Below are 57,671 nucleotides of genomic sequence, written 5' to 3' on the forward strand. Positions count from 1 at the left end.
CGTAAATGCCACGGGTGGTCTGGGCATTCAGCTGCGGCGACGCAATACCGGACAGGACTTTCTCATCCGTCAGGTTGATGAACGCGACCCGGATTTCCGGATGTTTAACAAAACCGACGCTCGGCAGACGATACCCCAGAGACAGGTTGAACGTCTTGTAAGCGGGCATTTTTTCATCGTTCATAAAGGTCGAATACTGCGACCCTGTGTATTTGAACGAAAATGTTCCGAAGAAATTCTTGTAATCATAGACAAGACCGAAAGATCCCTGAAACGACGGACTACGAACCGCCGTCTTCCCTGCCGTCGGCAGATAATCGTTTCCGACCTGAATATTGTTGTCGATCGTCGCATGAAGATATTCGACCGACACATAAGGCGAAAAGCCATGAAACGGCATCAGCCCTGCTTCGAAATCCACACCGCGCGACGTCTGTCCGCCGCCGTTGATCGTCGAATAGACCGGAACGTTATTGACGTAACGCAGGCTGGACACCTGCCTGTTCGTGAAGTTGTAGTTGAACAGGGCCAGACTGGCATGAATGATCCGGTCCTGATAGCGATATCCTAGCTCTTCGGAAATCGAATATTCAGGCTTGATCCCCGGATTGCCCTGCGTTGAAATCGCCCCACCCGAATAGGAATTGTACAGGGTGTCATCAATCGGCATCAATGTATTGGTGCTGGCATTGATGAAGACCTGATTGTGGGAATCAATCTTGTACGTCGCCGAAACGCGCGGCAGCGGCTGGAAGTTATTGGCCCCGACATGATACTGCGTGCCCGGCAGACCATTGGTCCCGGCCTTGCTCATCATCAGCGTCTTGATGCCGCCAACAATCTTCAGACGATCATTGAGAAGCGAAATCTCATCCTGCAAGTAGAGCGCATTCGTCTGCGTGACGGTATGCTCCTTCTCCGCCAGATACGGCTGACCATTGCTCATGGTCACGTTCCGCAGGCTCCAGGCCGAAGCCGGATTGCCTGAAGCATCGACCGACGAAAACGGCATCGACAGATCATCAACGCTATACTGATACCAGTATCCCAGCGTCACTTTCTGCACCCCGAACTGGCGGGACAGGGACGCGTTGAACCCGCCCACGGACTGCACGCCCACGTAATCGCTGCGCACACTCCCGCCCGACGCCTGGGCATCCGGAATGGTCACGGAAACAGGTTCCGTTCCGTAATAGTTGCCGTCAGACGACAGCGTGGAAGACGCCGGAGAATTCTGCATCGCATACAGAAAATAAGGCGTCACATTGAGCTTCACCTTCCCCGGAAGCGTAAAGTCGGAGGGCAGACTCATCATGATCTGCTCCCATTTCCAGCGGTTCTGCCGCCAGTAATCCGAGCTTCCGGGCGTAAATGTCCCGTTCCATGCATAACTCCGCCCCGAAGTCTGCCAGTCGGCAAGCGTCGGGTTCGGATTGTACATGTAGTTCATGTCAACATACGACCCGACCAGCTTCATCCGGTCGCCGTTTGCAAATTCCTTCTTGAAGCCGAAGTCGATATGCCGGCGCATCTGCCGCCCCGGTCCGAGGGAATTCTTGGCCGTTCCGTTGGAAAACGACACATAGGCCGAAAGACCCGTATTCCCGATATCCCCGGTATCGAAACGTCCGAAGAACCGCTGAAGGTTCAGCGTGCCGTAACTGTAATCGACCAGTCCGCCCATCTTGTGAGACGGATCGCGCATCAGCGTCGTAACCTGGCCGCCCGAAGCATTGACCACAGGCGCCGTGATGGACGAAGACCCCTGCGTCAGACTGACGGAATCAATATCTTCACCATCCGCCCAGTATGTCGGATAGCCGTTATAGGTCTCGATATCGTTGACCGGCATGCCTTCCCAGACCTGCCCGATCTCGTTGCCCCCCAACCCGCGCACGCTCAACATCGAATTGGCCGCAAAACCGTAAGGATCACTCTGGGAAAGATTGGCACCCGGCGCCAGCGAAACAGCCTGATAGGCCGTCGTCGTCGACGCCTGCTTGTTGATATATTCCGAAGTCACGGTACTGCGCATGTCGCCGCCCGTCTGAACGGCCATCAGCCCCCCGCCCGCAATGTGCCGGACCTTGCCATACGCCCCGTCCTCACCCGCCGCATGCACGGAAATAACCTCCGGCCCCCGCGCACTGACAGAATGAGACTTCCGCTTCACCGGTGCCCCGGCGGCATGCGCCTGCAACCGCGAACGCGCATGTGTTGCCGACGCGGCTCCAGCCAGAGAGGTCGACGCCAGAAACGTCATGGTGGAAAGGGCTACACAAGCACGACGGCGTTTTGCGATTGGCATGGTACCTGCTCGGAATCATTTCGTATCGAAGTCACAATGTCATGTCTGGTTGCATATGCAACCTCCATTTTACACCGACATGACAAAGACATGTCTAAAATTCCCAAAGATCCATAAAAATAATTCCAATATAACAATGCCTTAGAAAAAACTCTCTTCCCTCCGAAAAAATTCTTTCAACCCGGTCCACACCGCCCAGCAAAAACTTTCCCACCAGCCCTCAGGAACACACAATCAGGCTCGTCGACCACACTTCTCAAAAAGGAAAAGTCATTAAATCATTGAATAAATTCATTTTTTTATACACAGAATTTCAGAGAAAAATCCTCTTCACAAGATTCGCAGAGACCTACCCTTTCTCCCCTGTAAAATTGTATATGCAAATCCTCCTTGCGATGAGCGTCCCTCTTGGGCATGCTCGCCACATCTGCCCCTTCCCGAGAGCGCGCATGTCCTGGACCACGGCTGAAACCGGCGACCCCATCCCGCCCTTCGTACAAAAAGCCAGCACCAGTTCCGGGGCCCTGTCCTTTGACATGATGGGCGGACGCAGAATTCTGCTCTTTTTCTTTGCCTCTTCGACCGATCCCACGGTCAAAAGCGTCCTCCAGCGCCTTTCCCACCATCCGGATGTCCTGAATCGCAGAGACTGCCTGTTTCTGGGCGTCACCCTCGAAAGGGCCGACACGGACGTCCTCAAAAACCGGTCCGATCTCAGATCGGTCTGTTTCCTTTACGATACCGACCGCATCTGCCACCGGACGTTCGGAATTGCTGAAAACGCGCCACCGGGCTGGATAGAACTCGACCCGATGATGCATGTCGTCCACACGCAGCTCCACCGCCCCGGTCTGGAAGAAACGCTTTTCGCGACGTTACTTCAGAAAGCCACCGCCCCGCAGCGCAGCATGCCTGCGCCGGTCCTCATGCTGGATCACGTTCTGGAACCGGCCTTCTGTCAGGACCTGATCCGGTATCACGACACCCACAATCCCCAGCCCTCTCCCATCCTGACCTCCAATGCCGCAGGACATCCGGTCCGCACCGTCGCCCCGGATTTCAAACGTCGGCGGGACACGCCCCTGCGCGACCGGGGCATCGTCACAGCGCTGCAAAACCGCATCATCCGCCGCGTCGTCCCCGAGATTTTCCGGGCTTTCCGCTTCACGGCGACACAAATGGACAGAATGCTCGTCAGCTCCTACGACGCCACGGATAAAGGCTTTTTCGACGCCCATCGCGACAATACCGTCCCCAGTTCCGCCCACCGCCAGTTCGCCGTCTCCCTCACCCTCAATGACGACTACATGGGTGGAGAACTGATTTTCCCCGAATTCGGTCCCCAGACATTCCGTCCCAATGCTGGCGGAGCCGTCGTATTTTCCTGCGCGCTCCTGCATGCCGTTCAGCCCGTTACATCCGGCCGGAGATACGCCTGCCTGCCCTTCGTCTACTAACCGGAGCGTTACTGCTCACCCAGCCTGACCAGAATAGGCATCATCATCGCAAAAAGCTCCGCCTGCGAGGAAATGGCACAGCGCGTATGGATCTGTTTGCGAAACACCTTCACCGTCTGCACGCTCACACCCATCAGCCTTGCAATCGAACGCGAGGAATGGCCCCGCAAAATCAGCAAAGCCGTCTGTGACTGCCGCGCCGTCAGCACGATGCCATACGTCTTTTCAAACTGCTCGCGGAACTCCGCCATGGCATCCTGCGCATTTGCGGTCTGCGCAGGTTCAAGCCCCGACCAGTGCCGCCCCGCAAGCGCCGCTACAACAGGCTGAATGGCCAGAGCCTTCTCCCACTCCGCCGCAACGAATGTCTCTCCCGAACTCGTATCCCGCCCCAGGCAGATATGAATGGAAACATCAGCCGATATCCGGACCAGATACGTCATCTCATCCAGAATATGCGTATCACGGTAATATTTCAGGTAATAATCCGACGCGGCAAAATGATCGGGAACAATATCCTCAAGACGATACAGCCCCGAAGGCGCCCCCGCCCTGTCCACGACAAAAAACGGATCAAGCAGATAGATCCCCGTGCAATACGCACTGTCAAAACGGGCGTGGACGCTTTTTTCCTTTGAATGGGTCAACAGACATCTCGGCCGCCCTTCCCCCCCATAGGCAAGGATCGTCAGGTTATCAATCGGAACACAGCTCTCAAACCATGCCACAAGCCGCTGCTCGAACGCAGGCGTCATCAGCGCCGAAATCACCGCACCAAGCTGCTGTTCCTGCTGACAAAACACCCTTCTATACCCCTTCAGGGCAATATACGTCCCATCCACACAGACCCTACCATCACACATCAGAAGCTGCACCCCGCACAGCCCCTATGGATGGAGGACCTGAACATGCCGCCTGCACTACCCCACACCACTGAAGACATTCTCGCGGCAGATACCCATCTCGTCCAATCCTGGGCCGACCTCGACGGCCTGAAAAAACCCCATGCCCGCACTGCAATCGTTGCGGCAAAAGGCGCCATGGTCCGCGACAGCAACGGTCAGGACCTGATTGACGGAATTGGGGGTTTATGGTGCGTCAACGTGGGTCACGGACGCCCCGAAATCATTGATGCCATCTCCAGCCAGCTCTCAACGCTGGATTTCTATTCCACCTTCTACACCTTCACCCACCCCACAGCCGCCGCCCTGGCCAGAAAACTGGCGGAACTGGCGCCTGGCAACCTGAACCGGGTCCATTTTTCCACTTCGGGATCGGACGCCAATGACGGCGCCGTGCGCATCCTGCATCATTATTACGAGCGTCTGGGCAAACCAGAAAAGAAACTCGTCCTGAGCCGCCACGGCGCCTATCACGGCTCGACCTATCTCTCCATCGCAATGACCACCCCCGCTTATTCCAAAGGCTGGTCAAAAGCCGAAGGGATCGTCCATCACCTGAAAAAACCGCATTACTGGCGCGAAGGCGACGGGATGACGGAGGCGGACTTCACGGATCTGCTCATCGCCGATCTGCGACATGAAATCGAGCGCTTCGGCCCCGAAAACATCGCCTGTTTCATTGGTGAACCCATCATGGGGGCTGGCGGCGTTATCGTTCCGCCCAAAGGATACCACCGACGCGTTCAGGACGTCTGTCGGGAATACGATATCAAGTTTGTAGCCGATGAAGTCGTCACGGCGTTCGGACGGCTCGGACATTTCTTCGCTTCCGAAGCGGTTTTCGACACCCAGCCGGACATGATCACCATCGCAAAAGGCGTCACCTCCGGCTATCAGCCCCTCGCCGCCACGATCATGACCGACGAAATCTACGACGTAGTGTCCGGCCCGGACGGCGTCTTCACCCACGGCATGACCTATGCCGGCCATCCGGCCGCCGCCGCCGCCGCCGCCGGTCTGGCGAATATCGCCCTGATGGAAGCCGAACAGATCCCGGAACGGGTACGCGTCACCGGCAAGCTGTTTGAAAACACATTGCGCGCGCTGGAAGATCTCGACATCGTCGGCGAAGTCCGCGGCAGCCACTTTATGATGGGCATAGAATTCGTCAGGGACAGGACCAGCAAAGCCCTCTTCGATGCCAAGCTCAACATTGGCATGCTGGTCGCGCGCAAGGCTCAGGAAAAAGGCCTGGTCGCCCGGCCGCTGGGACATATCCTGATCCTGTCTCCTCCGCTGATCCTGTCGGAAGAGCAGATCGCCAGAATTGGAGACATCCTCCGCGCAAGCATCACGGAGGTCATGCACGACCTTTCAAAATCCTGAAGGGAAGCGGTCTCAATATCCCCAGTCAGGGTGATAAGTCAGGGCGGGGGTCTTCCCCGCCTCGATCTCTCCGATAGCCCCGGCAACATAAGCCGCCTGCATTTTACAGGACGCCTCCGCAGCGACATGGGGGGTCACGAAAACCTTCGGGTGCTCCCAGAAAACAGCGTCCTGCGGCAGTGGCTCCTGCGCAAAAACATCCAGCACAGCCCCCAGCATCCGCCCGCTGTCCAGAGCGGAAATCAGGTCTTCCGCCACCACCTGCTCGCCGCGCCCCACATTGATCAGACTGCCCCCCGGCTTCAGATGGGACAGAAACTCCGCATCAATCAGACCGTGCGTCTGCGGCGTACTGGGCAGAAGATTGACCAGAATATCTGTCTTTCCCAGAAAATCGACCTTGCCGTCCTCTCCGAAATACAGAGGAATATCCTCAATCGGCCGCACCCGGCGACACCAGGCCGAAACCTGAAACCCGGCCTTTGACAGGCGTCGCGCCACAGCCGACCCCAGATTGCCATATCCCAGAATCCCGATCGTGGTCTCCGCACTCGTGCGATATTCAAGATTGCGACGCCAGATTTTCTTCTCCTGCTGCAACGCCCAGGTCCGCGCATCACGCAGCAGCGAAACAATCGCCCACAGCACATAATCCGCCATCAGAACCGCCGTCTGGTCTCCGCCCATGCGGACCAGCATGACATCCTTCGGAAAATCTTCCCGACCCACCAGATGGTTCACCCCCGCCCCACTACAGAAAATGGCGCGCATATGCTGCATTTTCGCCATTTCTCCAGGAGCCGGGTCCCAGACCAGCGCATAATCAGCTTTGGACGGATCAAACGCCGGATCGAACCACGACACCGTCCGGATACCGGGCGCCACCTCACAAAAAGCATTCCGCCAGTTTTCCCAGACGCCCGGCCCTTCTGCACTGATTGCAAGCGTTACCATAAGATTTCTCCGCAAAGCCCCAACACACGCCCGAATGGTTCAGTATTTGATCCAGACCGTCTTCAGAGCGGAATATTTATCAAAACTGTGAAGTGAAAGATCACGTCCGAAACCGGACTGCTTCATGCCCCCAAACGGCGTCATCGGAGACAGCGCATCAACGGTATTGATCGACACCGTTCCCGCATTCAGCCTGTCCGAAACGCTCAAAGCCCGCGTGATGTCCCGGGTCCAGACGGACGCCGCCAGACCGTAAGGCGTATCATTGGCCAGAGCCACCGCCTCATCCTCGTCCCGGAACGTCTGGACAACCAGAACAGGCCCGAAAATCTCCTCGCGCACAATCGTGGCGTCCAACGCAACATCCGCAAAAACCGTCGGCTGGATATAGGCCCGCGATGCCCCATGGGTCAGTTGCCCGCCCCCCGTCACAAGCGTGCCGCTCTGACGTCCGGCTTCAATGAACCCGGCAACACGGTCCGCATGCTCAGCCGTCGCCATAGGACCCAGCCGCGTGGACGGGTCCAGCGGATTACCGGGCACAAGAGCCTCGGCCCTGGCCTTCAGCCGCCCGATCATGTCCTGCGCAATCGTTTCATGCACCAGCAGACGCGAATTCGCCGAACAGACCTGCCCCTGATTGAAGAAAATCCCCCAGGCCGCCTTGTCAGCCGCTGCCTCCAGATCGGCATCGGGAAACACCAGACACGGACTCTTCCCGCCCGTCTCCGGCCAGACCTGCTTCATGTTGCTCTCACCGGCATAGCCCTGAAAGAGCTTTCCGATCTCCGTCGAACCGGTAAAAGCCAGACAGTCCACATCCGGATGCAGCCCCAGAGCGCGCCCGGCCTCATGCCCGAACCCCGTCACGACATTCAGCACACCCGCTGGCAGACCAGCCTCAGACCCAAGCTCCGCCAGGCGCAGCGCGGACAACGGAGACTGCTCGGCAGGCTTGAGCACAACCGAGTTGCCCACGGCCAGAGCCGGTGCAATTTTCCAGATCGCCAGATCCAGCGGAAAATTCCACGGCACCACCACACCCACAACCCCGAGCGGAACCCGGCGCACCATCGCAAGATCCCGCCCGCCCGTCGGCGCAATCTCGTCATACAGCTTGTCGATGGCCTCGGCATGCCATTGCAGAATAGCCGCAGCACCCGGCACATCAATCGTGAGCGTATCGGAAATCGGCTTGCCCACATCCAGCGTGTCCAGAAGGGCCAGTTCTTCAAGATTGTCCCGCACAAGCTGCGCCCAGCGCAGCAGAACGGCCTTGCGCTCCGCCGGTGTCAGGCCAGACCAGACAGCACTTTCAAAGGCGGTCCGCCCGCTGACAACAGCCCGGTCAATATCCCCGGCATCGCCCCGCGCCACCTGCGCCAGAACAGAGCCCGTCGCCGGATTGACGGTCTCGAACCGCTGCCCCGAAAGAGCCGGAACAAACCGCCCGTCAATCCAGCAGTCGTTGCGCAACGACAGTTCGGCGGCACGCTTCGTGTAAAACTCGGTATTTTTCGTCATCCGGTCTGCTCTCTTCCGTCTTCAGACATCCTGCGGACCCTCAGGCCCGGACATGTCGGACTATAATTTCCACAGAGCCTGCGGCCCGCGCCGGCGCAGGGCGGCGATGTCTTCAAGACCGGCCAGCCCCAGAATATCCACCACTTCCTGAGACAGCGCGCGGATGGCTTTCTCCACGGAGACCTCACCGCCCGCGGCCAGCGCCCAGGCCCACGGACGCCCGATGGAAACGGCCGTCGCCCCCAGCGCCAGCGCCGTCACAACGTCCCCGCCCCGGCGAATGCCACTGTCGAGAACGACATCGCCCCTGCCCTCAACGGCGTCCACAATCTGCGGCAGAACATCCAGCGTCGCCGGAGACGGGTCCATCTGCCGTCCACCATGATTGGAGACGATCACCCCATCCGCACCCGCCGCAATAGCGTTCCCTGCGTCTTCCGGGTGCATGACGCCCTTCACAACAAGCCGCCCCTTCCATTCGCTCCGGAGCCATTCAAGCCCGGCCCTGTCGAGCGTGGGATCAATCTGCGCGGCCATATCCTTGGCCTGCCCCATGATGCCGTGCGCCGAGGTATAGGCGGCCAGATTTCCGATCGCTGGCGTCCCGCGCCCCGCCATGCCCAGACACCAGCGCGGATGGGCCATCATCCCCGCCATCTGCATCAGCGTGGGCCGCGAAAGATGGCGGAATCCATTCCGCACATCCCGCTCCCGCACCGGCGTAATAGCCGTATCAATCGTCACGATAATGCCGTCCATGCCGCATTGCGCCGCACGGGCCAGCATGTCCTGCGTCAGACCCCGGTCCCGGAAAACATAGATCTGCGCAAGCGGCGCGCCCCCGACTTTCGCAACCGCTTCCATCGGATCAATGGAAAAGGTGGAAACGGCCATCCCCACCCCGCAGCGCAGCGCGGCACGCGCGGCGCCCACTTCGCGGTCCGGATGCAGCATCCCCGCAAAACCGACCGGCGCGAGCATGAACGGCGCTGCCCACTCCTGCCCGAAACAGCGCACACCCGCATCCACGGTCTCGACGTTCTTCAGCCCCCGCGGCACGATCCCCCATTCGCGGAAAGCCTCGCGGTTCCGCACCATGGTCCATTCCCCATGCGCGCCCCCATCGACATAATCCGCAAACAGCCGGGGAAGACGCCGCCGCGCGGACGCCGCAACACCGGAAAAGACACCGTCATCAACGCGCGTCATAAACGACCCGCCCCCCAAGAACGGTCATCAGAACCGAAATTTCCGAAATCCGCTCGGGTGGCACATCAGCCGGATCCGCATCCAGAACCACCAGATCCGCCAGCTTCCCAACCTCGATGCTGCCTTCCTGCCCCTCACGATGACAGGCAAAAGCCCCCGCCGCCGTATAGGCATACAGCGCCTCGTCAACGCTGATGGCCTGCTGCGGAACGAACGCCGCGCCTCCCGCAAGGCTCCGGCGGGTCACGGCCTTGCCGATCCCCCGAAGCGGCGACAGCGACACGATCGGCCAGTCCGTCCCGAACGCCACGACACTGCCCGCATCCAGAAGCGACCGGTTCGGAAACGCCCGCTCCTGCTCGCTCTCGCGCACCCGCTGCGCCCACACCCCGTCCATCCCCATCCATTCATCGGACGGCGCAACCATCACAGGCTGAAGACAGGCAACCGCACCCAGCTCTTTGAACCGGGGAATATCCCCGGAAAACGGAATTTCCACATGCTCGACGCGATGCCGCAGGGAGCGCGTCGCTTCGGGAACCTGCGCATAGGCATCCAGCGCAAGCCGGATCGCCCCACTGCCGATCGCATGCGTCCAGATCTGAAACCCCGCCTCGGACACCTGCCGCACAGCGGAGTGATAGGCCTCAGGCTTCCAGACCAGCGTTCCCGTCTCGTCCGGCCGGTCCGCATAACCCTGCGGCATGCTGGCCGTGTGCGATTCCAGAACGCCATCCAGAAAGAACTTTACCCCGTCCAGACTCAGCATCGGCGAATGATACCGCCGACGCAGCTCCCCGATCTCGGCCAGCCGCTTTTCCGAAAGCTCCGGCGGCGGCATCTCGACCATGACCCCGACCCGACAGGTCAGCGCGCCGGAGGCTTCCATCTCCGCAAGCACCGGAAACAGCCCTTCGTCATAGGCCGCGCTCTCAACCCGCGTGATCCCGCAACGCGCCATTTCCTCCAGAACGCGCTCAAGCCCGTCCCGAACCAGCGCCTCATCCATGGGCACCACATGCGCCCCGACCAGCTTGCCCGCCTCTTCCTTGAGCCACCCCGTCGGAGACCCATCCGGACGGCGCACGATTTCGCCGCCCTCCGGGTCCGGCGTTGACGCATCAATGCCCGCAAGTTCGAGCGCCCTGCTGTTGGCCCAGGCCGCATGCGCCATGCCGGACCTCAGAAAAACCGGCCGGTCCGGCACCACCGCATCGAGCATCGCACGGTCAAAACCTTCCGGCGGCAGATCCGGATAGCCGTAGCTCCATTCCAGGCCCACAAGCCATTCCCGCTCCGGATGCGCGGCGGCGAACGCTTCCACCCGCCCCACGACTTCCGCCATCGTTCTGGCGTCCCGCAGGCCGATATTCGACAGATATTCCGCCCCCATCAACAGATGAAGATGGCTGTCCACAAACCCCGGAAGGACACACGCGCCCCCCAGATCCACCTGCTCCACATCCGCCCCGCAGCCATCGAGCAACGCCTGACGCTCACCAATCGCCGCAATCCGCCCATCGCGCAGAAGAACCGCGCCTTCAAACCGCTCATGGCCCGAAAGCGCAATCCGCGCATTGTACAAAAGCGTCATGCCCGCTCTCCCGCAGGCAGAACTTTCCGCCGGAACGTCCGCTCCGCAACAATATAGATTACCGGCGTCAGAATGAGGCTCACCACCCAGGAAACATCCACGCCCCCCAGCATTCTGGCCATGCTTCCCGTATAAAGATTCGTCGCCAGAAACGGAATCTGTACCGCAACCCCAACCCCGTAACAGATCAGGGCTGGCGTGTTGTAATACCCGTAAATTCCGCCGTCTTTCTTGAAGAAAGAAGCGACGTCATAGTCTCCATGATGGAGAATATAATAATCCGTCAGGTTAATCGCCGTCCACGGGATCATGACCGACATCAGAAGCTCCAGAAACTCGCTGTAAGCCGTCATGAACTGGTCGGCCATGAGCGTGGCCATGCCAAAAGCCAGCGATAGCAGCCCCACCGTCACCACAAGCCGCGCGCCTTTGCCGTAATGACGGTCCGGCGTGAACGTCTGCGCCACGGTCAGCGTCGAGAGCGCCCCGCAATAGACATTCATGGCATTCGCCACCGCAATGCCGATGGACAGCGCCAGCAGAACCGGCACCGCCGTTACGCCCAGGATCGCCGTAAGCGCCTGAATGACATGCGCTCCACCCGCCACGATCCCGATCGCAGCCCCCAGCCCCATGGCCAGCATCGACCCCGAAACGGACCCCGAAAAACACGCCAGAAATGCATATTTTTCGCTTTTCGGCCCCGCCGGAAGATATCGCGACGAATCCGAAACATAAGGCGCATAGGCAATCTGCCACAAAGCCGCCAGCGACAGGGTGCGCAGAATACCCGTGCCGCCCCATGACGGCGCCACAACATCATGCACCGCCGGGTGCACGCCCATGACCTGCCACAGACAGACCAGCACGGCCGCACCACACAGCAGCGTCAGAAGACGCGCCGCAACATGGATCACATGATACCCGAGAATGGCAGGAACAATGGACAGGATCTGGATGATCAGAATGGCCGGAAACCGCCCCAGACCCGGAAAACAGGACTGAAGCCCCTCCGCCCCCAGAACAAGGTTCGAGGCCGCAAACCCGACATACATCAGCACGATCACCGCCGTCACCGGAACCGCCCCGAACAGCCCGAACTGCCCCCGCGTCTGGATCATCTGCGGCACACCCAGCCGAGGCCCCTGAGCCGCATGCAACGCCATGAAAATGCCGCCCACCAGATTGCCCGCCAGAAGCGCCAGAAGTGCCGGGACCAGAGACAGCCCGAAAACCGTCGTCGCCAGCGCTCCGGTCACGACCGTCAGCATCATGAGGTTCGGCCCGAACCAGACCGTAAACAGGTCTCTGGCACTCCCATGACGGCGATCCGGAGAAATGGGGTAAATCGTCTCTGTTTCCAGTGTGCCAATGGTCTCCATCGTGCCACTCTCCGTCCTTCTGCCAGTCAATCCGCCATGCGGAAAGATGCTGATACTGCCACGCTCCATTGCAATATCAGATCATTATAAAACATACATTTTTCCGTATTGGTAATGTGTTTCTGGTGTATATTTCCTGAAGCCCTACCCCGGAAAAAGCTACGCGCAGTTCCTCTCGATCAGTCTTTTCATTCCGGCTTCATCATATCTATACCGGAAAGAGAAACGAGGCCCGGCCTCAGTCTGATGGGAAAGGAAAAATCTCGTGCTTGCTGCCCGTTTTTCCGGCATCGGAGACATTCAGGTTCTCCCTGTCCCGATATCGCAGGACCTGCCGGACGGCTGTGTCCGCATCCGGGTCGAAGCAGCGGGGATCTGCGGGTCCGACCTGCACAATTTCCAGACCGGGCAGTGGCTTTCCCGCTGTCCCGTCACACCGGGCCACGAATTTTCCGGAACCATCACCCAGACCAGCGGCAATTGCGGTTCACTGACAGTCGGCACACCCATCATCGCGGATTCAAGGGTCGGCTGCGGTGCCTGCCAGTCCTGCCGCTCCGGCCGGAAAAACCTGTGCCGGGACCTGAGTTTCGTCGGAGAAAGCTGCGACGGTGGCTTTGCACAGGACGTCATTCTGCCAGCCACTCAGGTCCTGCCTTTCCCCGACACACTCCCCCTGAGATACGGGGCCCTCGTCGAACCGCTCTCCGTTTCCCTCCACGCCGTCAACCGCCTCGCACCGACACCCGGTTCTCCGGTCATCATCTGCGGCGGCGGTACGATCGGCGGGCTGGCCGCCCTCCTGCTTCGGCAGCAAGGCCATGACGTCCATCTGCTTGAACGCAACATCGGGCGCCAGACGCTCCTCACGGAAACCATCGGCACCCTTCCCCTCCCTCCGGACGCAGAAAACTGGAACACCCTGTTCGGCCCGGAAGGCCCCGCGTTTATTCTCGACGCCACCGGCGCCGCCCCCGTTGTGGAAATGGCCTGCCAGCGCCTCGCTCCGGGCGGCAGGCTCGTGCTGGCCGGCATTTTCCATCACACACCCCGGATCGACCTCAACCTGATCGTGGAACGGGAACTCGACATCCGGGGCGTCAGCGCTTTCGCAGACGAAATGCCCGAGGCCATCCAGCGTCTCCCCGGCCTCGTTCCGTTTCTCGACCGTCTGATCACTCCGGCCGCAGCCCTCACCGATCTGCCGGCCCTCTATACCCATCTGCTCTCAGGTGCGGAAAACCGCCTGAAAACCCTGATCGCCCCCAACGGTACGGACGGAACATGGTAGACATCTCCCCCCTCTTCTCGCTGGCAGGCAAAACAGCCCTCATCACCGGCGGCGGGCGCGGCCTGGGGAAAGCCATGGCCTTCCACCTCGCCCGCTGCGGCGCGAGCGTCTGGATCTCCGGACGCAACGCCGACACCCTCGAGGCATCCCGCTCCAAGGCCCTCTCCGACGGCCTGACCGTGCATCCGCTTGTCATGGATGTCAGCAACCTCGACACGATCCGCGAGGCTTTCTCCCGGATCGCCCGCGAAAGCCGAACGCTCGACATCCTCGTCAACAACGCCGGCGACGAAACCCTTCGTGCCTGCGACGACGTGGACGAAGCCCTGTGGGACCGCCTTCTGGACACCAACCTGAAAGGGCCGTTCTTCGTGGCCCAACAGGCCGCCCGCCTGATGCCGAACGGAGGCACCATCATCAACCTCGCTTCCCTCACCGCGGCAGCGGGCGTCGCAAAGGCCGTCCCCTACAGCGCCTCCAAATCCGGCATCCTCGGCCTGACACGCAGCCTCGCCGTCGAATGGGCGCCTCGGGGCATCCGCGTTAACGCCCTGGCGCCCGGCTACTTCCATACGGACATGACAGACACGTTCTTCCGCAACGACGCATGGCGCGAAAAGATGCTGGCGGGCATCCCCCTCGCACGCTTCGGCCTGCCTGACGACCTCGCAGGCCCCCTGCAATTCCTCTGCTCCACAGCCTCCGCCTACATCACCGGACAGGTCCTGTACGTGGACGGCGGAACACTCGCCGCGCTCTGATCCTTCCAACCTTCCGACCCGAAAAGAGAGACCCGATGTCTGAAAACATCACCTTCCATGATCTGACCCAGACCGGGACAATCCCCGAAGCCCTGCTGCAACGCACAGAGAGCGACCTGTCGGTCTTCTTCGAGCGCGTCAAACCGATCATCGAGCGCGTCCGCACCGAAGGCGACGCCGCCCTGCGTCATTTCGCACAGGCTTTCGACGGGGTGACCGCCCCCGAAATGAGCATCCGGGCCACGCCGGAAGAGTTCGACGCCGCCTTCGCCAGCATCGAGCCCGACGTTCTCGAATCCATCAAATACGGCATCCGGAACATCCGTCGCTTTCACGAAGCCCAGAAGCCGGAAGAAAGCTGGATGATCGAGGTCCAGCCCGGCATCTGGGCCGGAGACCGCAACATCCCCATAGACTCCGTGGCCTGTTACGTCCCGCGCGGCAAGGGCAGCTTCCCCAGCGTCGTGAACATGACGACCATCCCCGGAAAAGTGGCCGGCGTCCCGCGCCTGATCATCGTCACACCGCCCTCCCCCGACGGCACTGTCGACGCCGGAACCCTCGTGGCGGCCCGCCTCATCGGGGTCGAGGAAGTCTATAAATGCGGCGGCGCACAGGCCGTCGCTGCCGTAGCCTTCGGTACGGAAACCGTGCCCGCCTGCGCCAAGATCGTCGGCCCCGGCAGCCCGTATGTCGTCGCCGCCAAGCGCCTGCTGTCCGACCGGATCGACCCCGGCATCCCCGCAGGCCCCAGCGAAAGCATCATCCTGACCGATGACAGCGTCGATCCGGTTCTGGCCGCGCTGGACCTCATCATCGAGTCCGAACACGGCCCGGATTCCTCCGCCTGGCTCGTCACCAGCAGCCGCCGCGTGGCCGAAGGCGTCATCGCCGCCCTGCCCGCACACTGGGCCGAAATGGACCCCAAACGCGCCGATTTCTCCCGCACTGTTCTGGGCGGCGCCCATGGCGGCGTAATCCTGACCAAAGACTTCAGCGCCGCCGTCGATTTCACAAACGCCTACGCACCCGAACATCTCGAAATCCTGACGGTCGATCCAATGGCGGATCTCGGCCGCATCCGCAACGCAGGCGAAGTCCTCCTCGGCACGGCGTCGCCCGTCACACTGTGCAACTACGTCCTCGGCCCGAACGCCGTGCTCCCCACGAACCGCGCCGCCCGCACCCACTCCCCGCTCTCGGTCCATGACTTCATGAAGCGCATGTCCTTCGCACGCGTCTCGCCCGAAGCGTACCCCGAAGCCGCACGCCATGCGGAACGTTTCGCCCGGTACGAAAACTTCTCAGGCCATGCCCGCGCCGTCTCCCCGGCCCGCCCCATGCCGAAGATCCAACCCCGATGAACCCCGAATTCTCCACGGCCGAACCCGTCAGCGCGGCAGGCATCCTCGCCGCGGCCCGGAGCGGAAATCCCGCTCTGGCTGCGGACCTCCTGTCGCGCATGATCGCGGAAGAATTCGGCTTCCACATCACGGACGTCACACTCGGCGCAGACGATTACAGCCTGAACTCCGTCAACGGGTTCATGACCCGTGACACCGGAGAACGCTTTTTCTTCAAATTCCACCATGAAGAAAACGAAGACTCTGTCCTTCAGGAATTCTACAGGGGCGAAATCCTGCTCGAAGCCGGATTTCCGGTCGATATGCCCGCCCATGTCTGCCGCCGCGTCGGACGGCAGATCCTGCTCTACCCGCTCAAAACCATCCCGAAACTCGCCGATGCCGCCCGCGCCGCTGACGGCGACACACCCCTGCCCGGCGCGGATGCCCCGGCCCTCAGACACGCCCAGCAGGACCTGGACGCGCTGAGCGCCACGCTCTACCTGCGCTCATGGCACCCGATCACCGGCCAACAGAGCGCGGACGAACCCATCCACCAGCTCTTTCACCATCGCCTCACCACCCCGGATCAACCACCCGGCACGCTCGGCAGCCGCGCAACGAAATTCTTCGCTCCCGAACGGACTTTCACATTTCCGGACGCAACCCTGAGCGGCCACGAGCTTCTCGAACTGCACTGGGTGATCGACGGCATCCGCTACGACCGTACCCTGAAAGACTGCTTTTACAACGCGCTGAAAAACCTGTCGCCCGAGGCACTGGCCCAAAGCGGCGGCGTGGTGGCTCACGGAGACGCCCATAACGCAAATGTCTGGTTCAACCCAGACACCACCAGCCTCACCCTGTTCGACCCCGCTTTCGCCGGACGCCACATCCCGGCGCTGCTGGCCGAAATCAAGGCCACGTTTCACAATATTTTCGCCCATGCGGACTGGCTCTATCATTCCGCAGAGCTGAAAACCCGCCCCGAAATCCGGATCAGCAACGGAACGGCGTTCGTCACGACAAACTGGTCGCTCCCACCCCTGCGACAGGCCTTCCTTCAGGACAAGGCCCGCCTCCTGTGGCGCCCCCTGCTCGAAGGTCTGGCGCAGCGGGATGCACTTCCCGACAACTGGCGCGAAACAATCCGCTCCGGCCTGTTCTGCTGCCCCACCCTCGTCATGGATCTCTGTGCCCGGTCGGAAGAAAACCCCAAAAGCCGCCACACGCCCGCCTCCTCCCTGACCGGTCTGGCCATCGCCCTGATGTGCGGGGCAGAACCCGAAAGCGCGGACGTAATCTCACGCTTTCTGGGGACTATCGACCCGTCCAGTACAATGCCAGAGTGGAACGATCTCTGAACCAGAAAACGGGAAAGATCCTGCCTTCATGAACCCGTCCCACAACAAGACCGTTCAGGAAACCGCAACATCGGCCTTTGCCGTTGAAAACGAAACGATCTTTCCCATCCCCGAAGACCGCCGCCACGGCAACGCCTGGTCGCTGCTGATGGTCTGGATCGGCGCCAACCAGAACATCATGGCCGTCATGACCGGCCTGCTGTACCCGACCATCTGCCACCTCTCCCTCGGCTGGTCCCTCCTCGCCATTCTCTCGGGCAACCTGCTGGGCGGAATCTTCATGGCTCTCCACGCCGCACAGGGTCCCCATCTCGGCATCCCGCAGATGCAGCAGACCCGCGGTCAGTTCGGCTCCACCGGCAGCCTGCTGATCATTGCCATCATTATCCTGATGTATGTCGGCTTCACCGCGACCTTTTTCGCCATCAGCCGCGAACAGATCGTGCAGGTCTTCGGCCCTTCCGTCAGCCAGCTTCCCATCTGGATTTCCGTCCTCGTCATCGGCGCCCTCTGCGCCATCGGTCATGACGTGATCGAACGCTTCATCTCCGGCTTCATTCCCGTCGCCGCCATCACGTTCGTCCTGCTGGCCTTCGCCTACATGTCCGCATCCGGCGGCCATCTCGCCCAGCCGTTCTGGCAGTCCCCCACACCCCACGACTTCCTGACGGCCCTGTCGCTCGGCGTCCTGTGGCAGATCGCCTACGCCCCCTATGTTTCCGATTACACCCGCTATCTCCCCTCCGCGACCGGAGAGCGCACGGCGTTTCTCGTCTGCCTGACCGGCAGCGTCATCGGCACCGCCTTCCCGACTTTCATCGGCTCCTATCTCGGCAGCACCGGCTTTTCGGGAACCATGTACGACGCCGTCAGGCCCTGGTCCCCGCTGCTGCCCATGGCCCTGTTCGCGGTCATCATGGTCTCGACGCTGGTGAGCTGCACCATGCAGATCTACTGCGCCGCCCTCTCGTCCCTGACCTTCCTCCAGACATTCCGCCCCAACTGGACCCCGACCAGCCGCTCCCGCGCCTTGGCCGCGCTCACATTGTGCCTGTGCTGCGCCGTCATCACGATCAATCTGACCGGAAACGTGCTGGAAATCCTCGATAACGTCATCGCGCTGCTCCTTGCCGTCCTGTCTCCGTGGACGGCCATCAACCTCGTTGATTATTATTTAGTCCGGCACGGGGCCTACGATATTCCTTCCCTGTTCCGACACGACGGCGGCGTCTACGGCCGCGCCAACCGCCCGGCCCTGCTGTGCTACGCCATCGGCGTCATCGTCCAGATTCCGTTCCTGTCAAACGGCCTCTATACCGGCCCGCTCGCCCGCGTCCTTGGCGGTATCGACGTCTCATGGATCATCGGAATTCTCGTCCCCGGCGGCCTTTATCTGGCCCTGTCCCGCAACCGGAACTGACGCTCCATCGGCCTGCGGACGCCTTCTTCGGTTTTTCCGAAGCGCTTCCCCATACATCCGTTCTTTAACTCATCGCACCGAATTGCGACCATTCCTCTATCGCACCAAACCCCGCATGAGATGCGAAGAGTTTGAGGAAACAGTTCCATGCCCGTCCACACCCGAATCCGCCCCTTCAATACGAAGGACACCTACCCCGAACAGGCCCTCGACAACGATCTCTGTCAGGCCGTCGTCGCAGGCAACACTGTCTATGTCCGCGGACAGGTCCCGCAGGATCTCGACACGCGTGAAAACGTCTGCGTCGGCGACCCGGTCGGACAGGCCCACAAGGTCATGGAAAACATCACCCTTCTCCTCAAGGAATCCGGCTCCGACCTCTCCCATATCTGCAAGGTCACGGTCTACCTCACCGACATCCGCTACCGCGAAGCCACCTACCGCGTCCTGGGGCAACACCTCAAAGGGGTCTTTCCCGTCTTCACGGGACTGGTCGTCGTCGCCCTCGCCCGGCCGGAATGGCTGATCGAAGTGGACGTCATCGCCGTCATCCCCGGCTGATCACCCACCTCAAGCCCTCCTCCCTAACGCACGTCCCGCGCCGCACGGGCCATTCATGCCGAGGTACCGCCATGCAGACGAAATCCCTGTTTTCACGCCATTGTTTGCTTCTCTCCTCGACAATTCTCCTGCTGGGAGGAGGCACGAAAACAGCCTTTGCGGCCCCGGGAAAACACCACATCCCCGCCCATAGCACCCAGCCCCATGCTGCAACGCCCGCCCCAGCCCCGGCGCGCCCAAAACGCACTGCCGTGGACAACACCGGCCCCGGAGAAACGATCAACGTCTCCGTCAGCCGCCACAGACCGGGCGGCGGCCTGATCAAACGCGAAACCGCGGCCCGCTCCGTCAGCACCGTGTCGCACGAATTCATCGCCAAACAGTCCCCGGCCTCCAACACCTTGGCCCTCGTCACCCTCTCCCCCGGCGCCAACGTCGCCATGGGAGACCCCTTCGGCGTCACCGACCAGTCCTCCGTCAGCGTCCGCGGCCTCAACCAGCAGGAAATCGGCTATATCTTCGAAGGCGCGCCGATGAACGACCCGGACAATTACACCCCGAACTCGTCGGAATGGGTGGACAGCGAGAACATGGAGAGCGTCCAGCTTCAGCAGGGCGCGCCGGATATTGAAATTCCGACCGTTTATTCTGCGGGTGGCACGATGAATGTGCGGATCCGCAACCCCGAATATACGCGTTCGGGACAGGTGGATGTGAGCTATGGGTCGCATCAGATGAACCGGCAGTTTCTGCGGTATGATACCGGGGAGATCGGGCATACGGGGCTGCGGGCGTTTGCGTCGTTTTCGAACCTGACCAGCCGGGCCTGGCGCGGGCCGGGGCGGAACCTGCGCCGGCATATGGATTTCAAGGCGATCAAGGACTGGGCGCCGGAGAGCTATACGTCCCTGTCTTTCACGTACAACAACGAGAACACGGCCTGGTACAGCACGCCTTCTCTGGCTGCCTGGAACAAGAGCGGGCTTGGCGGCGGGATCAATCTGGACGGCACCTACAAGTTTGGCGATTCCAACTATTACAAGGGGTTCCAGACGAACTGGACGGATTATTTCCTGAGCAGCCAGTCCCATCTTGCGCTGACGCACAAGCTTTCTCTGGATATTACGCCCTATTTCTATCACGGGTCGGGCAATTACCCGCTGGGCGTTTATACGATCCCGACGAGCGGCACCTATTATGACGGCACGCAGCCCATCAATGGCCAGCTTGCGGGCAACACCTATTCCCAGGATGGCAATGTCGCCGCGAAATGGGACTGGTATGGACGCGAGAGCTATACCGGGCTGAATGCGGCCCTGCATTACGATTCCGGCATCAATCATCTGGTGGCTGGTGCGTGGTACGGGTACAGCGACATGAATGTGAGCGAGCCGTTCTCCGGGCTGGATGAAGCGGGGAATGTTTCAAGCTCCCTGCTCAAGCTAACGGACGGGACCGTTCTGAATGGCTGGCGGTATCATACGATCACGCAGATGGTCGGGCTGTATGTCGGGGACGAGGTGCGGCTGCTCAATGACCGGCTGCATATCAATGTCGGGTTCAAGGAAGTCATGACCGCGCGTAACGGGACGCTCCAGCAGCCCGGTCCGCAGTATGCCGTCGGCTACAACTCGGCCGAGCCGCTGCCGCGCATGTCGATCAGCTACAAGGTGAATGACAACATCCAGCTTTTCGCCAATGCGACGACGAGCTTCCGCGTGCCGATGGGGTCTGCGTTCTACAACCAGTATAACAGCCCGTATGATGCGAGCCTTTACCAGACGGCGAACACGCATCTGAAGGACGAATACAGCATCGCCGAGGAACTGGGCGCGCGGTATCACAACAACTGGGTCATGGGGTCGGTGACGCTGTTCAACTACAACTTCGTTCACCACGCCATCAACCAGTACATCAATGCCGTTCCGTACTTCCTCGATGCGGGTGGGATGACGTCGCGGGGTGTGGATGCGGAGCTGGGCTTCACGCCCTGGCATCACTTCTCTCCGTATGTGTCGGCGGAATATCTTTATGCGACCAACGACAACAACATCACGATGGGCGGTGTGACCTATGCCACGAAGGGCAAGATCGCGACGTCCGCTCCGCGCTGGATGGCGGCCATTGGCGTTCAGTACGATGACGGCACGTTCTTTGGCAGCGTGTCGATGAAATATGTCGACAAGGAATACGGCACGTTCATGAATGACGAGCGCATTCCGGGCCACAAGCAGGTGGATATGATGCTGGGTGCGCGCACGCATGACATCGGGTTTTTCAAGAAGCCGAGCATCCGCCTGAACATCGTCAATCTGGGCGACAGCCACTACCTGTCGGGTGTTTACAGCACGGGGCCGGTTGCGGGGACGTCCAGCTATTATGTGGCGCCGTCCTTTGCCTGTCTTGCGACCGTTTCCACAGGGTTCTGAGGATCATGCAGAACGATCTGTCCCGCTCTTTCGATTTCATCGTCGTGGGCGCTGGTTCTGCGGGATGCGTGGTTGCCAACCGTCTCAGTGCTGACGGGCGTTTCAGCGTCTGTCTCGTCGAGGCGGGGGGCGGCGACCATACGCCGAGAATCCGCATTCCGGCGGGGACGATAACGCTCTACAAAAGCCGGCGCTTCGCCTATCAGTTCCACTCAACCCCGCAGGAGCATCTGGCGGGGCGGCGCATTCATGTGCCGCGTGGCAAGGCGCTGGGCGGGTCCACCACGCTCAACAGCATGATCTATATCCGGGGCGACCGCACGGATTACGACCACTGGCAGGCTCTGGGCTGTGCGGGCTGGGGATGGGACGACGTTCTGCCCGAGTTCCGGGACCTCGAACACTGTCACCGGCAGCTTGATCCGGCGTATCACGGCTTCAGGGGCGAGCTGGATGTCACGACGCCTCGCGACACCAATCCGCTGTCGCGACGTTTCGTTCAGGCCGGTGTCAGCGCGGGGTTGCCGGAGAATACCGATTTCAACGGTGCGACGCTGGAAGGCGTGGGCCTGTATGACGTGACCCAGCGCAACGGCTATCGGCTGAGTGCGTATCGGGCGTTTGTTCATCCGATCCTGAAGCGGCCGAATTTCAGCCTGATGTCGGGCGTTCAGGTCCGCAATCTGGTGATCGAGGACCGGGTGGCGCGGGGCGTCGTGGTCGTTCAGGACGGCACGGCCCGACTGCTGCGGGCGGAGCGGGAAATCGTGCTGTGTGCGGGGGCGATCGGCTCTCCGCAGATCCTGATGGCGTCCGGGATCGGGCGCAGCGCGGATCTGATCGCGGCGGGGATTTCGCCGGTGCATCACCTGCCGGGCGTGGGCCAGAACCTTCAGGATCATCTGGACGGGCTGGTCACGGTGCGCTCGAACGATCATCGGACGCTGGGATTTTCCGGCCGGTCGCTGCCGTCCGTGCTGATGTCTCCGCTCCGGTTCCTGTTCGGGCGCAAGGGGTGGCTGACCACGAATTATGTCGAAGCCGGGGGATTTGCGCGTACGTCCCTCGCCCGCGATGGCGTGCCGGATATCCAGTTTCATTTCGTGCCCGGCTATCGCAGTCCGCGCGGGCGGCTGTTTGAATGGGGGCATGGGATTGCGATCCATACCTGTGTTCTGCGGCCCAAAAGCCGGGGCAGCATCAGGCTGGCGACGGATGGCTCAAACCAGCCGGTCATTGATTTCAGTTTCGCATCAGACCCGCACGATCTGGACGTTCTGTGCGAAGGCATCCGCGCGGCGCGGCACATTCTGGCGCAGGGGGCCTTTGACGGAACCCGTGGCACGGAAGTCGCGCCCGGCGACGACGTGGCGGACAATGCCCAGATCCTGGAGTACCTGCGGCGGAGTGCAGCCACGGTCTTTCATCCCGCCGGGACGTGCCGCATGGGCGTGGATGACGATGCGGTTGTGACGCCGCGCCTGACGGTACGCGGGATTTCGGGGCTGCGGGTGGCGGATGCGTCGATCATGCCGACGCTCATCAGCGGCAACACCAGCGCCCCGAGCATGATGATCGGGGCGAAGGCGGCGCGGATGATTCTGCAGGACGTCGCCTGAGAAAAATGGGGGGCCTTAACGGTCCCCCGGCACACCGTATGAAGGTGCGGAAAGCGGGTTGAGGCCGCGTGTAACGTAATCGCGCATCTGGGGCTGCCAGAGCGTCCACAGGCGCCGCAGATCGGCGAGCGGGGCGTCGCTCCAGTCCACACGCAGGTCCACCAGCGGCCAGCTCTGCTCTTCCACGACGATCAGCCCGGCAGAATGGACCGGACCGGCTTCTCCGCCTGCTGCGAGACCGGCTTCCATGGCGAGGATCAGCCGTTCGGCCAGCTCCAGCGACGGGCTGGAGGCGTTGAAGGCGTCCTTCATGAGAGCCGGGACGTCCGTGCTCGCCAGCATGTTGCCTGCGGCAGCGACATTGGTTCCGGCAATCTCGGCGTGACAGCCCAGAACCTGCTCTCCGGCCCAGAGTGCGGTGCTGCCGGTGCGGTCGAGGACGACGAGCTGTCGGAACGCCGCAAAAGCGTTGCCGCGGACCAGAATGTCCCGGCATTCCGCTGCCGTTGCACCCCGCTCCAGCAGGTCCAGCCCGGCGGGACCGAGGCGGGGATCGGTGATGTTCTGGGTGGCGACGACGCCGACACCGGCTCTGGCGAAGGCGCAGCGGCTGGCCACGGCGGGAGAGGACGACGAAACCGCCATCCCGAACTGGCCGGTGCGCTCACAGCGGGCGACAATGGAAAAGGTCATGGGCGCGGTGTCTTTCATGAAGCGCGCGGCGTCTGTGCCGCTCATCTGGGCCGCTCATCGTCTGAGATGGTCGAGCACCCCGTCAAGGAAGCGTTCTGCGTCGGCCAGTTCGGGCAGGGTAATGTATTCGTCGGCCTTATGGGCGCGCGCGATGGAACCGGGGCCGCAGACGATGCAGTCCAGTCCAAGCTGTTCCCCCAGAAGCCCCGCTTCAGTGCCGAAATCAATGACGCCGACCTGATTTTGCACGGCTTCGTGCAGGGCAAGGGAGCAGATGTCGCTCGAGGCGGTGGCGTTCAGGCCGGGATAGGCATTCGTGATCCGCAGTTCGATCTCGCCGCCGCCGAGTTTTTCCGTGGCCTGACGGGCGGCGTCTTCCAGCCAGGCCAGATAGGGCGCGCCTTCATAGCCGGGCAGAAGGCGCAGTTCGGCTGTGATCGTGCACAGGTCCGGGACGATGTTCAGCGCCGCTCCACCGGAAATCAGGCCTGCCTGCACGGTGGAGAACGGAACGCCAAAGCGTGTGTCGTGCCGTTCGGTCTGGCGGATGTGCTCCTGCAACCGCGAGAGCGCCGCGACCATGTCGCCTGCGAGGGTGATGGCACTTTTGCCAAGGAACGGGTTTGCGGAATGGGCAGCCTGTCCGTGGCAGATGATTTCGAACGCGATTTTCCCTTTATGGGCGAGAGCGACCTGCATGCCCGTCGGCTCGCCCACGATGCAGCCGAGTGCACCCTGATCGTCGAATTCGCCGTCTTCGCGGATGCCTGCGATCAGGGAACGAACCCCGAGGCAGCCGAGCTCTTCGTCATGGGAAATGGCGAGATAAAGCGGGCGTTTGAGCGGGGATGCATCCTCCGCGCCAGCCTTGCGGGCGAGGTTCAGCATACAGGCCAGGAAGCCTTTCATGTCGCTGCTGCCCCGGCCATACAGCCGGTCTTCGCGCCGTGTGAGGACGAACGGGTCCGACGACCAGTTCTGGCCGGTGACCGGCACCACGTCCGCATGGGCGGACAGGACGATGCCGCCTGCCGTCTTTGGGCCAATCGTGGCGAACAGGCTGTAGCGCCCCGGAACACCGTTGGAGGTGTCTCCGGGGATGCAGCGTACCCGCGCGCCGGAGGCCAGAAGATGCGCCTCGATCCAGTCTATGATGTCTCCGTTCGGCAGCCCGCAGACGCTGGGAAAGCCGACGAGCGACGAGAGGATGCTCTCGATTTCGGAAACGGACACCGGGCGCCTCCGCCGTCAGCCTGCCAGAGCCAGGCGGCGGTCTGCGATATGCTCTCCGAGATAGTCCGCATCGTGCCAGACGCCCCAGATGAAGGGAGAAGCGCGCCGCGACAGCCAGGCCAGCCCCAGGAAATAGAGGCCCGGTACGACGGAGACGCCACGGTCGTGGCGGGGGGCGCCACGGGCATCGAGGACGTCGATGTCGATCCAGCTGAAATCGAACTTGTAGCCAGTGGCCCAGATGACGGTTTTGATCCCGGCTGCTTTCAGATCGAGGCTCAGGATCGGGTCTGTGGCGCACGCCGGGAGGGCGCCGATGTTGCGGGCTTCGGGCTCTTCGGGGAGGTCTAGTCCGTTTGCCGTGACATAGGCATCTGCGGCGTCGAGCATCGACAGGTAGTTGGCGTCGCCGCCTTCGATATTCTTCCGGAGGTCCTGAGCGAAATGCAGGCAGCCGTTCTCGAAACTCTCGGTCCGGCCCAGCAGGGTCATGCCGCTGGCGGCGAGGTCACGAAAATCGACGGTGTGGCCGCCATGAGCGCCGCTGACGGCGATGGTGACGTGTTCCGTATCGGGGCTGGGGACTTTCATGTCCCACAATCCCAGAACGCCGAGCCACCAGACGAAATCGCGGCCGCGGTAGCGGCGGGGCGGACGGTCATGAGGACCAACGGACAGCCAGACGTCCCGCCCCGAAGCCCGCAGTTCGTCTGCTATCTGCGCGCCGGATGAACCGGCCCCGATGACCAGAACACCGCCATCGGCAATCTGCTGCGGATTTTTGTAGCTGTTCGAGTGCATCTGGAGCACATCGAACTCGGCGGGAATGATGTCGGGGAAGGACGGTTTCTGGAATGGTCCTGTCGCGACCACAACGTTCTGTGCCCTGATGGTGCCGTCTGCGGTTTGCGCTTCAAATCCGATGCCGTCCGGGGCCTTTCGGAGATGGCGTATTTCGACGCCGCAGCGAATGGGCATGTTGATCTGGGTCGCGTAGGATTCGAAATAGTCGACAATCTGGGCACGTGGGGCAAAGCCGTCGGGGGCTGTTTTGTCAAATGTCCGGTTCGGAAAACGGTCGTGCCAGGCGGGGCCGTTGGCAACAAGGGAATCCCAGCGTTCGGCACGCCATCTCTGGGCAATGTTTCCGCGTTCCACGGCGAGATGTGGCACCCCTCTTTTGCCCAGGTGTTCGCTCATCGCCACGCCGGCCTGGCCCGCGCCAATGATGAGGGTATCGACGTTTTCCGTTGTCATGCTGGACATTTCCTACTGGACTGACAGAAGAATTCTTCCACAACTCAGGAAGACCTCTCCGTTGTTTTATGGAAACGATATGCCTCGAGAAACAATCGAATTGATTATCGTTGCTTAGTCTTTTCCTAAGAGTTTTCCCGCGTGCTGCATCGGAAAAACGGGGGGATGAATTTGATAAATCCGTCTTTGCCGTCCATCGGCGACTCTCTAGAAGATCATGAAGACCGATATTTCAGACCATCTTGCTCAGGGACCGCCTTCATGACCGCGCATGACGAGAAAAAAGCACGGATTGATCTTGCTGCCGCCTTCCGTCTTGCGGCCCGGCTTGGCATGCATGAGGCAGTGGCAAACCATTTCAGCATGTCGGTTTCGCCGGACGGTTCGCGGTTTCTCATCAACCCGAAATGGCGACATTTCTCGCGGATCCGGGCGAGCGACCTGATCCTGGTCGATACGAACGATGCCGACAGTCTGGCGTCCTGCGATCTGGACCCGACGGCATGGGCCATCCACGGACAGTTGCATCGTCTGAATCCGGCGGCACAGGTCGCGATGCACCTGCATCCGGTCTACAGCACGACGATTTCCACGCTGCGTGACCCCACGATTTTACCGATCGACCAGAATACGGCCCGGTATTTCAACCGAGTTGCCGTGGATACCCAGTATGGCGGTATGGCGGACAGCGAGGCGGAAGGCGCGCGTCTGGCATCTCTTCTGAAAGACAGAACGCGGCTGATGATGGGCAATCACGGCGTGCTGATCGTTGCGGAAACGGTTGGAGAGGCGTTTGACGACATGTACACGATCGAACGCGCGTGCCAGATTCTCGTGACCGCCTATTCCACCGGACGTGAGCTTTCCATCCTGTCGGACGACGTGGCGGAGAGAACGGCGCAGGACTGGGAAAAGATCCGGGATTTTTCCATCAGGCATTTCGAGGAAATGAAGCTTATCCTCGATCGTGAAGAACCCGATTACGCCGAGTAATCGGGGCCGGGTCTAGGTCAGGGGTTTCATGCCGGGGATTGCGGTGTCGGAAATCGAGGAACGGCAGTGATGGACGAAAAGATCCAGCAGGCGCGATTTGCGGACGCCCTGCCATGTTGCCATGCCAATGACCATCGGGCGGTGATCGCCTGACAGCCGCACGCGGACGACCTTCTTGCCGTCGAGGGCCATGTCGGAACAGGGGCGAACATTTGCCAGCGTATAGCCGTAGCCGTTGGCGACCATGGTCCGCACCACTTCCTGTTCGGCGGAGCGGGCGTAGATATTGGGTTGCAGGCCCTCATGGTGATAGAGGGCGTTGAAATACTGCCTGCTGAGGGGGAGGTCGAGGAAGATCATCGGCTCGGCGGCAAGCTCGGCCAGATCCACGGACGAACGCTGCGCCAGATGATGGTTTTCGCTGACGAGAACATGGGGCGGAAGGCTTGCCAGAGGGACGAACTCGATCCCGGTAGGGAGATGAAGGTCGTAGGTAATGGCGATGTCGATTTCGGCCTGTTTGAGTTTTTCGGCCAGCCATTCGTGATTGGACGCCACCTGTCGGATTTCGGCGGCGGGGTAGCGCGTACAGAAGCTGTGGACGAGTTCAGGCATGATCATGGGCGCAAGCGTGACCATTGATCCGACCGAGAGCGTTCCCCTCACCTGATCCGTGGTTTCCGCAGCCAGGGAATAGAGATTTTCAGCCATTCCCAGAACGCGCTTGGCTTCTTCCATCAGGATCTGCCCCACGGATGTCAGGGACAGGCCCTGTGCGTGGTGGCGGATGAAGAGCTGGACGTTCAGTTCGAGTTCCAGATGGGAAATCGCCGTCGAGATGGAAGGCTGCGAAATCGAGAGGCGCTCGGACGCATGCCGGATCGAGCCTGCCTCTCCGGCGGCGACAAAATACTCTAACTGGCGGAGTGTATAACGCATGAAGGCAGCATAACGCATCCGGTGCGGGACGCATAACCGGAATATCGTCAGGACTGGACCGCATCCAGAAGGATTTTTCCCAGACTGTCACAAATGCCCGGCGGGTGGCCCTTGATGGAGAAAGCCACGCCCAGAACCAGCCCCGTCGTCTCGACGCTGCTCTGGGGGATCGACACCGCGACGCCTCCGACACCGCTGATGAGGGTGCCCTGATCCGTCGTGTATCCGGCACTTCTGGCGCGGGCGATATTTTCAAGCAGGATTTCGGAGTGACGCCTTGGTCTTTTTTTCTGCAGGACGCCGTTGATGGTTTCGTCAGGGCAGCCTGCCAGGATCATGGTGGCACCGGGGCCGAAACCCAGTGGCACCCGGCCGCCCACACCCTGCGTCAGAGAGGGTATTATTTCGTCCCCAAAATAAGCGTCGATGCAGATCGCGCAGTCGTTGGAACGGGCGAGAAGGAAAGCGGCGTCGTTTTCCCGCAGGGGCAGTCCCGCAATGACGCGGCGCAGACGGCGACTGTGGATCAGGTGGAACTGTGTCTCCGTCAGGTGAAACTGTCCGGCTGGTGCGAGAATATAACGTCTCGTCTGTGGGACGCGGGTGACGAGATGTTCCTGCATCAGGGAGGCCAGAAGCCGGTGTGTGGTGGCTTTTGGAAGTTCGCAGAGTGTGGCCAGATTTCCCAGTTCCTCCCCGCTTATACCGGAAGAGGACAGCGCTTTCAGGATACAGGCTGCCTTGCGAACTGCGTTTTTCGATTCGTTTCGCATCTGCCGTTCCACCATTTGGAATTCTTTGAAAGATTAATCCAAGACGATTGATTCTGTCAGTCTATTTCAACAACCTCGTATCGGAATCGTTATGAGAAATTCCTGAAGGCATCAGGAACTCCGCGAAAGGGAAGTTCAATGAGGTCAGTGTGTTGTGGTCCCGGCATAGATAAAAAACGTCTTCTTACAACGCGTAAGATGGCGCTTCTGATGACCGGTCTTGCAGGAATTCTGCCTGAATTTTCAGCCGCAGCCCCATCTCCGGCCGCGACGGAGACCCCGGCGACCAGAACCACGAAGACCTCGGTTCTCAAAACGGCGCGCAAGCCCGTTGAGGTTGCCAGCAAAGAGGATGAGCAGGTCATTGTAACGGGTACGCGTGATCCGCATCAGACTGCCCAGAAGAGCATCAGCCCCATCGTCGTGATTTCAGCGAAACAGTTGCAGCAGACGGGACAGGCCGATCTGCGGGATGCGCTGATCCAGATGGCGCCGTCCATGACGCGTTCGAACATGAATATCGGCAATTCGAACATGACGGATGCGATACAGCTTCGCGGCCTGACACCCAACCAGACGCTGGTTCTGGTCAATGGCAAGCGCCGCCATACGACTTCGGTGATGACCGACTATACCGGGCCGCAGCAGGGTTCGATCCCGGTCGATATCGACATGATCCCCGTCTCTGCGGTGGATCACATCGAAATTCTTCAGGATGGTGCGGCAGCGCAGTATGGGTCCGATGCGATTGCGGGTGTGGTCAACATCATCCTCAAGCATTCCGCACATGCCCTGACGGCACAGGCCATCAATGGCGGTTACTATGCGGGCGACGGATTTACGTCAGGGGAATCTTTCAACTGGGGCACCGACCTTGGAAAAGGACGGGGTTTCTTTGATCTGAGCGCCGAATACAAATACATGGACCACACCGACCGTGGCGGCAGGGACAACCGTACGGGCGATTACGACAACCATATCATGGGCAATCCGCGTCAGATGCGCGAGACGATTTCCTATAATATGGGCTATCATATTACCGATAATATTCAGGCTTATTCCTTCGCGTCCTTTGGGCACGTCAACGGGGAAAGCTACCAGAACTATCGTCTGCCGACCGTTCTGCCCGAAGTCTATCCCAACGGATTTTCGCCTCAGATCACGCTGGCGCAGAACGATTACAGCTTCACCGGCGGTTTCAAGGGCAAGTTCGTCGGCTGGGACTGGGATGTCAGCACGACCTATGGCGGCAACGTGGCCGATGTCGGCATGTTCGATACGGTCAATCCCGATCTGTACAAGGCGACAGGTCACACGCCGACCCGTTTTTATCCCATGATGACCTTCAATGATACGCAGTGGACGACCGATGCGGGCATTCGTCGGGGCTTCGATGTTCCGCTTCTGGCGGGGCCGCTGAATTTCGCACTGGGCGCGCAGTACCGTTACGACACCTACCAGGTGGGTGCGGGTGAACCGGCGTCTTATTACGGTGGTGGTCCTTCCGCCGATGATGGTCTCTCCCCCATGTCGGCGTCCAAGAATTTCCGCGACGTAACGGCGGGATATATGGATCTGTCCACACAGTTGATGAAGGGGTGGCAGCTCGATCTTGCCGGGCGCGTCGAGCATTATACGGATGTCGGCAATACCGAGACCGGCAAGGCGTCGATGCGTTACGACATCAATCCGATGTTCGGCCTGCGCGGGACGATCAGCAACGGGTTCCGCGCTCCGACGCTGGCCGAGGAGCATTATTCCAACATGGGGGTCTCCCCCACTGGCGCTTCGGGAATTCTGCCCGTTTCCTCAGCTGCCGCGCGGCTTCTGGGCTCGCGTCCCCTGCGGCCCGAGCGGTCCATGAACTATTCCGCCGGGATCGTGATCAATCCGCTTCCGCGCATGCATATCAGTGTGGATGTCTATCAGATTTCCCTGCGTAACCGCATCACGCTGGGAGGCGTCTATAATGGTCAGACAGCCATTGATGCGCTGGAAGCCGGTGGGTTCGGCCTGCCGGGCGGGTTGATCCCCGAGGATGTGACGGCACAGTATTTCGCCAATACGGCCAATACCCGCACACGCGGTATGGACATCAGCGCCAATTACGAAACGCCTTTCGGAAGGTTCGGCACCGTCAACTGGGATGTTGCGATCAATCTCAACGACCCCGTCATCACCCGCACGGCCACGGACGGAAACGGAAATTCCCTGCTGAATGCGCTCTATCGCGGGTTCCTCACGAGCTACACGCCGCACAGCAAGGAAATCATCGGCGGGACATGGCGCAAGGGCAAATGGTCGGTTGCAATCCATGAAATCCATTACGGCAACGTGGTTTCGCAACAGCAGTATGTGACCGGCCCCTATGCCTATTCCAACACGGTCTATCTTCCCTTCAACAACGGGGCGAACCAGCAGACGAACATTCTTGTAGGCTACCAGGTTTCGCCGCAATGGCGCCTCTCGCTGGGGGCCAACAATCTTTTCAATGCCAAGCAGCCCATCGTGCCGAAGAACACGAATTACCTTGGAGTGCAGCGCTATAATTTCGATGTCCAGCAGATCGGATTCAATGGCGGATACTACTTCTTCCAAATCAACTACAGCATGAAATAACGTCTTTACCAGGCGGGAGAAGCCGAATGCCGGATGTTGTTGTCATCGGATGTGGAATCAGTGGCGCGGCCACGGCCTGGGAACTTGCGAAAGCAGGTCGGTCCGTCACCCTTGTGGATCAGTATGGACCGGCCTCCATGGCCAGCGGATGGACGCTGGCCGGGGTCCGGCAGTCGGGGCGTCATCCTGCCGAACTGCCGCTGGCCATGGAAGCGGTGAAAATCTGGCAGGGGCTGGATGAGGCGCTTGAAGCGTCCACCGGCTATACCCAGAAGGGTAATCTCAGGATTGGTCTGACCCCCGAAGATCTGCCTGCCTTGCAGGTCATTGCGAAGGAGGGTCAGGCGGCGGGCCTGTTTGTTGAGGTTCTTTCGGACGCACAGGCCGTTCGCGATATCGCCCCCGCCCTGTCTCCCGCGATTGCCGGTGCGACATGGTGCCCGACGGACGGACATGCGGACCCGGACGCCACGGTGAATGCCTATGTCAGCGCGGCCCGGCAGCTGGGCGTTGAGACCCTTTTTGGTGAGGCTGTGCTGTCTTTGGAGACGCGGAACGGCCGCATGTGTGGCGTGCGCACGGCCTCGCGAAGTATTCCGACGGGCGGTGTCGTACTGGCGACGGGCATTGGCGGCAACGACCTTCTGGCGCCGTTCGGCTGTGCTATTCCGGTCGATGTGAGGAACGTGACGGTTGTGCGGACACGGCCCCTCCCGCCCCTGCTCTCGCAGGTTCTGTCCGTTGCGAGTGCCTGCAATTCCGATGCGGCCTGTGCCGGGCGGCAGCAGCTGGATGGGGCGTTCCGCTTTACGAGCGGGATCAAAGTCTGGGACGGCCTGATGCGCGAAGAGCGTGGCAGGCCGGTCGTTGCCTCGACTGTCGGCAGCCTGCTTGAAACCCTTCAGAGCTTCGGAGATGTCGTTCCCGCGGTTCTGGAGGCGGAGATTGACGCGTACTGGTGCGGTCTTGTCGATCAGACCCCGGATGCGCTGCCGGTTCTGGACCATGTTCCGGGCGTGGAAGGGCTGGTCATGGCGCGGGGATTTTCCGGGCACGGGTTCTGTCTGGGGCCCCTCACCGGAAAGATCATGGCCGCCCTTGTTCAGGGCGAGGTGTCTGCAGTGGATATTTCCGCCTTTGCGTTCAGCCGTTTTTCCGCTCCGGCCGCGTCCTCCAGCGCTCCCGTGACGCTTCATGGGTAGTGGCAACATCCTGTATGTCCTGCGGCTGGGCGGGTTGAAACTCCTGCTGCTGCTTCTGGTCTCGATAGCAGGGTTCGTTCTGCTGCATCTCGCGCCGGGTGATCCCCTCTCACAGTTCACGCTCGCGCCCGGCATGACGGCGGAGCGGCTTGCGCAGATCGCGCATGGCATGGGGCTCGACCAGCCTTTGTGGCGGCAGTACCTGCACTGGCTGTACGGTATCATGACGGGCGACTGGGGGCGCTCTTTCCGGGATCAGGCTCCGGTTCTGGGCATCATTGTCTCGCATCTGGCCGCGACCGTGGAACTCGGGCTGGCGGCGCTGATGATCTCGTTCACGCTCGGGGTGGGCATGGGGCTGCTGGGGGCTTTGCGGTCCGGGCGGGTTCTGGACGATGTGACGTCCGTTGTGTCCATCGTGCTGTTCTCGCTTCCGACCTTCTGGCTCGGGCTGGTGTTCATCTATGTTTTTTCCGTGCGCCTGCACTGGTTTCCGACGGGGAATGTCAGCAGTCCGGGGGATCGGTCTGTGGTCGGATATCTCAGGCATCTTGCGCTTCCGGCCCTGACGCTCGGGCTGGTTTCCGTGCCCGTCTGGAGCCGTTACATGCGCACGTTCGCCGGAGAAATCCTGAAGCAGGACCAGATCCGGACGGCACGCGCCCTGGGTCTGTCTTCCGGTCGCATCATCGTGCACCGCCTGTTGCGGGGCGCGCTTCTGCCCATGATTCCGGTGGCGGGGATCTATCTGCCGACGCTGCTCAGCGGCGCGCTTGTCACGGAGACGGTGTTCAGCTGGCCGGGTATCGGGCGTCTGTTCCTCGATAGTCTTCAGTACCGCGACTATCCTGTTGTCATGGGTGTTCTGATGTTCAGCGCCATTCTTGTTCTGCTCAGCAGCACGCTGGCGGAACTGGTGCATCATGCCGCCGATCCGAGACTGAGGGCATGACGATGCGGCTTCCTTCGGTTCTGCGACGCCTGCTGTCCCATCCGCGCGGAATGGTGCCTGCGTTCTATGTGCCTGCCATTATCGTGCTGTGCGCGATTGGCCCGTGGCTTCTGCCTTTCGGGGAGCTGCATGTCGATCTCTATCATCGTTTCCTCCCGCCGCTGGGCGACGGGCATCTTCTTGGGACGGATGAAATAGGGCGGGATGTTCTGAGCCGGGTTCTGATGGGGGGGCGGGTTTCGCTTCTGGTCGGGCTGGTTTCGACCGCGATCAGCACCCTGATCGGTACGACGGTGGGGATCGTTGCCGGGTATCATGCCGGTCTGTCGCGCTTCCTGATCACGACCGTGATTGACGCCGTTTTGTGTTTTCCGGTGGTGTTTCTGCTGCTGACGCTTGCGGCCGTCCTGCATCCGGGGATCGGGACGATCATCGGGATCATCACGCTGGTCAGCTGGATGGAAGTTGCCCGCGTCGCGCAGGCCCAGACCCGTATCGTGCGGCAGCAGGATTATGTGACGGCCGTGGTCGCCATGGGGGCGGGAGACGCTCAGGTTCTGTTCCGCGAAATCCTTCCCAACATCCTTCCGGCCATCATCGTCAGCGCGACGCTCAACATCGCCCGGGCCATCCTGCTGGAATCCTATGTGAGTTATCTGGGATACGGCATCCAGCCGCCTGATGCGAGCTGGGGAAACCTGCTGAACAATGCCCAGGAATATCTGGAATCCGATCCCTGGCTTGCCATCATCCCTGGTGCGGTGATTGTTCTGACGGTTGTCATGTTCAATCTGCTGGGAGATGCGCTGCGGGATGCGATTGATCCAGCGAGGCGCGGCTCATGACCCGGAAGACGACCTCTCCCCTCCTGAGCGTTCGTAACCTCACCGTCAGTTTCGGCGGCCCGGATATCGTGGACGATCTGTCGTTCGAGATCGGGCATGGTGAGATCGTGGCGCTTGTTGGCGAGAGCGGGTCGGGGAAAAGTGTTGGCTCCCTGGCGGTCATGGGGCTGCTGGAGAATGCGGACATCCGGGGTTCGGCCTGTCTGGCGGGCACGCAGGGGGGCGGGGGGGACACCGAACTTGTCGGTCTTCCGGCCCGCCAGATGCGGGCTTTGCGGGGACGGCGGATTTCCATGATCTTTCAGGATCCCCTGTCCAGTCTGGACCCTCTTCAGACGATCGGCGGCCAGATCCGGGAGGTTCTGAAGACTCATACGCCCCTGAAAGGGCCGGCCCTGCGCGCACGGGCGATCGCCCTTCTGGAGCAGGTCGGGATTGTCGATCCGGAAGGCTGTCTGACGCTGTTGCCCCAGCGGCTTTCCGGCGGGATGCGGCAGCGTGTCATGATCGCTCTGGCCATTGCGGCGGAGCCTGATCTGCTGTTTGCGGACGAGCCCACGACCGCGCTCGATGTCACGGTACAGGCGCAGGTTCTACGCCTTCTGAAGGGACTGCGCGACCAGACGGGGATGGCCATGGTGTTCATCACGCATAATCTGGCCGTCGCATCCGCCATCGCCGATCGGGTGATCGTTCTCTATGCCGGTCAGGTGGTGGAGGATGCTCCGGCGGAGGTGTTTTTTCGGCGACCCGCCATGCCCTACAGCCGGGCGCTGCTGTCTGCCGCGCCACGGCTTGAGGCGGTCATGGGGGGATATGGCCATCTCGAAGCGCCGCGTGGGCAGGTGCCCTCGCCGGGGCAGAGGGGAACGGCCTGCCGCTTTGCCAGCCGCTGCGACGATGTGCGGGAGGGGGTCTGTCTGGCTGCCATGCCGCCGCTTGTTTCCATCGCAGGACCCGGAGAGGCCAACCATACCGTTCGCTGTGCCCGCTGGAAGGAGCTTGCACCATGACCACGGCTGTTCTGAGTGTCCGCGGGCTTTCGAAAACCTATGTCCAGCGGAAGGGTCTGTTCGGCGCGGTGAAGGAGACGCATGCGGTCAGGAATGTCTCGTTCGATGTAGGGCGCGGCGAAATCCTGGGGCTTGTGGGGGAGTCGGGGTCGGGGAAGACGACCGTGGGGCGCATGGCCATGCGTCTTCTGGAGGCGACATCGGGGCAGGTTGTGCTGTCGGGGACGGATATCACGGCCTATTCGCAGGCGCGTCTGCGGGCTGTGCGGCGCAAGATGCAGCTTATCTTTCAGGACCCTTCGGCATCGCTGAATCCCCGACAGACGATCGGCCGCATTCTCAGGACGCCACTGGCGCTGCGCGGGATCGACAACGATCAGGAAATTCTCGAGACGCTCGCGCTCGTGGGGATGTCGCCCGATATCCTGAACCGCACGCCTGCCATGTTTTCGGGCGGACAGAGGCAGCGGCTGAGCATTGCGCGCGCGCTTTTGATGCAGCCGGAGCTTCTGGTGGCCGATGAGGCCGTGTCTGCCCTGGACGTCTGTGTTCAGGCGCAGGTGGTCAATCTGTTCGTGGACCTGCGGGACCGGCTGGGGCTTTCCATCCTGTTCATCGGGCATGATCTGGCGGTTGTGGGCGTGGTCTCCGACCGGGTGGGCGTGATGTATCGCGGCGTGCTGGTGGAAGTGGCCAGAACGGCGGATCTCTTCCGCCGTCCGCGCCATCCCTATACGGCGCAGCTTCTCGCGGCGGCCCCCCGGCATGGTGCTCCGCTGCCGCCGGAGCCCGCGCCCTCACAGGTTTCACGGGCGGCGGAGGGGTGCGTTTTTGCGTCGCTCTGCGCTCACATGACGTCCGAATGTCTCAGCAGGCAGCCGGACCTCAGCGAGGTCGGCCCGGCGCATCAGTCGGCCTGTCTTCGGACAGAGCTGCATCTGGGCGGTGTTTGAATGTTCATGACAGCAAAGGACAAGTGTTATGGGACCTGAAGTCAAAGCCATCGTCACCGATCAGCTTCCTCCCGAGAGCGCGGATGTCGTCATTGTTGGCGGCGGGATCGTGGGTGTCAGCACGGCCTATGCGCTCGCCAGACGGGGCGTTTCGGTGGTCCTGTGCGAGAAGGGGCATGTCGGCGGGGAGCAGTCCAGCCGCAACTGGGGATGGGTGCGCCGCAATGGGCGCGATCCGCGCGAGCTGCCGCTGATGATGGAGAGCTTCCGGCTGTGGAAGGAGTTTTCCGACAAAAAGATCGACACGGGATTTACCGCCTGTGGTGTGCTGTCGGTTGCGAAGACGGCGGCGGATCAGGCGCGGCACGAGAAATTCGTCGCTGACGCACAGCCCTATCAGATTGGCAGCCGTGTGGTGAGCGGGCGGGAGATCAGCACCATCCTTCCCGGTCTGGTCGGGACGTTCAGGTCTGCGCTTTACAATCCCACGGATGGCAGGGCCGAGCCGCAGCGCGCGGCCCCGCTCATTGCGCTGGCGGCACGCGAGATGGGGGCGGGCATCGTGCAGAACTGCGCGGTGCGCGGCATCGACAAGGAGGGTGGGCGCATCTGCGGTGTGGTGACGGAGCTGGGCTATATCCGCACGAGCCAAGTGGTCGTGGCCGGCGGCGCGTGGTCCCGGCTTTTCTGCGGCAATCTGGGCGTGTCCCTGCCGCAGATGAAGGTCCTGTCCTCGGTCTGCCGGACGGCGCCCGTTCAGGGGCTTCCGGATGTTTCGGCCTATCTGGGCTCCGTGGCCTACCGCAAGCGCGATGACGGGGGCTATAATATTGCCCCCAGCGTCGGGCTGAGCGTGCCGATCGTGCCGGACATGTTCAGGCTCGGGCTGCAATATCTTCCGGCCTTCCGCGCCGAGCGCAAGGCTGTCTCGCCCCGTCTCGACAACCGCTTCCTGACCGAACTCCTGACGCCGACACGGTGGGACCTCGACATGCCGACGGCTTTCGAGAAAACCCGGACCCTCGATCCGCGTCCCAACGTCAAGCTGACGCGCTCCATGGTGGCGAAGCTGGAGGCGTTCTTTCCTTCGGTCGGGCATATTCCGGTCCTGCAGCACTGGGGCGGCCTGATTGATGTGGTTCCCGATGCCGTGCCTGTCATTGATACGCTGTCTTCAGTGCCCGGACTGACCATTTCCACCGGGTATTCGGGACACGGGTTCGGCATCGGTCCGGGGGCCGGGCAGCTCACTGCCGATCTGGTGACGGGGGCGACGCCTGTGGTGGACCCCACGCCGTTCCGCCTCTCCCGCTTTACGGACGGCACGCCCATCCGGCTGATCGGCGGTTTCTGAGGGATGGCAGGCTCTTTTCAGCTTTCCCGCCGCCAGAGCCTGACCCTTGGGGCCGGGTTTCTGGGTCACCTGACGCGTGCGGCACTGGCTCCGCGACAGGCCGTGGCCGCCGATGTCCCGGTTGCGGCGGGGGGAGATGCGCCGTCCAGCCAGAGGCAGGTCATTGTCGGGCTGTCCCAGGAGCCGACCGTTTTTCATCCGCTTCTGCCGCATATTGAAGTGGATGACGGGGTTCTGATGAACCTGTTCAGCCCGCTCTGGCGGATCAATGCCAAAGGCGCGTTCATCCCGGATCTGGTGACGGTCATTCCGTCTCTTGAAAACGGGGACATTTCCCCGGATGGCAGGAGCTGGCGCATCCGGCTGAGGGGCGATGCGCTCTGGCACGACGGGCAGCCTGTTACGGCAGGCGACGTGCTGTTCACGCTCCAGACCCTTCGGGACCCCGCCTTCCCGGCCTATACCCGAAGCGGCTTCGACCTGATCGACCATGTCGAGCAGACCGGACCTCTTGAGCTGAGCTGGCATATGCGTGAACCCTACGCGCCGTTCCATGCCGTGCTTGCAAGCGCGATGATCGTGCCCTCGCATCTGCTGAAGGGTAAAACGGATGTGTCCGCGTTTTCGCGCGCGCCTGTCGGTTCGGGGCCGTTTCGGTGGGGGGAGCGGATTCCGTCCGAAGAGATACGCCTGAAGGCCAACCCGCATTACCATCTCCCCAAAGCGGAGATCGAGGATGCGATCATCCGCTATATTCCCGACCTGACGGTGATGTTCACGCAGTTTGAAACCGGCGAGATCGACTATCTCGGGATGCAGGGCATTCTTCCGGACCGCTATCCACAGGCCCGTACCCTTCAGAACCGGACCATCATTCAGGCCCCCCAGCCTTTTGTGGAGGGGCTCGCTTTCAACATGGGGCGGCCCTGTTTTCAGGATCTGGCGGTCCGTCAGGCGATCTATGAGGCCATCGACAAGGAGACCATGCTCAAGACCCTTTTTCAGGGCATCGAGATCCCGACGGAATCTTTTCTTCCCGCCGAATCTCCCTTCTTTGACCCCGACCTGCCCCCGCACCGGTTTGACCCGGATGCCGCGGCGGAAAAGCTTGAACGCGCGGGATGGCGCAAAAACCGGGACGGGGTCCGGTCGCGTAACGGGCTTCGGCTGGAATTCACGAATGCGACCACGTCAAGCAATGCCCTGCGCACGCAGGCACAGGAAATCATACAGCAGTATCTGTCTGATATCGGCATCATCATGCGGATCGAAGACCGTCCGGCAGCTGTAATGTGGGGGCGTTACTGGGTCCATTCCGAATTTGACAGTGCGCTTGTGTCCGTGGACTACATGACCGGGTCCGATCCGGATGCTTCCAGCTTCTTCATGTCCACGGCGTCTCCCGCAAAAGGCGGCCGCGGCCAGAATGTGTTCCAGTACGCCAATCCGGAGGTGGACAGACTGTTCCAGGAAGGGAACAGAACATTCGACCGCACGGCCCGCATCCGCTGCTATCGGCGGATCCAGCAGATCCTGCGGAACGATCTGCCGATGCTGCCTTTTTATCAGATCAATAATATCGAAGGCATCAAGGATACTCTTGCGGGGTATGAGAGCAACGTCAATGTCCGTTCCAATCTGTGGAACCTGTCCGGATGGCACTGGACATGACGCTGCGCGGCCGTGTTCAGTAGAGGTCTTCTTCCGAACAGCTGATTGACAGTTCGGCAACATTGGCGGTGTTCGGCAGATCCAGAACAGCGAGGATCATGCGCGCGATATCGTCCGGCTGCGTCATCTCGGCATCGTCTTTGGACGTGATGCTCCGGGCCATATCGGTAGCGACAAAGCCGGGGCAGACAGCTGTTGCCCGGATTCCGTCTGCCCAGCCTGTTTTCTTGATGCTGTGTGCGAGGGCAACAGCCGCATGTTTGGTGATGGCATAGGGGCCGGAAAGCGCCGATTTGACGCGTTTTCCGGACAGGGAAGCCAGAATGATGACACGTCCCCTTTTGCAGGCCTTGAGAAACGGCCATGCCGCCTGCACGAGCCGGATCGGCGAGCGCAGGTTTACCGTCAGCATCGTGTCCATGTCATCGTCGCTGATATCGACAATCGACGCAGGGATCATGATGCCGGCATTCGCGATCAGCGCGTCGATCCGGCCATAATGGGCTAGTGTTGCGTCGACCCAGTCTTTTTCCTGATGCCGTTTCGCATCGAATTCATGCACGAAAAGGCCGGGACCGGGCGGCAGGGAAGCAATATCGCGCACTCCGGCGCTGACACGCCAGCCTGCCTGCCGCAACTGTTCGGAGAGAATTTTTCCAATGCCGCGATTGGCGCCGGAAATCATGACGACGCGGCTGGCTGGGGCTTCATTCATGAGGAACTCCGTATTTCCTGAGGGCGTGACCCGAAATAGCAGTGACAGGGCAGTGCATTCGATGTGAAACTGAAATGATAGCCACTGACCGGGATAATGTAATGCTGTTTGATGAACTGTCGGTTCAGAAATTCCATTTCAGGGTCCTGATCGCCGGGGCATGCGGCATTTTTACGGATGGTTATGTTCTGGGCTCCATCAGCCCTGCCCTCCCCAGTCTGACTTCGGAATTACATCTCGGTCCGCATCAGACCGGTCTGGTTGCATCCGCGCCTCTGGCCGGGCTTCTGGTCGGGAGCCTGCTGGCCAGTCCGGTTCTCGACAGGATCGGGCGCATGATTCCTTTTGCATTCGATATGATGGCTTTTTTCGTGCTCGCGCTTCTTCATGCGCTTGTCTCAGATCTGGCCAGCCTGCTTGTCCTGCGATTCATTATCGGGTGTCTGCTGGGTTTGGATTACGTGGCGGGCAAGCTGTATGTGAGCGAGTTCCTCCCCTCGGCATCCCGCGGCAGGCTGATGAGCTGGCTGAGCGTGGCGTGGGTTGGGGGATATACGTCCGCTTACGCCATTGGATATGTCCTGCATTTCGCATGGCCGCAGGGGACGTGGAAAATGATTTTCATCAGCGCGGCCGTCCCTGCGCTTTGTGCTGCGGTTCTGCGCTACGGGATGCCGGAATCCATTCTGTGGCTTGTATCCCAACGCCGCTCTGGGGAGGCCCGGAAGATCGCAGACCGGCACTTCGGTGCCGTGGATCTTCCTGCCCTGGGTTCTGGAGACTCCGTTTCCGGCAGGACGGGCGTCATGCGGCGCATGGTCTTGCTATTCTCCGGAGTTCAGGGACGGCACAGTCTTGGCGCGACAGTTTTCTATGTCCTGCACAATGTGCCCTATCTGGTCCTGAGTGCTTTTCTTCCGGATGTCCTGCGCAGGGCGGGGCTGCATGATCCTTTCAGAAGCGGGCTGTTCTATGACGCGCTGCTTGTGAGCGGGTCCGTCATCGGATTATGGATCGTTGACCGTTTCAGGCGCCGTTCGCTGATGATGGGCAGTTTTATCCTTCAGGGGAGCTGTCTTTTTCTCATCAGCCTGTTTGATCCGCCGCCTTTCATCACGCTCACGCTTCTGACGGCTTTTGGCTTCATTCTCACGGCGGCGGATTGCCTGACCTATGTCTATCCGCCGGAGGTTTTCCCGACGGATCTGCGGGCGACGGGGGTCAGCCTGATGGTGTCCAGCAGCCGTCTTGTCGCGACAGTCAGCACCGCGCTCTTTCCGGCAGCGATCGCGGCTTATGGTCTGTCGGCCACTCTGGAGGCGATTGCCGTTCTTTTGTTCGCAGGCGCGGTGATCTGCGGGATCTGGGCGCCTGAAACGCAGGGGAAAAATCTCTCCGCGTGAAGAGAGAAAAGCCTCAGGTCCTGTAGATATTCGTGAAGAGGTTTCTGAGGGCGGGCTCCGTTTTCGTCAGCAGGGCGTGGCGCAGCATTTCGGCCATTTCGAGCGGCAGGCGTCCGAATTCCCGCCGACGCGACACGAGCGTCAGACGTCTGTGGAAGCCTCCGACAGGCAGAGGGTGAACGGACAGTCCTTCTGTTTGGTCGTAGCCCGCTTCGTTCAGGCATAGCGGCGTGGAGATGGCGACGCTACCATTGCGGCAGGCAGCCAGAACGCCGGAGGGGAGATCGAATTCCTGTCCCAGGGCCACATCAATGCGCAGGCGGCGTAAAAAACGTTCGATTTCGGCACCGGATCTGGAGCGGAGGGAAAAACGCGCGAAGGGCGCGTTTGTCAGGAGCGTTTCCAGACTGTCGCGGCTTTCGGGTGGGGGTGTTCCGCTGGGGGTGACGAGGACGTAGGGCTCTTCGAACAGGGGCCAGCGTTCCAGGCCGGGAACGTCTTCAAGGTCATCGACGCCAATGATGAAGTCGATCTGACGGGTCAGGAGGGCGGCGGCATGGGACTCCGTCAGGCCGGCAAGCACGACGAGATGTTCCACCCGCTCCTGCATGAAGGCTGAGAAGTCCTTCAGAATGGCGCGGGACAGGGAGTCGACAATTCCGATCCGGAGATGCGAGACGCGTCCTTTCTGCATTTCGCGCATGCGCCATGAAATCTGATGCATTTCAGAAATGAGATTTCCGGCGTACTGGCGCAGGACCGTTCCGGCGGCGGTGAGGGCAAGGGGACGGACGCTGCGATCGAACAGGGTCACGCCAACCCGGCTTTCGAAATCCGCGATGGTTTGCGAGACGGCGGGTTGCGTGATCCCCAGACTGCGCGCGGCTGCTGCCATGCTGCCCTTGTCGCAGACAGCGAGGAAGACGCTCAGGGCATTGACGTCGAAAGGCGGGAGACTGGGCGCCACGGGCATACCATAAGGAAAAATTATATTACCGTCCGGAATGCTCACCCTATGCTGTCCCTATTCCCTGGAGCAAGGTGCAGATGTCCGGCGAGCGCTATTCAGTTTTCTCCCTTTTGCGCGAAACGCTCCGTGGCCATAGCGGCTGGAAACCGGCATGGCGCAAGGCGGCTCCGCAAAAAACCTATGACATTGTCATCGTGGGCGGCGGCGGGCACGGACTGGCGACGGCGTATTATCTCGCGCGGCGTTATGGGCTGACCAGAATTGCCGTTGTGGAAAAGGGGTGGATTGGGGGCGGAAATGTCGGGCGCAACACGACGATCGTTCGGTCCAATTATCTTCTTTCCGGGAATATTCCGTTTTACGAACAGTCCATGAAGCTCTGGGAAGGGCTGGAACAGGATCTCAATTACAACGCGATGGTCAGCCAGCGCGGCGTTCTCAACCTTCTGCATAACGATGCACAGCGCAATGCTGCCATCCGGCGGGGCAATGCCATGCGCCTCAACGGGGTGGATGCCGAACTTCTGGACCGGGAGGCCGTGCGGGCCAGACTGCCGTTTCTGGACTTCGGGAATGCACGCTTTCCCATTCAGGGCGGTCTTTTGCAGCGGCGTGGCGGGACGGTCCGGCATGATGCTGTTGCGTGGGGGTATGCACGGGCTGCCGACCGGCTGGGGGTCGATATCATCGAGAACTGCGAAGTTACGGGCATCCGGGTTCATGACGGGCGGGTTCTGGGGCTGGAGACGACGCGGGGATTTGTGGGGGCGCGGAAGGTCGGTCTGGCCTGTGCGGGAAATTCGTCCCGGGTGGCGGCGATGGCCGGGTTGCGGCTGCCGATTGAAAGCCATGTGCTTCAGGCCTTCGTGAGCGAGGGGCTGAAGCCTTTCGTCGACTGTGTCGTAACGTTCGGGGCCGGGCATTTTTACGTCAGCCAGTCCGACAAGGGCGGCCTTGTTTTTGGCGGGGATATCGACGGGTACAATTCTTATGCCCAGCGCGGAAATCTGCCTGTTGTGGAAGACGTGCTGGAAAGCGGCATGGCGCTGATGCCCCGTATCGGGCGCGTCAGGCTGCTGCGACAGTGGGGGGGCATCATGGACATGTCCATGGATGGCAGCCCGATCATTGATCGGACCTCCGTGGCGGGGCTCTACCTGAATGCGGGCTGGTGTTACGGCGGGTTCAAGGCCACGCCTGCGTCCGGACTTTGTTTTGCGCATCTGCTGGCGCGCGACGAGCCCCATGAGGTGGCGCGGGCCTATCGGCTCGACCGGTTCGGCATGGGGGCGGTGATCGACGAAAAAGGCATGGGCGCGCAGCCCAACCTGCATTGAGGAGCGTGGCATGAGACTGACCTGCCCGCATTGCGGTTCGCGCGGTCTGGAAGAATTTTCCTATCGCGGGGATGCGACGGTCCAAAGGCCCGCGCTGGAGGCGCCGGAGGAGGACTGGGTTGCCTATGTATATCTGCGGGACAATCCCTGCGGAGCGCATAGGGAGCTCTGGTATCATGGCGCTGGCTGCCGGGCCTGGCTCGTGGTGGAGCGCGATACCCTTACCCATGTCGTTCACAATGTGCGTGCGGTTTGCCGGGAGGAGACGCCATGAGCGGGTTACGGGTTGCGGGGCGGGGCCGAAAGGCACGCCGGACGTTCCGTCATGGCGCGGGCAACGGTCTCGAGACGGGGCGGCAGATCAGGTTTACGTTTGATGGAAAATCCTATCTGGGCCATCCGGGCGATACGCTGGCCTCCGCCCTTCTGGCCAATGGCGTGCGTCTGCTGGGCCGGTCGTTCAAATATCATCGCCCGCGAGGGCTGCTCAGCGCCGGGCCGGAAGAGCCCAATGCTCTTGTCGAGTTGCGGCAGGGTGCGGCGCGCGAACCCAATACGCGCGCAACCGTAGCAGAAATTTTTGACGGGCTGATCGCCTCCAGCCAGAACCGCTGGCCCGGTCTGACGCTGGATGTTCTGGGGATAAATGGGTTTTTTTCGCCCGTTTTCACGGCGGGGTTTTACTACAAGACGTTCATGTGGCCCGCATCGTTCTGGGAAAAGGTTTACGAGCCGCTGATCCGTCGTGCGGCCGGGCTTGGGCGGGCGGCGGACGCCGCTGATCCCGACCGGTATGAGAAGATTACGGCATTCTGCGATGTGCTGGTTGTGGGGGCCGGGCCTGCGGGCCTGTCTGCTGCGCTGGCTGCGGCGGAAAGTGGCGTTCAGGTCATTCTCTGCGAACAGGATGCTCTTCCAGGCGGCCGTCTGCGCGGGGAGCGCACCCTGATTGACGGGCATCCCGGCTGGATGTGGGCGCAGGATGCGCACAGACGTCTCGCGGGCATGACCAATGTGCGGATCATGACCCGGAGCTGTGTTTTTGCACGGTATGACGGGGGAACATATGGCGTGCTGGAGCGGGTCTCCGACCATCTGCCCGCGCCGCGGGAGGGGCAGCCGCGCCAGCGGATGTGGCGCGTGGTGGCGGAGCACTGCGTGGTCGCGACGGGAGGGATCGAGCGGCCGATCGTTTTTCCGAACAATGACCGCCCTGGCATCATGCTCGCGGCAAGTGTGCGGACCTATCTCCACCGCTTTGGTGTAATTCCGGGTCATCGGGCCGTCGTTTACACCAATAACAGTGACGGTCTGCGGACGGTTGCCGATCTGCATCATGCGGGCGTGCGGGTCGTGGCCATTGTGGAAGCCGGGACGTCCACGGCCGCGCAGGATCTGGCGCGCCAGACCGGGGCAGCGCTTTTTTCGGGTGCGACGATCGCCAATACATTCGGGAGGCTGGGTGTGACGGCGGCGGTCATCCGGGACGCTCACGGCAGGGAACACCGGGTAGGCTGCGATCTGATTGCCGTTTCCGGCGGATGGTCGCCCGATATTGCCCTGACGACCCATCAGGGCGCGCGACCCGTCTACCGGGACGATCTTGCTGCGTTTGTTCCCGCTCAAGGGGCCGGCGGGAGTGATCTGCATGTGGTGGGAGTTGCGGCAGGTGTGATGACGGACCGGGGGGCGTTTGAGAGCGGGCTGCGCGCCGGATATCTGGCGTCCGGGGCGGTCTCCGGGGCAGTCTCCGGGGCGGACGGGAGCGGGAAGATGCGTCTGCCGGATGTGAACGATGCGGCTTATGACATCACCCCTGTCTGGCAGGGGCCTGGGACGGGAAACCTGCCGCGCGCGGGGAAGGCGTTTGTTGATTTCCAGAACGACGTCACGGCCAGGGACATCCGGCTGGCCGCGCAGGAAGGCTTTCAGTCGGTCGAGCATCTCAAACGCTATACGACGCTTGGCATGGCCACCGATCAGGGCAAAACGGCGAATGTGAATGCCCTCGCCATGCTGGCGGACATCACCGGGCGAAGCATTTCGGAAACCGGGACGACGCTGATCCGCCCGCCCGTGCAGCCCGTGGCGCTCGGCGCGCTGGCGGGCGCGCATCGTGGCAGGCATTTCAGACCCTTCCGCCTTCCGCCGACCCATCGCTGGGCGGAAGAACAGGGCGCCGTGTTTGCGGAAAACGGGTTGTGGCTCCGCGCGCAGTGGTATCCGCGACCGGGAGAAACGCACTGGCTTGAGACCGTCAATCGCGAAGTGGAGACGGTCCGGAACAGGGTCGGGTTCTGCGACGTGAGCACGCTGGGGAAAATCGACCTTCAGGGGCCGGATGTCCGGGTCTTTCTGGACCGTCTGTACGTCAATGGCTGGCAGAAGCTGCCGGTCGGGCGCGCGCGCTACGGGCTGATGCTGCGCGAGGACGGCTTTGTGTTCGATGACGGGACAACGGCGCGGCTAGGCGAAAACCACTATGTCATGACCACGACGACCGCAAAGGCCGCCAGTGTCATGCAGCATCTGGAATTCTGCCATCAGTGTCTCTGGCCAGAGCTGGATGTCCAGTTCATCTCCGTCACGGATGAATGGGCGCAGATCGCGGTTGCGGGGCCAAACTCCCGCGATGTGATGAGACAGATCGTGGATCCGGACTTTGACCTTTCCAACGCGGCTTTCGGCTTCATGGCGGCTGCGGACGTGACAGTTTGCGGAGGCTTGCGCGCGCGTCTGTTCCGGCTGTCATTTTCCGGCGAGCTGGCTTACGAAATCGCTGTTCCCGCCCGGTATGGAGATGCTCTGGCGCGCAGGCTGATGCAGGCAGGCGCGCCTTATGAAATTGCTCCTTACGGCACGGAAGCCCTGGGGGTGATGCGGATTGAAAAGGGTCATCCGGCTGGTGCGGAACTGAACGGACAGACCACGGCGCATGATCTGGGGATGGGGCGTCTGCTGTCCGGCAGAAAGGATTTCATCGGACGGCGTATGGCGGACCGTGCGGCGCTGCGCGATCCTGCGCGTCCCACATTGGTCGGGTTGAAGCCGCTGCGGGCGGATGCGCCACTGGTTTGCGGGGCGCATCTCCTACCGAGAGGGGCAGCCGCGACGGCGGCTTCCGATCAGGGGTGGATTGCCTCTTCGGCGTGGTCGCCAACCCTGGGGTCGTGGATTGGGCTCGGCTTTCTGCAGAACGGTCCGGCCCATCTGAGAGACGTTGTGGCGGTTCATAACCCGCTTGCCGGAACGGTGACGGAGGCCGTTGTCGTTTCACCCGTTTTTGTCGATCCGCAGGGAGCGCGCCTTCATGGCTGACATTTTACGCCCGGCGTCTCCGGTAAAACAGGCGCGCGTTACGGTTGGCGATCTGGGTCTTGCCCTCCTGCCGCAGACGGATCTGGTCAGTATCGGCCCTTTTCGGGGGCAGGCTGACGCCGTGAGTGCCACGGTAAAAGCCGCTTTGGGCGTCAGTCTGTCCAGCGGTTTTCAGGAACAGGACAGTCCGGAAGGCTATGCTGTTTTCAGGGCGGGACACAGTCAGTGGTTCTGTCGCGGACCGGAAGGCGGGATGCTGGAGGCGCGACTGGTGGCGCTTTGTGAAGGCCGGGCGGCAGTCACGGATCAGAGCGACAGTCGGGTCAGGTTCTCCCTGTGTGGGCCTGGTGCGGCGGCCATTGCAGCAAAGCTCGTGCCCGTGGATCTTCGGGCGTCCGCTTTCGGCAAAGGCTGCGTTGCCCTGACGCTTGCAGGGCACATCCCGGTCATTCTGACCTGCCGGGAGGTGTTGCTGGAATACGAATTTCTGGTGCCCCGGAGTCTCGCGCAGAGCCTGTTCGACGATATTCATATCGCCATGAAGGGCGGGATTCCGGGTTCTGACCCTGTCTGCAGCCGCGCAGACAAAGGGGATTACTTTATTCCCAGTGTGGAAATGGATCCGCGAGATGATCGTAATGCCAGGGCATGAACACCTCGTCCTGTGAGGGCGGGACAAGGCAGTCGTCCAGAGCCGCGCGGATGCCCGCTTCGTCCATTCCGGCGCCTATGAAGACGAGTTCCTGACGGCGGTCTCCGTAAACGTCGTCCCAGTAGCCTGCGAGTGTGGCGCGCCATGCCGCGTCGTCCGGCCAGTTCTGGTGGGGAACGCTGGCCCACCAGCGTCCGGCAGCCTGATGGCGGGCCAGAGCGCCTGCGATGCTCAGGTCGCCAACCCAGTCCGGTCGTGTTGCGAGCCAGAAATAGCCTTTGACCCGGACGACACCCTCCCATGACTGTTCGATGAAAGCGGCGAAAGCTTCCGGATTGAAGGGGCGTTTGGCCCGGTAGACGAAACTGGTGATGCCATATTCCTCAGTCTCGGGACGATGTTCGGCATGACCGTGCAGTTCCCGGAACCAGGTCGGGTGCTGGTGCGCGCGGTCGAAGTCGAAAAGACCCGTATTCAGGATCTGGTCCGGCGCAACCTGGCTCTGGCGTGTTTCGATGAGCTTCGCATCTGCGTTCAGGGAGCGGATGATCAGCCGGGCCGCCTCTGCCTGTTCAGGCGAGGCCGTATCCATCTTGTTGAGGATGATGACATCCGCAAACTCGATCTGATCGACGAAGAGGTCCACGAGCGCGCGTTCGTCGTCCTCTCCCGCCACTTCACCCCTGTCCCGCAGAAAATCAGTCGAGCCATAGTCCCGGAGCAGGTTCACCGCATCCACGACCGTCACCATCGTATCGAGGCGTGCGATGTCGCTCAGGCTGCGCCCGTCCTCGTCGCGGAATTCGAAGGTTGCGGCCACAGGGAGAGGCTCGGCAATGCCGGTGGACTCGATCAGGAGATAATCAAACCGCTTTTCCTGCGCCAGCCGGTCCACTTCCGTCAGAAGGTCGTCGCGCAGGGTGCAGCAGATGCATCCGTTGGTCATTTCGACCAGTTTTTCGTCTGTTCGCGAGAGGTTGCTGCCCCCATTGCGAACGAGATCCGCATCAATATTCACATCGCTCATGTCATTGACGATGACGGCAACTTTCAGCCCTGCACGGTTATTGAGGACATGATTGAGAAGCGTTGTCTTGCCGGCCCCCAGAAAACCGGAAAGGACAGTCACGGGCAATCGGGTATCCGACATGTAGAGGAGATCCTTGGGACGTTGCAGCGGGTTGATCCGCCCTCATTATTTGATATGATATAACATATCAATGATAGAGGAAATTGTCTGCGATGTCTGTCTGTCCGACACGCCGCCGTCTGGAGCGCCAGTTGCCGTTCGGTGGCATCCTGTCTGCGCATTGCAGTCTTGAGATGCACCGGATGGACGTGTCACCAGGCCTGAGGGCGGCAGCGTCAGCCTATCTTGTGACGGGGCCGCGTCTGCTCATGGCAAAGGGGCCTCTGTCGGAAATGGCCGCGCAGCTTGCTCCGCACTGCCCGGAGCCTGCGCGGCTTCTGATCCCGGACATGCTTGAGCTTGCGGAAGTTTACAGCGCGGTGTCCGGACACCGGAACCTGCGTGTCCGGCTGGAGAAAATCACCACGGACAGTTGCCGGAAATTCCACGTGGACTGTGTGGATCTGCGGCTGCTTCGCGCTTATGTCGGGCCGGGCGTTCAGTGGACTGCTGACGAGGAGCAGACTGTGCAGGAGGCTCCGACAGGGGCAGTCGTTTTCCTCAAGGGGAAGCATTTTCCGGGCTGGGACGAGGCGGAAAAAATTCTCCATCGCTCGCCCCCTCTCTCATTCCGACCGGTGCCGGAGCGTGTCCGGCTGCTTCTGACAATCGACGAAGCGAATGCCTGTGGGGATGCCGCGTTCGATATGGTTGCCTGAGGCTGATAAGAAGCGTTCTTATGTCTGGGTGACATCGACCCATTCCGCGCTGACGAGTTCCGCCAGACGGTCCGGTGTCAGGCAGACGGAACTGTTCCTGTCGCCTGCGGCGGGCCAGACGTTATCGAAGGCCCGCAGGGAGATGTCGCAGAACACGCGGACCGGCTGCGGCAGGCCGAAAGGACAGACGCCCCCGACCGGATGGCTTGTCAGTTGCAGCACCTCGTCCGCGGGCAGCATACGCGGCCGGTTTCCGAACGTGTCTTTCGTCTTGCGGTTATCCAGACGTCCCGTCCCGGCCATGACGACCAGAATCCGTTCCTCGCCCACTTTCAGCGCCAGCGTCTTGGCAATCTGTCCTTCCTGCACTCCGAGGGTCTGAGCGGCTTCCGCCACCGTCGCGGTGCTGTCTTCCAGTACGACGGGCTGGATATCGGGTGCGTTTGCCTCGAAAAACGCCTGCACGGAACTGCGGCTCATCTCTTGCTCCTCATGATGTAGGAAGACCGTTTGTAATCCGGTTTCAGGCGGATTTCACGTCACGGGCCAGGCCTGCATGCCGATCCGGGCGATTTCGAGCAGACGCTCCCGGGAAGCGCCGTCACGGGCCTGAACCGCCATGCCACGCAGCAGGGAGCCGTAGAAGGCCGCCAGAGCTTCGATATCGGTATCGGCTGGCAGGTCTCCCACGTCCTGCCCTTTTCGCAGACGGCTGGCCATGGCGTCTTCGGCCTGGGTCCGCTGACTGGCGAGAAGGTCGCGCAGGCGGGTCTGGTGCGGCGAGCACTGCGTCGCTGCGACCGAGATCATGCAGCCTGCCGGCCGGTCGGGGCGCGTGAACTCCACGGCGGCGGCGGTTGTCAAATCCCGAAAGACCGTACGCGTATCGGCGTCTTCACGCAGGATGGAGAGGAACCAGCCGCCTGCAACGCTCAGATAGGTCTCGATCACCTCGTGATACAGCGCCTCCTTGCTGCCGAAGGCGTTGTAGAAGCTGGAGGCGCTGATCTGCATGGCCGCGATCAGATCGTCGAAGCTCGTGCCTTCATAGCCACGGTCCCAGAACAGGCGCATGGCGGCGCACAGGGCTTTCTGACGGTCAAAGGACTGTGGGCGGCCCCGCCCTCTCCGCTCGCCGGGTTCTTTTTTTGGTGTCATCGCTCCATAAATCCTTGAAACCGGAAATCCAAGCCTCATATGCCTTATGTTGGAGCGATCACTCCACATTTAAATCCTCTGGTTTCGACAAACCGGGCATGTGAAGCGCGCAGGCGTTCCAGCCCTTACAGACAGGCACATCTCCATGAGCAGACTTTCCGGAAAAGTGGCAATCGTGACCGGCGCATCCAAGGGCATTGGCGCGGGTATCGCCAAGGCGCTCGCCGCAGAAGGCGCGGCGGTCGTCGTCAATTACGCATCCAGCAAATCCGGGGCGGACGCCGTTGTTGCCGCCATTACGGGCAACGGTGGAAAGGCGGTTTCCGTGCAGGGCGATGTCTCGCGCAAGGCGGATGCGCAGGCGATTGTGGAGACGGCAATCAGCCAGTTCGGCAGGCTGGATATTCTTGTGAACAATTCCGGTGTTTACGAATTTGCGTCGATCGACCAGATCACCGAAGAGCATTTCCACCGGCTTTTCAATATCAACGTTCTGGGCACGCTCCTGACCACGCAGGCCGCGGTAAAGCATCTGGGGGATGGCGGAAGCGTCATCAACATCAGTTCTGTCGTCTCGCGCATTACGCCGCCCGATCTGGCCGTCTATACGGGAACGAAGGGTGCGGTGGATGCCATAACCGGCTCCCTTGCGCGCGAACTCGGCCCACGAAATATCCGGGTCAATGCCATCAATCCGGGTCTGGTCGAAACGGAAGGAACCAAAGCGGCCAATGTCGTTGGTTCTGAGGCGGAACAGTTTATTGTTTCACAGACTCCCCTGGGACGCAGTGGCCAGGTGCAGGACATTGCCCCGCTTGCCGTGTTCCTTGCCTCCGACGAAGCCCGCTGGCTGACTGGCGAGACGCTCATCGCGTCCGGCGGCCTGCGGTAAGGTCCGATATTGACCCGGCAGAGTTCTGCCGGGTCATTTTTTTTGCCTGCCTCCCCTACCGTACGAGACCTGCTGGCGACAGAGAATTATTTATCCTTCCGGTTTTTATACACACAGAACCGGAAACTATTCCTTGGAAACGACGGAACCCGAAGCACAAGCGGGATGTTTACCGCTCAGGTTGCAGAACCCGGTGCGCAGTGGGGTGCACTGTTTTTTCAGGGAACGCAGTCGAAGGACTGCCGCAAGAGGGATGAGACAACGCAGCGAGGCGGACAGGCTGATCACGAAAATCGTGGTGGTCGTCACGATGGGAGCGCTGGCCTTCGGATATGACACGGGCGTCATTGCCGGAGCGCTGCCGTTCATGCAGCTTCCGGTCGCGAAGGGCGGGCTGGGGCTTACGCCTCTGACGGAAGGACTGGTGACATCCGCGCTGGTTCTGGGGGCTGCTTTCGGCTCGCTGATCTGCGGGATGATGGCGGATCGGTTCGGACGACGGGACAGTCTGATGGCGCTGTCGGTCGTGTTCGTCATCGGGGCGATCGGCACGGCGCAGGCGCCGTCCGTTGCGGTGATGGTTGCCATGCGGGCCGTGCTGGGTTTTGCCGTGGGCGGAGCGTCCGCGCTTGTGCCGATGTTCATTTCCGAAATGGCGCCCTCCGGACGCAGGGGGCGACTGGTCAGCCAGAACGAAATGATGATCGTGACGGGACAGCTCGTCGCTTACACGCTCAATGCCGGACTGGCGCATTTTTCGGAATCACCGTCCATCTGGCGCACCATGCTGATGATTGCCGCGGTTCCGGCCATCCTTCTGGGGGTGGGGCTGTTTTTCGTTCCGCGCTCTCCACGCTGGCTGGCGAGTCAGGGCCGGACGGACGAAGCGAAGCATGTGCTGGAACTCATCCGCTCCACCGACCGTCAGGTCCGTCACGAGATGCGGGCGATCTACACCGCCGTGGACGACGATGCGGAACAGATTGGCTGGCGTCAGGCATTCGGGGAAGTCTGGATCCGGCGTCTGCTGATGCTGGGGGTGGGGCTTGGATTTACGGCCCAGTTCACCGGCGTCAATGCTTTCATGTATTTTACGCCCATCATCCTGCGCCAGACGGGGCTTGGAACCGAGGCGGCGCTGATCGCGACGATTGGCGATGGTCTTGTTGCCGTCGGGGCGACCTTTGCGGGGATCTGGATGATCGGGCGTTTCCCGCGACGCGTCACGCTTCTGGGTGGGCTGTGCGGTGTGGTTCTGGCGCATCTGGGGCTTGGAGCAACGCTGCTGTTTCTCAAGGGAACGGCTGTGGAAAGCTATGCGGCTCTGGGTTTCATCCTTCTGGCCCTGCTCTTCATCCAGATGATGGTTTCTCCGCTGTACTGGCTGCTGATGTCCGAGCTTTTTCCAATGCGCGCCCGTGGGGTTCTGACGGGTCTGTCAGTCTCATCGCAGTGGATCTTTAACGCTACAGTCGCCTTTCTTTTCCCCGTTTTCCTGCATGCGATCGGACCGGGCACGTTTTTTGTCTTCGCGACGATCAACGTCCTCTCCCTCTGTTTCGTGGCGCGGTTTCTTCCGGAAACGAAGGGCCTGTCGCTGGAGAAGCTGGAGACGCATCTCAAAGATCATCTCTCCCCGGATGACTCCGGAAACGTCAGCCCTGCAACACTTCCAAGCAGCCCATGACGGATGCGGCCTACCCCTCTGACCACAAGGCCGGAGGGACCAGGCCGCTGCATGTCAGGCGTCCGCCGGTCAGGCAGGAGGGGGCGCCGGTGATGGTCGGGGCGGAGAGTGGCAGTTTTCGCAAGGCCCGTACGGCCAGAAATCCGAAACATTCCGCCTCCAGATCATCGCCATTCCAGCCGAGTTTTTCGACCGGCAGCACGGGCGCCGGCAAAGCGCGCTCAAGCTCTTCCATGAGGGCCGGGTTGTGGCGACCGCCTCCGCACACATACCAGGCTGCCGGAGGGCGTGGCAGCGGTGTGCGCCGGATGGCCTCGACCGTAAAGGCGACGAGCGTTGCGGCGCCGTCCTGCGGTGACAGCGCACTGACCGCAGTCATGGCGCGCTGGAAGGTCAGGCGGTCCAGCGATTTGGGGGCCGGTCGGGAAAAATAGGGATCTGCCAGCAGAGGCTCAAGAATGTCTTCGTGAACCGATCCCGAGCGGGCCAGTGCGCCGTCCACATCGCAGGCGGTGCCGGTATGGAGAAAGGCCCAGTCATCCAGCAGGGCGTTTCCCGGGCCGGTATCGCAGGCATGGATGCTTCCGTCCGCCTCCACCAGCGTCACATTCGCAACCCCGCCAATGTTGAGGATCGCAACCGGGCCTTCATGTTCCCGCAGCAGGGCGGCGTGATACCACGGCGCCAGAGGGGCCCCTTCCCCACCGGCGGCGACATCTGCGCTGCGAAAATCATGAATGACCGGAAGGCCGGTTTCACGCGACAGCAGGGCGGCGTCGCCGATCTGCCAGGTCAGGCGGCGTTCGGGGGCGTGCAGGATGGTCTGTCCATGAAAGCCGATCAGATCGACGGTGTCTGTCTTCTGGCGCAGGATCTGGACGGCCTTGATGTGACGCAGGGTGAGGTCCCGCTCCACACTGCGCAGTTCGGGATCTTCGGGGCTCAGCGTTGCGGCGCGCGACAGCAGATCGCGGGCGCGGGCGCGCAGTTCCGGCGAATATGTCAGGCTGAGGCCGGGGCCATGCGAGACAATCTTCTCACCGTCCGTCCGGACGAGGGCTGCGTCCACGCCATCCAGCGATGTGCCGCTCATCAGGCCTATTGCGGTCAGGCATCGCATCAGTCGTGCTCCTCGGAGGTTTGCAGTTCCACGACGAAATCATAGAGGTCGGCGCGATAGCAGGAGAATGTGACCTCAAGGACGCGCCCGTCAGGAAGGAAGGAGCGCCGTTCGATTTCAAGAATGGCCGTGGGGTGGCTGATATGGAGCAGTTCGGCTTCGTGGAGTGTGGCCATGCGCGCCCGGATCCGCTGAAGTGCCCTGACGGGCAACAGACCGTGCGCTTTCAGGGCCGCGTAAAACGATTCCCCGACCAGTTCCGGAGAGGCCAGATCCCGACGTGAGATGACGGCTGTTTCGATGGCCATGGGCTCGCCGTCCGCGGTCCGGATCCGTTTCAGGCGCAGGACCGGGGCGGCCGGAGCGATGCCCAGCGCCATGGCTTCGTCCGGGCTGGCGCCTGCGGCGCGTTTGTCCAGCCAGATTGATGCCGGTTCATAGCCGCGGGCCCGCATATCGTCGGAAAACCCCATCAGGACCGAGAGCGGCTGCTGGATCCTGCGGGAGACGAATGTTCCCGCGCCGGGGCGCTGGGTCAGGAGGCCAGCCGTCACCAGCTGTTCGAGCGATTTGCGGACCGTCACACGGGAGACGCCTGTCAGCGCGGCCAGTTCACGCTCCGGCGGGACGGCGTCGCCGCCGCGCAGGGTTCCCCCGTTGATGAGTTCGCGCAGGCGTTCAGCCAGTTGCAGATACAGGGGTTTGCGGTCGGTCTCATCCGGTGTGAGGGCGGCAAAAATATTTTCCGTGGGCTTCACGTCCATAAAAACCTCAGCCCCGGTCCGCTTGTGCGGCCATGACGGCGCGCAGATCGCCTGCGTGTTGGGTCAGGGCGGTTTCCGTGTCTTCCAGCGTCAGTCCGGAGCGGATGAGAATGGCGCGTTTGACGTTCTGGCTGCTGGCCTGAAGGGCGGCCTCGATTTCTTCGGGGGTGCCTCCGGCCAGATCCTGCACCATGCGGGCGGCACGCTTTTCGAGTTTGGCATTGACGACGCGCATATCCACCATCTGGCCGCGATAGCCATGTCCGAGTTTGATCATCAGGGTTGTGGACAGCATGTTCAGGACGGCTTTCTGGGCTGTGCCTGCCTTGAGCCGGGTAGAGCCTGCAATGACTTCCGCGCCAGTGACAATGGCAATGCCCAGTTCCGCTTCCCTGAGCAGACGGCCCTCCCCGTTGCAACTGATTCCGACGGTCAGGGCGCCTGCGTTTCGCGCGGCCGCAATGGCGGCGCAGGTGTAGGGCGTGGCGCCACTGGCCGCGATGCCGAACACCACGTCATTCGGGCCGGGGTTGTGAGACAGGATTTCCCGGCTTGCGGTCTCTTCGCGGTCCTCGGCGCCTTCCACGGCTTCGAACAGGGCCGTGGTGCCTCCCGCCAGCATCAGGATGAGGCGTTCGGACGGCCAGCCGAAGGTGGGTGTGAGTTCCACGCCATCCTGAAGCCCTACGCGGCCGGACGTTCCGGCGCCCACATAAAACAGCCGCCCTCCGGCCCGCAGACGCGGGAGGGCAGCCGTGACGACATCGTTCATCTGCGGAACCGCGGCCCGGGCGACGGCGGTTGCGGTCATCTGGGCTTCCGCCAGAGAGTCCAGAACCGATGTCACCGGCCACAGGTCGATATCACCATAGCGCGGGTCCTGCTGCTCGGTCCCGCCCGGCGCAACTGAAGACGTGAGGGGCGTGTTCTTGGCACTCATGGCCTCAATCCTTTCGGGCGTCATAAGCCGACTGGCGGTTCTCTCGGCGCGCGCCTGTCAACAGCATGGAAAAACGGGCCGCCATCAACATTCCTGCGATCCCCAGAGGAACGAGCCAAGGAAAAGCGATGTGACAGCCGGAATACTGGAGGAACTTCATGATGGCTGCCATGGCCGCCAGCGAGACCAGAAAACCCGTCAGGGCATCCCGCGGCCGGGCATCAGGGTACAACATGCCAAAGAGGAAAGCCCCGAGAGTCGGGCCATAAGACCACCCTGCGATCGTCAGGCCCAGAATCACGGCGGACTGCTCGCCCTGTGCAAACCAGAGGGCAACCAGAACGAGCGCGATGCTCCACAGCAGCGTCGTAAGACGGGGGGCAAACAGAGGGCTTTCCCGGAATCCGCAGAAGCGTCCCCAGCGTTTGAGGAGACGTTCCGGCAGAGGCCCGAAATCCGTCAGGGACGCGCCGGCCATGGCATTGAGGGTGGAAGACAGGGAGCCCATCGTGGCGCTCAAAACGCCTGCGAGCAGCAGGCCGCCCAGTCCGGCGGGTAATCCTGAGACGATGTAACTTGGGAACAGTTCGTCGGGCGAGTGCAATCCGAGTTCTGTCAGGGACTGGCCGTGATGCGTGATCCAGAGCTGCACGCCGACAAGGGACAGCAGCCCGAACAGAAACGCCACCACAAAGGCACTGCCAACGAGCGCGTAGCGGGCATCCCGGAGGGTTCTGGCCGCCAGCAGACGCTGGACCATGAGCTGATCCGAGCCGTGGGATGCGACCGAAAGAATGGCGCCTCCGACCAGGGCCGCGAGGGGTGTGAAAGGGTCGGACAGCAGCGTGCTGACATGCAGGGCGTGG

Annotated in this window: 48 protein-coding genes (2 of these 48 cut by a window edge); 27 read left to right on the top strand and 21 right to left on the bottom strand. The window is 61.4% G+C overall.

Features of this window, described 5'->3' with window-relative positions; all coding sequences use genetic code 11:
• Nucleotides 1-2,308 carry the 5' portion of a TonB-dependent receptor gene (locus HK22_RS05975; protein WP_082780135.1) on the bottom strand. The gene continues 83 nt to the left of window position 1, outside the view, so only the first 2,308 of its 2,391 coding nucleotides appear in the window; the start codon lies at nucleotides 2,306-2,308; its stop codon lies beyond the left edge, outside the window.
• Between the two features lie 449 nt (nucleotides 2,309-2,757).
• On the opposite strand from HK22_RS05975, the gene HK22_RS05980 reads away from it, so the two are divergent.
• Nucleotides 2,758-3,765, top strand: coding sequence for a 2OG-Fe(II) oxygenase (locus tag HK22_RS05980; RefSeq protein WP_158093541.1), 1,008 nt, complete (start codon nucleotides 2,758-2,760; stop codon nucleotides 3,763-3,765).
• Between the two features lie 8 nt (nucleotides 3,766-3,773).
• On the opposite strand, the gene HK22_RS05985 is transcribed toward HK22_RS05980, so the two are convergent.
• Nucleotides 3,774-4,568: a LuxR C-terminal-related transcriptional regulator gene (locus tag HK22_RS05985; RefSeq protein WP_158093542.1), complete on the bottom strand. Its 795-nt coding sequence runs from the start codon at nucleotides 4,566-4,568 to the stop codon at nucleotides 3,774-3,776.
• Between the two features lie 105 nt (nucleotides 4,569-4,673).
• Here HK22_RS05985 and HK22_RS05990 point away from each other — a divergent pair, with 105 nt between their 5' ends.
• Nucleotides 4,674-6,053 (top strand): aminotransferase class III-fold pyridoxal phosphate-dependent enzyme, encoded by a 1,380-nt coding sequence (locus HK22_RS05990; protein ID WP_086648711.1) that lies wholly within the window; start codon nucleotides 4,674-4,676, stop codon nucleotides 6,051-6,053.
• A gap of 12 nt (nucleotides 6,054-6,065) precedes the next feature.
• Here the strand turns inward: HK22_RS05990 and HK22_RS05995 are convergent, their stop codons facing one another.
• The 5 genes from HK22_RS05995 to HK22_RS06015 are packed head-to-tail and all read right to left on the bottom strand — an operon-like array spanning nucleotide 6,066 to nucleotide 12,716.
• The gene (locus HK22_RS05995) at nucleotides 6,066-7,007 is read right to left on the bottom strand and encodes a glyoxylate/hydroxypyruvate reductase A (RefSeq protein WP_062032425.1); all 942 of its coding nucleotides are present in this window, start codon (nucleotides 7,005-7,007) and stop codon (nucleotides 6,066-6,068) included.
• A gap of 39 nt (nucleotides 7,008-7,046) precedes the next feature.
• Nucleotides 7,047-8,531 carry an aldehyde dehydrogenase gene (locus tag HK22_RS06000; protein ID WP_086648673.1) on the bottom strand — a complete coding sequence of 495 codons (1,485 nt, stop codon included), beginning with the start codon at nucleotides 8,529-8,531 and terminating at the stop codon, nucleotides 7,047-7,049.
• Between the two features lie 60 nt (nucleotides 8,532-8,591).
• Complete coding sequence (locus tag HK22_RS06005) at nucleotides 8,592-9,740, bottom strand: alpha-hydroxy acid oxidase (protein WP_086648674.1); 1,149 nt, start codon at nucleotides 9,738-9,740, stop codon at nucleotides 8,592-8,594.
• Nucleotides 9,727-11,334, bottom strand: coding sequence for an amidohydrolase (locus HK22_RS06010; protein WP_086648675.1), 1,608 nt, complete (start codon nucleotides 11,332-11,334; stop codon nucleotides 9,727-9,729). Before HK22_RS06010 ends, HK22_RS06005 begins: the two co-directional genes overlap by 14 nt.
• Nucleotides 11,331-12,716, bottom strand: coding sequence for a cytosine permease (locus HK22_RS06015; protein WP_086648676.1), 1,386 nt, complete (start codon nucleotides 12,714-12,716; stop codon nucleotides 11,331-11,333). Before HK22_RS06015 ends, HK22_RS06010 begins: the two co-directional genes overlap by 4 nt.
• 265 nt (nucleotides 12,717-12,981) lie before the next feature.
• On the opposite strand from HK22_RS06015, the gene HK22_RS06020 reads away from it, so the two are divergent.
• The 8 genes from HK22_RS06020 to HK22_RS06055 all read left to right on the top strand — a co-directional run bounded on the left by HK22_RS06020 (nucleotide 12,982) and on the right by HK22_RS06055 (nucleotide 23,504).
• A complete protein-coding gene (locus tag HK22_RS06020; protein ID WP_086648677.1) occupies nucleotides 12,982-14,007 on the top strand; it encodes a zinc-binding dehydrogenase in 1,026 nt (341 codons plus the stop codon).
• A complete protein-coding gene (locus tag HK22_RS06025) occupies nucleotides 14,001-14,768 on the top strand; it encodes an SDR family NAD(P)-dependent oxidoreductase (RefSeq protein ID WP_086648678.1) in 768 nt (255 codons plus the stop codon). Before HK22_RS06020 ends, HK22_RS06025 begins: the two co-directional genes overlap by 7 nt.
• Nucleotides 14,769-14,803: 35 nt before the next feature.
• Nucleotides 14,804-16,132 carry a histidinol dehydrogenase gene (gene hisD, locus HK22_RS06030; RefSeq protein ID WP_086648679.1) on the top strand — a complete coding sequence of 443 codons (1,329 nt, stop codon included), beginning with the start codon at nucleotides 14,804-14,806 and terminating at the stop codon, nucleotides 16,130-16,132.
• Nucleotides 16,129-17,475 carry a hypothetical protein gene (locus HK22_RS06035; RefSeq protein ID WP_086648680.1) on the top strand — a complete coding sequence of 449 codons (1,347 nt, stop codon included), beginning with the start codon at nucleotides 16,129-16,131 and terminating at the stop codon, nucleotides 17,473-17,475. The genes hisD and HK22_RS06035 overlap by 4 nt, the downstream gene beginning before the upstream one ends.
• Before the next feature lie 28 nt (nucleotides 17,476-17,503).
• A complete protein-coding gene (locus tag HK22_RS06040) occupies nucleotides 17,504-18,895 on the top strand; it encodes a cytosine permease (protein WP_086648681.1) in 1,392 nt (463 codons plus the stop codon).
• 147 nt (nucleotides 18,896-19,042) lie between these two features.
• On the top strand, nucleotides 19,043-19,456 hold the full coding sequence (locus HK22_RS06045) for a RidA family protein (RefSeq protein WP_062032396.1): 414 nt from the start codon (nucleotides 19,043-19,045) through the stop codon (nucleotides 19,454-19,456).
• Nucleotides 19,457-19,527: 71 nt separating this feature from the next.
• A complete protein-coding gene (locus HK22_RS06050) occupies nucleotides 19,528-21,885 on the top strand; it encodes a TonB-dependent receptor (protein WP_062032391.1) in 2,358 nt (785 codons plus the stop codon).
• Between the two features lie 5 nt (nucleotides 21,886-21,890).
• Entirely contained in the window at nucleotides 21,891-23,504 is a 1,614-nt protein-coding gene (locus HK22_RS06055; RefSeq protein ID WP_086648682.1) for a GMC family oxidoreductase, read from the top strand.
• A 15-nt stretch (nucleotides 23,505-23,519) separates the two neighbouring features.
• Here the strand turns inward: HK22_RS06055 and HK22_RS06060 are convergent, their stop codons facing one another.
• From HK22_RS06060 to HK22_RS06070, 3 genes are read right to left on the bottom strand one after another with little or no spacing between them, the layout of a single operon-like run.
• Nucleotides 23,520-24,197 (bottom strand): DUF1028 domain-containing protein, encoded by a 678-nt coding sequence (locus HK22_RS06060; protein ID WP_086648712.1) that lies wholly within the window; start codon nucleotides 24,195-24,197, stop codon nucleotides 23,520-23,522.
• Between the two features lie 54 nt (nucleotides 24,198-24,251).
• The gene (gene argE, locus HK22_RS06065) at nucleotides 24,252-25,430 is read right to left on the bottom strand and encodes an acetylornithine deacetylase (protein ID WP_086648683.1); all 1,179 of its coding nucleotides are present in this window, start codon (nucleotides 25,428-25,430) and stop codon (nucleotides 24,252-24,254) included.
• A gap of 15 nt (nucleotides 25,431-25,445) precedes the next feature.
• Entirely contained in the window at nucleotides 25,446-26,687 is a 1,242-nt protein-coding gene (locus HK22_RS06070; RefSeq protein WP_086648713.1) for an NAD(P)/FAD-dependent oxidoreductase, read from the bottom strand.
• A gap of 261 nt (nucleotides 26,688-26,948) precedes the next feature.
• On the opposite strand from HK22_RS06070, the gene HK22_RS06075 reads away from it, so the two are divergent.
• Nucleotides 26,949-27,680, top strand: a complete 732-nt coding sequence (locus tag HK22_RS06075) for a class II aldolase/adducin family protein (protein ID WP_062032375.1) — start codon at nucleotides 26,949-26,951, stop codon at nucleotides 27,678-27,680.
• A 12-nt stretch (nucleotides 27,681-27,692) separates the two neighbouring features.
• Here the strand turns inward: HK22_RS06075 and HK22_RS06080 are convergent, their stop codons facing one another.
• A complete protein-coding gene (locus tag HK22_RS06080; RefSeq protein WP_062032537.1) occupies nucleotides 27,693-28,619 on the bottom strand; it encodes a LysR substrate-binding domain-containing protein in 927 nt (308 codons plus the stop codon).
• 47 nt (nucleotides 28,620-28,666) lie between these two features.
• Complete coding sequence (locus HK22_RS06085; protein WP_158093543.1) at nucleotides 28,667-29,392, bottom strand: helix-turn-helix domain-containing protein; 726 nt, start codon at nucleotides 29,390-29,392, stop codon at nucleotides 28,667-28,669.
• 210 nt (nucleotides 29,393-29,602) lie between these two features.
• On the opposite strand from HK22_RS06085, the gene HK22_RS06090 reads away from it, so the two are divergent.
• From HK22_RS06090 to HK22_RS06125, 8 genes are read left to right on the top strand one after another with little or no spacing between them, the layout of a single operon-like run.
• Entirely contained in the window at nucleotides 29,603-32,011 is a 2,409-nt protein-coding gene (locus HK22_RS06090; RefSeq protein ID WP_233142447.1) for a TonB-dependent siderophore receptor, read from the top strand.
• A 26-nt stretch (nucleotides 32,012-32,037) separates the two neighbouring features.
• Nucleotides 32,038-33,213: an FAD-binding oxidoreductase gene (locus HK22_RS06095; RefSeq protein WP_086648685.1), complete on the top strand. Its 1,176-nt coding sequence runs from the start codon at nucleotides 32,038-32,040 to the stop codon at nucleotides 33,211-33,213.
• Nucleotides 33,206-34,165, top strand: coding sequence for an ABC transporter permease (locus tag HK22_RS06100; protein ID WP_077802071.1), 960 nt, complete (start codon nucleotides 33,206-33,208; stop codon nucleotides 34,163-34,165). Before HK22_RS06095 ends, HK22_RS06100 begins: the two co-directional genes overlap by 8 nt.
• Complete coding sequence (locus HK22_RS06105) at nucleotides 34,162-35,010, top strand: ABC transporter permease (RefSeq protein WP_082780137.1); 849 nt, start codon at nucleotides 34,162-34,164, stop codon at nucleotides 35,008-35,010. Before HK22_RS06100 ends, HK22_RS06105 begins: the two co-directional genes overlap by 4 nt.
• Nucleotides 35,007-36,023 (top strand): ABC transporter ATP-binding protein, encoded by a 1,017-nt coding sequence (locus HK22_RS06110; protein WP_086648686.1) that lies wholly within the window; start codon nucleotides 35,007-35,009, stop codon nucleotides 36,021-36,023. Before HK22_RS06105 ends, HK22_RS06110 begins: the two co-directional genes overlap by 4 nt.
• Entirely contained in the window at nucleotides 36,020-36,976 is a 957-nt protein-coding gene (locus HK22_RS06115) for an oligopeptide/dipeptide ABC transporter ATP-binding protein (RefSeq protein WP_086648687.1), read from the top strand. Before HK22_RS06110 ends, HK22_RS06115 begins: the two co-directional genes overlap by 4 nt.
• A gap of 28 nt (nucleotides 36,977-37,004) precedes the next feature.
• Nucleotides 37,005-38,330: an FAD-binding oxidoreductase gene (locus HK22_RS06120; RefSeq protein ID WP_086648688.1), complete on the top strand. Its 1,326-nt coding sequence runs from the start codon at nucleotides 37,005-37,007 to the stop codon at nucleotides 38,328-38,330.
• A gap of 3 nt (nucleotides 38,331-38,333) precedes the next feature.
• Nucleotides 38,334-40,001, top strand: coding sequence for a peptide ABC transporter substrate-binding protein (locus HK22_RS06125; RefSeq protein WP_086648689.1), 1,668 nt, complete (start codon nucleotides 38,334-38,336; stop codon nucleotides 39,999-40,001).
• A 16-nt stretch (nucleotides 40,002-40,017) separates the two neighbouring features.
• Here the strand turns inward: HK22_RS06125 and HK22_RS06130 are convergent, their stop codons facing one another.
• Nucleotides 40,018-40,716, bottom strand: coding sequence for an SDR family NAD(P)-dependent oxidoreductase (locus HK22_RS06130; protein WP_086648690.1), 699 nt, complete (start codon nucleotides 40,714-40,716; stop codon nucleotides 40,018-40,020).
• Between the two features lie 101 nt (nucleotides 40,717-40,817).
• Between HK22_RS06130 and HK22_RS06135 the strand changes: the two genes are divergently transcribed.
• Nucleotides 40,818-42,119 (top strand): MFS transporter, encoded by a 1,302-nt coding sequence (locus tag HK22_RS06135; RefSeq protein ID WP_158093544.1) that lies wholly within the window; start codon nucleotides 40,818-40,820, stop codon nucleotides 42,117-42,119.
• A 13-nt stretch (nucleotides 42,120-42,132) separates the two neighbouring features.
• Here the strand turns inward: HK22_RS06135 and HK22_RS06140 are convergent, their stop codons facing one another.
• Entirely contained in the window at nucleotides 42,133-43,086 is a 954-nt protein-coding gene (locus HK22_RS06140) for a LysR family transcriptional regulator (RefSeq protein ID WP_233142449.1), read from the bottom strand.
• 80 nt (nucleotides 43,087-43,166) lie between these two features.
• On the opposite strand from HK22_RS06140, the gene HK22_RS06145 reads away from it, so the two are divergent.
• The 4 genes from HK22_RS06145 to HK22_RS06160 are packed head-to-tail and all read left to right on the top strand — an operon-like array spanning nucleotide 43,167 to nucleotide 48,396.
• Nucleotides 43,167-44,426 (top strand): sarcosine oxidase subunit beta family protein, encoded by a 1,260-nt coding sequence (locus HK22_RS06145; protein WP_086648693.1) that lies wholly within the window; start codon nucleotides 43,167-43,169, stop codon nucleotides 44,424-44,426.
• A 10-nt stretch (nucleotides 44,427-44,436) separates the two neighbouring features.
• Nucleotides 44,437-44,700, top strand: coding sequence for a sarcosine oxidase subunit delta (locus HK22_RS06150; protein WP_062032322.1), 264 nt, complete (start codon nucleotides 44,437-44,439; stop codon nucleotides 44,698-44,700).
• Nucleotides 44,697-47,744, top strand: coding sequence for a sarcosine oxidase subunit alpha family protein (locus HK22_RS06155; RefSeq protein WP_086648694.1), 3,048 nt, complete (start codon nucleotides 44,697-44,699; stop codon nucleotides 47,742-47,744). The genes HK22_RS06150 and HK22_RS06155 overlap by 4 nt, the downstream gene beginning before the upstream one ends.
• Nucleotides 47,737-48,396, top strand: a complete 660-nt coding sequence (locus tag HK22_RS06160; protein ID WP_086648695.1) for a sarcosine oxidase subunit gamma — start codon at nucleotides 47,737-47,739, stop codon at nucleotides 48,394-48,396. The genes HK22_RS06155 and HK22_RS06160 overlap by 8 nt, the downstream gene beginning before the upstream one ends.
• Here HK22_RS06160 and zigA read toward each other — a convergent pair.
• Nucleotides 48,344-49,546: a zinc metallochaperone GTPase ZigA gene (zigA, locus tag HK22_RS06165; protein ID WP_086648696.1), complete on the bottom strand. Its 1,203-nt coding sequence runs from the start codon at nucleotides 49,544-49,546 to the stop codon at nucleotides 48,344-48,346. The two genes, HK22_RS06160 and zigA, sit on opposite strands and share 53 nt — an antisense overlap.
• 92 nt (nucleotides 49,547-49,638) lie before the next feature.
• Between zigA and HK22_RS06170 the strand changes: the two genes are divergently transcribed.
• Nucleotides 49,639-50,244 carry a DUF1826 domain-containing protein gene (locus HK22_RS06170; protein ID WP_086648697.1) on the top strand — a complete coding sequence of 202 codons (606 nt, stop codon included), beginning with the start codon at nucleotides 49,639-49,641 and terminating at the stop codon, nucleotides 50,242-50,244.
• A gap of 18 nt (nucleotides 50,245-50,262) precedes the next feature.
• On the opposite strand, the gene HK22_RS06175 is transcribed toward HK22_RS06170, so the two are convergent.
• Nucleotides 50,263-50,724: a YbaK/EbsC family protein gene (locus HK22_RS06175; RefSeq protein WP_062032307.1), complete on the bottom strand. Its 462-nt coding sequence runs from the start codon at nucleotides 50,722-50,724 to the stop codon at nucleotides 50,263-50,265.
• A 54-nt stretch (nucleotides 50,725-50,778) separates the two neighbouring features.
• A complete protein-coding gene (locus HK22_RS06180) occupies nucleotides 50,779-51,402 on the bottom strand; it encodes a TetR/AcrR family transcriptional regulator (protein WP_231865410.1) in 624 nt (207 codons plus the stop codon).
• A 145-nt stretch (nucleotides 51,403-51,547) separates the two neighbouring features.
• Between HK22_RS06180 and HK22_RS06185 the strand changes: the two genes are divergently transcribed.
• The gene (locus HK22_RS06185; protein ID WP_062032304.1) at nucleotides 51,548-52,294 is read left to right on the top strand and encodes a glucose 1-dehydrogenase; all 747 of its coding nucleotides are present in this window, start codon (nucleotides 51,548-51,550) and stop codon (nucleotides 52,292-52,294) included.
• Between the two features lie 253 nt (nucleotides 52,295-52,547).
• Nucleotides 52,548-53,981 (top strand): sugar porter family MFS transporter, encoded by a 1,434-nt coding sequence (locus tag HK22_RS06190; protein ID WP_062108306.1) that lies wholly within the window; start codon nucleotides 52,548-52,550, stop codon nucleotides 53,979-53,981.
• A gap of 10 nt (nucleotides 53,982-53,991) precedes the next feature.
• Here HK22_RS06190 and HK22_RS06195 read toward each other — a convergent pair whose 3' ends face one another.
• The 4 genes in view from HK22_RS06195 to HK22_RS06210 are tightly spaced (at most 7 nt apart) and all read right to left on the bottom strand, a layout consistent with a single transcriptional unit that may run on beyond the window.
• Nucleotides 53,992-55,101 carry an anhydro-N-acetylmuramic acid kinase gene (locus HK22_RS06195; RefSeq protein ID WP_086648698.1) on the bottom strand — a complete coding sequence of 370 codons (1,110 nt, stop codon included), beginning with the start codon at nucleotides 55,099-55,101 and terminating at the stop codon, nucleotides 53,992-53,994.
• The gene (locus tag HK22_RS06200; protein WP_082780139.1) at nucleotides 55,101-55,865 is read right to left on the bottom strand and encodes a GntR family transcriptional regulator; all 765 of its coding nucleotides are present in this window, start codon (nucleotides 55,863-55,865) and stop codon (nucleotides 55,101-55,103) included. Before HK22_RS06200 ends, HK22_RS06195 begins: the two co-directional genes overlap by 1 nt.
• Nucleotides 55,866-55,872: 7 nt before the next feature.
• Nucleotides 55,873-56,805, bottom strand: coding sequence for an N-acetylmuramic acid 6-phosphate etherase (locus HK22_RS06205; RefSeq protein ID WP_086648699.1), 933 nt, complete (start codon nucleotides 56,803-56,805; stop codon nucleotides 55,873-55,875).
• A gap of 4 nt (nucleotides 56,806-56,809) precedes the next feature.
• Nucleotides 56,810-57,671, bottom strand: partial view of a sodium:solute symporter gene (locus HK22_RS06210; protein WP_086648700.1) — the 3' portion only. The gene runs 662 nt beyond the window's last position; only the last 862 of its 1,524 coding nucleotides appear in the window; its start codon lies off the right edge, out of view; its stop codon occupies nucleotides 56,810-56,812.

The organism is Gluconobacter sp. DsW_056, assembly GCF_002153595.1.
Taxonomy (GTDB): domain Bacteria; phylum Pseudomonadota; class Alphaproteobacteria; order Acetobacterales; family Acetobacteraceae; genus Gluconobacter; species Gluconobacter albidus.

Bases quoted from the DNA above. Each gene is read 5' to 3' on its own strand.
- HK22_RS05980 (WP_158093541.1), top strand. From the start codon at position 2,758: ATGTCCTGGACCACGGCTGAAACCGGCGACCCCATCCCGCCCTTCGTA.
- HK22_RS05990 (WP_086648711.1), top strand. From the start codon at position 4,674: ATGCCGCCTGCACTACCCCACACCACTGAAGACATTCTCGCGGCAGAT.
- HK22_RS05995 (WP_062032425.1), bottom strand. From the start codon at position 7,007: ATGGTAACGCTTGCAATCAGTGCAGAAGGGCCGGGCGTCTGGGAAAAC.
- HK22_RS06000 (WP_086648673.1), bottom strand. From the start codon at position 8,531: ATGACGAAAAATACCGAGTTTTACACGAAGCGTGCCGCCGAACTGTCG.
- HK22_RS06005 (WP_086648674.1), bottom strand. From the start codon at position 9,740: ATGACGCGCGTTGATGACGGTGTCTTTTCCGGTGTTGCGGCGTCCGCG.
- HK22_RS06010 (WP_086648675.1), bottom strand. From the start codon at position 11,334: ATGACGCTTTTGTACAATGCGCGGATTGCGCTTTCGGGCCATGAGCGG.
- HK22_RS06015 (WP_086648676.1), bottom strand. From the start codon at position 12,716: ATGGAGACCATTGGCACACTGGAAACAGAGACGATTTACCCCATTTCT.
- HK22_RS06025 (WP_086648678.1), top strand. From the start codon at position 14,001: ATGGTAGACATCTCCCCCCTCTTCTCGCTGGCAGGCAAAACAGCCCTC.
- hisD (WP_086648679.1), top strand. From the start codon at position 14,804: ATGTCTGAAAACATCACCTTCCATGATCTGACCCAGACCGGGACAATC.
- HK22_RS06035 (WP_086648680.1), top strand. From the start codon at position 16,129: ATGAACCCCGAATTCTCCACGGCCGAACCCGTCAGCGCGGCAGGCATC.
- HK22_RS06040 (WP_086648681.1), top strand. From the start codon at position 17,504: ATGAACCCGTCCCACAACAAGACCGTTCAGGAAACCGCAACATCGGCC.
- HK22_RS06045 (WP_062032396.1), top strand. From the start codon at position 19,043: ATGCCCGTCCACACCCGAATCCGCCCCTTCAATACGAAGGACACCTAC.
- HK22_RS06050 (WP_062032391.1), top strand. From the start codon at position 19,528: ATGCAGACGAAATCCCTGTTTTCACGCCATTGTTTGCTTCTCTCCTCG.
- HK22_RS06055 (WP_086648682.1), top strand. From the start codon at position 21,891: ATGCAGAACGATCTGTCCCGCTCTTTCGATTTCATCGTCGTGGGCGCT.
- HK22_RS06060 (WP_086648712.1), bottom strand. From the start codon at position 24,197: ATGACCTTTTCCATTGTCGCCCGCTGTGAGCGCACCGGCCAGTTCGGG.
- HK22_RS06070 (WP_086648713.1), bottom strand. From the start codon at position 26,687: ATGACAACGGAAAACGTCGATACCCTCATCATTGGCGCGGGCCAGGCC.
- HK22_RS06075 (WP_062032375.1), top strand. From the start codon at position 26,949: ATGACCGCGCATGACGAGAAAAAAGCACGGATTGATCTTGCTGCCGCC.
- HK22_RS06080 (WP_062032537.1), bottom strand. From the start codon at position 28,619: ATGCGTTATACACTCCGCCAGTTAGAGTATTTTGTCGCCGCCGGAGAG.
- HK22_RS06085 (WP_158093543.1), bottom strand. From the start codon at position 29,392: ATGCGAAACGAATCGAAAAACGCAGTTCGCAAGGCAGCCTGTATCCTG.
- HK22_RS06090 (WP_233142447.1), top strand. From the start codon at position 29,603: ATGACCGGTCTTGCAGGAATTCTGCCTGAATTTTCAGCCGCAGCCCCA.
- HK22_RS06095 (WP_086648685.1), top strand. From the start codon at position 32,038: ATGCCGGATGTTGTTGTCATCGGATGTGGAATCAGTGGCGCGGCCACG.
- HK22_RS06100 (WP_077802071.1), top strand. From the start codon at position 33,206: ATGGGTAGTGGCAACATCCTGTATGTCCTGCGGCTGGGCGGGTTGAAA.
- HK22_RS06105 (WP_082780137.1), top strand. From the start codon at position 34,162: ATGACGATGCGGCTTCCTTCGGTTCTGCGACGCCTGCTGTCCCATCCG.
- HK22_RS06110 (WP_086648686.1), top strand. From the start codon at position 35,007: ATGACCCGGAAGACGACCTCTCCCCTCCTGAGCGTTCGTAACCTCACC.
- HK22_RS06115 (WP_086648687.1), top strand. From the start codon at position 36,020: ATGACCACGGCTGTTCTGAGTGTCCGCGGGCTTTCGAAAACCTATGTC.
- HK22_RS06120 (WP_086648688.1), top strand. From the start codon at position 37,005: ATGGGACCTGAAGTCAAAGCCATCGTCACCGATCAGCTTCCTCCCGAG.
- HK22_RS06125 (WP_086648689.1), top strand. From the start codon at position 38,334: ATGGCAGGCTCTTTTCAGCTTTCCCGCCGCCAGAGCCTGACCCTTGGG.
- HK22_RS06130 (WP_086648690.1), bottom strand. From the start codon at position 40,716: ATGAATGAAGCCCCAGCCAGCCGCGTCGTCATGATTTCCGGCGCCAAT.
- HK22_RS06135 (WP_158093544.1), top strand. From the start codon at position 40,818: ATGCTGTTTGATGAACTGTCGGTTCAGAAATTCCATTTCAGGGTCCTG.
- HK22_RS06145 (WP_086648693.1), top strand. From the start codon at position 43,167: ATGTCCGGCGAGCGCTATTCAGTTTTCTCCCTTTTGCGCGAAACGCTC.
- HK22_RS06150 (WP_062032322.1), top strand. From the start codon at position 44,437: ATGAGACTGACCTGCCCGCATTGCGGTTCGCGCGGTCTGGAAGAATTT.
- HK22_RS06155 (WP_086648694.1), top strand. From the start codon at position 44,697: ATGAGCGGGTTACGGGTTGCGGGGCGGGGCCGAAAGGCACGCCGGACG.
- HK22_RS06160 (WP_086648695.1), top strand. From the start codon at position 47,737: ATGGCTGACATTTTACGCCCGGCGTCTCCGGTAAAACAGGCGCGCGTT.
- zigA (WP_086648696.1), bottom strand. From the start codon at position 49,546: ATGTCGGATACCCGATTGCCCGTGACTGTCCTTTCCGGTTTTCTGGGG.
- HK22_RS06170 (WP_086648697.1), top strand. From the start codon at position 49,639: ATGTCTGTCTGTCCGACACGCCGCCGTCTGGAGCGCCAGTTGCCGTTC.
- HK22_RS06175 (WP_062032307.1), bottom strand. From the start codon at position 50,724: ATGAGCCGCAGTTCCGTGCAGGCGTTTTTCGAGGCAAACGCACCCGAT.
- HK22_RS06180 (WP_231865410.1), bottom strand. From the start codon at position 51,402: ATGACACCAAAAAAAGAACCCGGCGAGCGGAGAGGGCGGGGCCGCCCA.
- HK22_RS06185 (WP_062032304.1), top strand. From the start codon at position 51,548: ATGAGCAGACTTTCCGGAAAAGTGGCAATCGTGACCGGCGCATCCAAG.
- HK22_RS06190 (WP_062108306.1), top strand. From the start codon at position 52,548: ATGAGACAACGCAGCGAGGCGGACAGGCTGATCACGAAAATCGTGGTG.
- HK22_RS06195 (WP_086648698.1), bottom strand. From the start codon at position 55,101: ATGCGATGCCTGACCGCAATAGGCCTGATGAGCGGCACATCGCTGGAT.
- HK22_RS06200 (WP_082780139.1), bottom strand. From the start codon at position 55,865: ATGGACGTGAAGCCCACGGAAAATATTTTTGCCGCCCTCACACCGGAT.
- HK22_RS06205 (WP_086648699.1), bottom strand. From the start codon at position 56,805: ATGAGTGCCAAGAACACGCCCCTCACGTCTTCAGTTGCGCCGGGCGGG.